The sequence below is a fragment of the Vibrio sp. V03_P4A6T147 genome (assembly GCF_002241085.1).
GTDB classification, from domain to species: domain Bacteria; phylum Pseudomonadota; class Gammaproteobacteria; order Enterobacterales; family Vibrionaceae; genus Vibrio; species Vibrio anguillarum.
On the sequence record NZ_NDIO01000328.1, the window covers coordinates 1 to 40,705 of the forward strand.

41 protein-coding genes, 2 tRNA genes and 1 riboswitch are annotated in these 40,705 nt (G+C 45.7%); of the genes, 10 read left to right on the plus strand and 33 right to left on the minus strand.

Annotated elements, in window-relative coordinates:
- Window positions 1-131: 131 nt before the first annotated feature.
- A complete protein-coding gene (gene hemB / locus B9J84_RS12665) occupies window positions 132-1,178 on the minus strand; it encodes a porphobilinogen synthase (protein ID WP_026028265.1) in 1,047 nt (348 codons plus the stop codon).
- 188 nt (window positions 1,179-1,366) lie between these two features.
- Here hemB and B9J84_RS12670 point away from each other — a divergent pair, with 188 nt between their 5' ends.
- On the plus strand, window positions 1,367-2,128 hold the full coding sequence (locus B9J84_RS12670; protein ID WP_094124284.1) for a TatD family hydrolase: 762 nt from the start codon (window positions 1,367-1,369) through the stop codon (window positions 2,126-2,128).
- A gap of 280 nt (window positions 2,129-2,408) precedes the next feature.
- Here B9J84_RS12670 and tatC read toward each other — a convergent pair whose 3' ends face one another.
- The 7 genes from tatC to rmuC are packed head-to-tail and all read right to left on the minus strand — an operon-like array spanning window position 2,409 to window position 8,543.
- Window positions 2,409-3,161, minus strand: coding sequence for a twin-arginine translocase subunit TatC (tatC, locus tag B9J84_RS12680; RefSeq protein WP_094124286.1), 753 nt, complete (start codon window positions 3,159-3,161; stop codon window positions 2,409-2,411).
- Window positions 3,162-3,221: 60 nt separating this feature from the next.
- Window positions 3,222-3,629: a Sec-independent protein translocase protein TatB gene (tatB, locus tag B9J84_RS12685; protein ID WP_013855639.1), complete on the minus strand. Its 408-nt coding sequence runs from the start codon at window positions 3,627-3,629 to the stop codon at window positions 3,222-3,224.
- A gap of 3 nt (window positions 3,630-3,632) precedes the next feature.
- Window positions 3,633-3,869, minus strand: a complete 237-nt coding sequence (gene tatA, locus B9J84_RS12690) for a Sec-independent protein translocase subunit TatA (RefSeq protein ID WP_010319841.1) — start codon at window positions 3,867-3,869, stop codon at window positions 3,633-3,635.
- A gap of 51 nt (window positions 3,870-3,920) precedes the next feature.
- Complete coding sequence (gene ubiB / locus B9J84_RS12695) at window positions 3,921-5,555, minus strand: ubiquinone biosynthesis regulatory protein kinase UbiB (protein ID WP_013855638.1); 1,635 nt, start codon at window positions 5,553-5,555, stop codon at window positions 3,921-3,923.
- Window positions 5,552-6,157 (minus strand): SCP2 domain-containing protein, encoded by a 606-nt coding sequence (locus tag B9J84_RS12700; protein WP_026028624.1) that lies wholly within the window; start codon window positions 6,155-6,157, stop codon window positions 5,552-5,554. Before B9J84_RS12700 ends, ubiB begins: the two co-directional genes overlap by 4 nt.
- 9 nt (window positions 6,158-6,166) lie before the next feature.
- Window positions 6,167-6,949 carry a bifunctional demethylmenaquinone methyltransferase/2-methoxy-6-polyprenyl-1,4-benzoquinol methylase UbiE gene (gene ubiE, locus B9J84_RS12705; protein WP_064626075.1) on the minus strand — a complete coding sequence of 261 codons (783 nt, stop codon included), beginning with the start codon at window positions 6,947-6,949 and terminating at the stop codon, window positions 6,167-6,169.
- A gap of 49 nt (window positions 6,950-6,998) precedes the next feature.
- Window positions 6,999-8,543 (minus strand): DNA recombination protein RmuC, encoded by a 1,545-nt coding sequence (gene rmuC, locus B9J84_RS12710; RefSeq protein ID WP_047690307.1) that lies wholly within the window; start codon window positions 8,541-8,543, stop codon window positions 6,999-7,001.
- 140 nt (window positions 8,544-8,683) lie between these two features.
- Here rmuC and B9J84_RS12715 point away from each other — a divergent pair, with 140 nt between their 5' ends.
- Window positions 8,684-9,577: a DMT family transporter gene (locus B9J84_RS12715; protein ID WP_017044512.1), complete on the plus strand. Its 894-nt coding sequence runs from the start codon at window positions 8,684-8,686 to the stop codon at window positions 9,575-9,577.
- 47 nt (window positions 9,578-9,624) lie between these two features.
- On the opposite strand, the gene araC is transcribed toward B9J84_RS12715, so the two are convergent.
- Genes araC through B9J84_RS12740 form a run of 5 tightly spaced genes read right to left on the minus strand, consistent with a single transcriptional unit; the run spans window position 9,625 to window position 15,076 of the window.
- Complete coding sequence (gene araC, locus B9J84_RS12720; protein ID WP_029189931.1) at window positions 9,625-10,464, minus strand: arabinose operon transcriptional regulator AraC; 840 nt, start codon at window positions 10,462-10,464, stop codon at window positions 9,625-9,627.
- 48 nt (window positions 10,465-10,512) lie between these two features.
- Window positions 10,513-11,052, minus strand: a complete 540-nt coding sequence (locus B9J84_RS12725) for a hypothetical protein (protein WP_017044513.1) — start codon at window positions 11,050-11,052, stop codon at window positions 10,513-10,515.
- A 54-nt stretch (window positions 11,053-11,106) separates the two neighbouring features.
- Window positions 11,107-12,609 carry an L-arabinose isomerase gene (gene araA, locus B9J84_RS12730; RefSeq protein ID WP_094124287.1) on the minus strand — a complete coding sequence of 501 codons (1,503 nt, stop codon included), beginning with the start codon at window positions 12,607-12,609 and terminating at the stop codon, window positions 11,107-11,109.
- A 9-nt stretch (window positions 12,610-12,618) separates the two neighbouring features.
- Entirely contained in the window at window positions 12,619-13,380 is a 762-nt protein-coding gene (locus B9J84_RS12735; RefSeq protein ID WP_088733013.1) for an L-ribulose-5-phosphate 4-epimerase, read from the minus strand.
- Window positions 13,370-15,076: a ribulokinase gene (locus B9J84_RS12740; RefSeq protein ID WP_179217565.1), complete on the minus strand. Its 1,707-nt coding sequence runs from the start codon at window positions 15,074-15,076 to the stop codon at window positions 13,370-13,372. The genes B9J84_RS12735 and B9J84_RS12740 overlap by 11 nt, the downstream gene beginning before the upstream one ends.
- A 365-nt stretch (window positions 15,077-15,441) precedes the next feature.
- On the opposite strand from B9J84_RS12740, the gene B9J84_RS12750 reads away from it, so the two are divergent.
- From B9J84_RS12750 to araH, 3 genes are all read left to right on the plus strand, one after another.
- A complete protein-coding gene (locus B9J84_RS12750; protein WP_047690318.1) occupies window positions 15,442-16,443 on the plus strand; it encodes an arabinose ABC transporter substrate-binding protein in 1,002 nt (333 codons plus the stop codon).
- Window positions 16,444-16,518: 75 nt separating this feature from the next.
- Entirely contained in the window at window positions 16,519-18,030 is a 1,512-nt protein-coding gene (gene araG / locus B9J84_RS12755) for an L-arabinose ABC transporter ATP-binding protein AraG (RefSeq protein ID WP_013855628.1), read from the plus strand.
- Between the two features lie 14 nt (window positions 18,031-18,044).
- On the plus strand, window positions 18,045-19,034 hold the full coding sequence (gene araH, locus B9J84_RS12760) for an L-arabinose ABC transporter permease AraH (RefSeq protein WP_013855627.1): 990 nt from the start codon (window positions 18,045-18,047) through the stop codon (window positions 19,032-19,034).
- A gap of 159 nt (window positions 19,035-19,193) precedes the next feature.
- Here araH and B9J84_RS12765 read toward each other — a convergent pair whose 3' ends face one another.
- The 4 genes from B9J84_RS12765 to ftnA form a co-directional block, all read right to left on the minus strand.
- Window positions 19,194-20,381, minus strand: a complete 1,188-nt coding sequence (locus B9J84_RS12765; RefSeq protein ID WP_094124290.1) for an NAD(P)/FAD-dependent oxidoreductase — start codon at window positions 20,379-20,381, stop codon at window positions 19,194-19,196.
- 142 nt (window positions 20,382-20,523) lie between these two features.
- Window positions 20,524-21,345, minus strand: a complete 822-nt coding sequence (locus B9J84_RS12770) for an HDOD domain-containing protein (RefSeq protein ID WP_019282127.1) — start codon at window positions 21,343-21,345, stop codon at window positions 20,524-20,526.
- Window positions 21,346-21,490: 145 nt separating this feature from the next.
- Entirely contained in the window at window positions 21,491-21,814 is a 324-nt protein-coding gene (gene uspB / locus B9J84_RS12775) for a universal stress protein UspB (RefSeq protein ID WP_010319583.1), read from the minus strand.
- Between the two features lie 70 nt (window positions 21,815-21,884).
- Entirely contained in the window at window positions 21,885-22,412 is a 528-nt protein-coding gene (gene ftnA / locus B9J84_RS12780; protein WP_013855622.1) for a non-heme ferritin, read from the minus strand.
- A gap of 154 nt (window positions 22,413-22,566) precedes the next feature.
- Here ftnA and B9J84_RS12785 point away from each other — a divergent pair, with 154 nt between their 5' ends.
- A complete protein-coding gene (locus B9J84_RS12785) occupies window positions 22,567-22,992 on the plus strand; it encodes a universal stress protein (RefSeq protein WP_010319581.1) in 426 nt (141 codons plus the stop codon).
- Window positions 22,993-23,048: 56 nt separating this feature from the next.
- Entirely contained in the window at window positions 23,049-23,924 is an 876-nt protein-coding gene (locus tag B9J84_RS12790; protein WP_094124291.1) for a carboxylate/amino acid/amine transporter, read from the plus strand.
- A gap of 134 nt (window positions 23,925-24,058) precedes the next feature.
- On the opposite strand, the gene B9J84_RS12795 is transcribed toward B9J84_RS12790, so the two are convergent.
- Both B9J84_RS12795 and B9J84_RS12800 read right to left on the minus strand, forming a co-directional pair.
- Window positions 24,059-24,505: a hypothetical protein gene (locus B9J84_RS12795; protein ID WP_013855620.1), complete on the minus strand. Its 447-nt coding sequence runs from the start codon at window positions 24,503-24,505 to the stop codon at window positions 24,059-24,061.
- A gap of 111 nt (window positions 24,506-24,616) precedes the next feature.
- Window positions 24,617-25,396: a class I SAM-dependent methyltransferase gene (locus B9J84_RS12800; RefSeq protein WP_094124292.1), complete on the minus strand. Its 780-nt coding sequence runs from the start codon at window positions 25,394-25,396 to the stop codon at window positions 24,617-24,619.
- A 155-nt stretch (window positions 25,397-25,551) separates the two neighbouring features.
- On the opposite strand from B9J84_RS12800, the gene asnC reads away from it, so the two are divergent.
- Window positions 25,552-26,016, plus strand: a complete 465-nt coding sequence (asnC, locus tag B9J84_RS12805) for a transcriptional regulator AsnC (protein ID WP_010319577.1) — start codon at window positions 25,552-25,554, stop codon at window positions 26,014-26,016.
- 77 nt (window positions 26,017-26,093) lie between these two features.
- Here the strand turns inward: asnC and B9J84_RS12810 are convergent, their stop codons facing one another.
- Window positions 26,094-26,375, minus strand: coding sequence for a hypothetical protein (locus B9J84_RS12810; protein WP_017044523.1), 282 nt, complete (start codon window positions 26,373-26,375; stop codon window positions 26,094-26,096).
- Window positions 26,376-26,465: 90 nt separating this feature from the next.
- Window positions 26,466-27,665: a multidrug effflux MFS transporter gene (locus B9J84_RS12815; RefSeq protein WP_010319414.1), complete on the minus strand. Its 1,200-nt coding sequence runs from the start codon at window positions 27,663-27,665 to the stop codon at window positions 26,466-26,468.
- 116 nt (window positions 27,666-27,781) lie between these two features.
- On the opposite strand from B9J84_RS12815, the gene B9J84_RS12820 reads away from it, so the two are divergent.
- Entirely contained in the window at window positions 27,782-28,723 is a 942-nt protein-coding gene (locus B9J84_RS12820) for a LysR family transcriptional regulator (protein WP_026027502.1), read from the plus strand.
- A gap of 158 nt (window positions 28,724-28,881) precedes the next feature.
- The gene (locus B9J84_RS12825) at window positions 28,882-30,672 is read left to right on the plus strand and encodes a M24 family metallopeptidase (RefSeq protein WP_179217566.1); all 1,791 of its coding nucleotides are present in this window, start codon (window positions 28,882-28,884) and stop codon (window positions 30,670-30,672) included.
- Between the two features lie 191 nt (window positions 30,673-30,863).
- Here the strand turns inward: B9J84_RS12825 and thiH are convergent, their stop codons facing one another.
- The 12 genes from thiH to B9J84_RS12885 all read right to left on the minus strand — a co-directional run bounded on the left by thiH (window position 30,864) and on the right by B9J84_RS12885 (window position 40,593).
- The gene (thiH, locus tag B9J84_RS12830) at window positions 30,864-31,976 is read right to left on the minus strand and encodes a 2-iminoacetate synthase ThiH (protein WP_088721462.1); all 1,113 of its coding nucleotides are present in this window, start codon (window positions 31,974-31,976) and stop codon (window positions 30,864-30,866) included.
- 2 nt (window positions 31,977-31,978) lie between these two features.
- Complete coding sequence (locus B9J84_RS12835) at window positions 31,979-32,743, minus strand: thiazole synthase (protein ID WP_094124294.1); 765 nt, start codon at window positions 32,741-32,743, stop codon at window positions 31,979-31,981.
- The gene (gene thiS / locus B9J84_RS12840; protein ID WP_017048427.1) at window positions 32,744-32,953 is read right to left on the minus strand and encodes a sulfur carrier protein ThiS; all 210 of its coding nucleotides are present in this window, start codon (window positions 32,951-32,953) and stop codon (window positions 32,744-32,746) included.
- Entirely contained in the window at window positions 32,941-33,729 is a 789-nt protein-coding gene (locus B9J84_RS12845; protein WP_019282122.1) for a HesA/MoeB/ThiF family protein, read from the minus strand. Before B9J84_RS12845 ends, thiS begins: the two co-directional genes overlap by 13 nt.
- Window positions 33,719-35,014, minus strand: coding sequence for a thiamine phosphate synthase (thiE, locus tag B9J84_RS12850; protein ID WP_094124295.1), 1,296 nt, complete (start codon window positions 35,012-35,014; stop codon window positions 33,719-33,721). Before thiE ends, B9J84_RS12845 begins: the two co-directional genes overlap by 11 nt.
- A gap of 4 nt (window positions 35,015-35,018) precedes the next feature.
- On the minus strand, window positions 35,019-36,968 hold the full coding sequence (gene thiC, locus B9J84_RS12855; protein WP_094124296.1) for a phosphomethylpyrimidine synthase ThiC: 1,950 nt from the start codon (window positions 36,966-36,968) through the stop codon (window positions 35,019-35,021).
- Window positions 36,969-37,076: 108 nt separating this feature from the next.
- Window positions 37,077-37,175: riboswitch (TPP riboswitch) on the minus strand.
- Between the two features lie 52 nt (window positions 37,176-37,227).
- Window positions 37,228-37,611 carry a fluoride efflux transporter CrcB gene (crcB, locus tag B9J84_RS12860; protein WP_013855606.1) on the minus strand — a complete coding sequence of 128 codons (384 nt, stop codon included), beginning with the start codon at window positions 37,609-37,611 and terminating at the stop codon, window positions 37,228-37,230.
- Window positions 37,612-37,715: 104 nt separating this feature from the next.
- Window positions 37,716-39,269 carry an IS66 family transposase gene (gene tnpC, locus B9J84_RS12865; RefSeq protein WP_094124297.1) on the minus strand — a complete coding sequence of 518 codons (1,554 nt, stop codon included), beginning with the start codon at window positions 39,267-39,269 and terminating at the stop codon, window positions 37,716-37,718.
- A 59-nt stretch (window positions 39,270-39,328) separates the two neighbouring features.
- The gene (tnpB, locus tag B9J84_RS12870) at window positions 39,329-39,682 is read right to left on the minus strand and encodes an IS66 family insertion sequence element accessory protein TnpB (RefSeq protein ID WP_094124298.1); all 354 of its coding nucleotides are present in this window, start codon (window positions 39,680-39,682) and stop codon (window positions 39,329-39,331) included.
- Entirely contained in the window at window positions 39,679-39,999 is a 321-nt protein-coding gene (gene tnpA, locus B9J84_RS12875) for an IS66 family insertion sequence element accessory protein TnpA (RefSeq protein WP_094124299.1), read from the minus strand. Before tnpA ends, tnpB begins: the two co-directional genes overlap by 4 nt.
- Window positions 40,000-40,379: 380 nt before the next feature.
- Window positions 40,380-40,456, minus strand: a tRNA-Trp gene (locus tag B9J84_RS12880).
- Window positions 40,457-40,516: 60 nt separating this feature from the next.
- Window positions 40,517-40,593 (minus strand) — tRNA-Asp (locus B9J84_RS12885).
- Between the last annotated feature and the right edge of the window lie 112 nt (window positions 40,594-40,705).

Genomic DNA, 40,705 nt, shown 5'->3' on the forward strand with positions numbered 1-40,705 from the left:
CCCTAAATGAGAAAAAATCTCATTTATTTTCTAATCATGCTAAAAACACCTACCCATCTATTTCATGAAATCTTTTTTTAATTGATTTTCAAATAGATAGAAAAACTCGCTCCCCAGCCTAAATTCACAACTTAGTTATCTTGATGTAAATATTGTGCCGTTTTGGCGTTATCTTCTGCCAGCCACTGCGCAACGTCTTTAGCAAAATAGGTTAAAATGCCGTCTGCCCCAGCGCGTTTAAAGCACAATAATGACTCCATTACGGTTTCACGTTCTTTAAGCCAACCATTTAAAATGGCCGCTTTATGCATCGCATATTCGCCAGACACTTGATACGCAAACGTAGGAACTTGTAATTCAGATTTCACGCGGCGCACCACATCAAGGTATGGCATGCCGGGCTTCACCATCACCATGTCAGCCCCTTCATTGATATCCATCGCCACTTCGTGAATGGCTTCATCGCTGTTGGCCGGATCCATCTGATAGTTTTTCTTGTCTCCCCCTTTCAGGTTCGAAGAGGAACCAACCGCATCGCGGAATGGGCCGTAATAACATGACGCGTATTTCGCAGAGTAAGCCATGATCTGTGTGTGAATAAAACCCGCCTCTTCAAGCGCTTCGCGGATCTTACCAATTCGTCCATCCATCATATCGGAAGGGGCAACCACATCGGCACCGGCTGCAGCGTGAGACAGCGCTTGTTTGATCAACACCTCGGTGGTCTCATCATTCATCACATAGCCACTTTCATCGATGATGCCATCTTGGCCATGGGTCGTGAAAGGATCCAGCGCGACGTCGGTAATGACACCCATTTGTGGTATATGCTCTTTTAATAATTTCACCGCACGTTGCACTAAGCCGTCAGGATTATGCGCTTCAGCAGCACACAAACTTTTAGCATCTTGATTAACCACTGGAAAAAGTGCGATGGCTGGCACGCCGAGATTAGCCAAATACAGCGCTTCTTCGAGCATTAAGTCGATAGAGAGACGCTCAATACCAGGCATAGACTCCACTGGCTCGCGGCGATCTTTACCCATCAAAATAAACATGGGATAAATTAAATCATTAACCGATAACTGATTCTCAGCCATCAAACGGCGGCTAAAATCATGCTTGCGTAAGCGACGCATGCGACGCCCTGGGAACTGACCTTGAATGGATACTGACACTCTCTTCTCCTTGTTTATACGCAGTGTGAGAAAGCATTCTTTCTTCACTACCGCTATCGCTCAAGTGTGGCGAAATCATATCACTCTCGCTTTTTGACGCTAGCGCCAATCGACAAAAATCAGAAAAATGACCTCAGGCTCACACTTCCGTATACTGTTCTCCCATTCTCTGTTTATCGAGATACACCATGATTGACACTCACGCTCACATTTATGCCACTGAATTTGATCACGATCGAGATGAGGTCGTGCAACGCGCTAAGGCGCAAGGCATTGAGGCTATTTTGTTGCCCAATATCGATCTTGCCTCCATTGAGCCTATGCTTAAAACAGAAGCGGCTTACCCTGAACTTTGCCGATCGATGATGGGGCTGCACCCATGCTATGTAGATGGAAATGTGAAGCAAACGCTAGCGGTTATAGAATCTTGGCTAGATAAACACCCCTTTATCGCCATTGGTGAAATTGGCATTGATCTGTATTGGGACAAAACCTTTCAGGCCGAACAAGAGATGGCTTTCGTCACTCAACTTAATTGGGCCAAAGAGCGCGATTTGCCTGTTGTCATCCACACCCGTGATTCCATCGCTCAAACTCTACAACTGCTGGAAAAAGAGCAAGATGGCTCACTTAGCGGTGTATTCCACTGTTTTGGCGGCACGCTTGAAGAAGCTAAAGCAATTAATGAGCTAGGGTTTCATCTTGGGATTGGTGGTGTATCAACGTTTAAAAATGGCGGTATGGATAAAGTATTACCGCATCTCGATATGAACTTTGTTCTGCTAGAAACAGATTGCCCCTATTTAGCCCCTGTCCCTCACAGAGGTAAGCGCAACGAACCAGCTTACACAACGCTAGTTGCCAAACGCATCGCAGAACTCACCGAACTCTCGTTGGTTGAGGTGAATAACATTACAAACACTAATGCTAACTCACTGTTTAAATTATAATTTATAGAACTATAGATAGAATGACATACACATCAGCGTGATCTATGTCACAAAAACAATCACACAAACACTATAGTATGCGGCAAAATTTTAATACATAAACGTGGCTAATATGTGTGAACATGGTAATCACTTACAACGTCAACATCGAACCTTCTGGCAAAAACTTCTGGGCATCAAGGAAGTCTATCGATGCTCTCAGTGCGGTTATCTTTTGAAGATTAAATAGTCCACTACCATAAGTACAAAAAAAGCGGCTATTCGCCGCTTTTTTCATGTATTAATGACTTTCATCTTCCGGCTCTTCCTCATCTTTGCGCACATAAAAACGAGCAAAGAAAAGTCCAACCTCAAACAATAAACACATCGGAATGGCGAGCAAGGTTTGCGACACCATATCAGGCGGCGTCAGTAACATACCCACCACAAATGCCCCAACCACGATATAAGGCCTTTTCTCACTCAAGGTTTTCGGCGTCGTCGCCCCCGTCCAACACAGTAAAATGATGGCGACGGGAACCTCAAAGGCGATACCAAAAGCGAAAAAGAGCGCAAGCACAAAATCGAGATAACTGGCAATGTCCGTTGCAAACTCAACACCGCCTAAAGAGATGGCCGTAAAAAAGCCAAACACCAGTGGAAATACCACAAAGTACGCAAACGCCACACCGCAATAGAACAACAACGAGCTTGAAAACATCAATGGCATGACTAAACGGCGTTCATGCTTATACAAACCTGGAGCGACAAAGGCCCAGATTTGATAAAGGATAAAAGGCACCGCGAGAAAAGCGGACGTGATCAAAGTAAGTTTGAGTGGCGTGAAAAAGGGCGAGGCAACATCGGTCGCAATCATCGTCGCCCCTTCAGGCAAACGCTCAACCAATGGTTTGGAGACAAAATCGTAGATGTCGCTAGAGAAATAGACTAAGCCGATAAAAATCACGATCACCGCAGCTATTGAACGCAATAAACGATCGCGCAGCTCTAGCAAGTGACTGATTAAAGGCTGTGTCTGCTCAACGGAAGACATATCGAACCTCGTATAAATAGAGCATAAGAGGAGGAGTTACAGTGGTAGCAGTAACTCCTCCTACAGAGATGAGTCGGCTTTCTTATCGGCCGTTTCAGGCGACGAAATCGTTGTAGCGGGAATCACTTCAACGCTTTGTTCATCGTGCTCTGTTTTTGTTTCAGAGGGCGATGAGTTCGCATAAGGGCGTTGTACATCTTGCGCAGCCTGCTTGAGCTGATCCACAGAAGATTTCAGCTCTGGAGATAAATTTTCCATTCCCATTTGCTCTGCTTTACGCAAGTTTTCTTGCAGCTCTTGAATTTTGAGCTCATGTGCTAATTCATCTTTAACACTGTTCGCCATGTTCTTTGCTGTGCTAACAAATTTTGCCACACTGCGAATAGCATGAGGTAAACGCTCAGGGCCAAGAACGACCAACGCGACAACCGATATTAATACCAGCTCCCAAAAACCGATATCAAACACGTGTTAGGCCTGCTCTTTATCTTTTTTAGTCTCAGCAGTCGCTTCTGTCTTCTGCTGCTCTATATTTTTAGGTTCAAAATCTGCGTCTTTCTTGGCTGGCTCTTCATCGCTCATCGCCTTTTTGAACCCCTTAACCGCACCACCGAGATCGCTACCGATACCACGCAGTTTCTTGGTTCCAAATAGTAATACAACAATCACGGCAATAATTAGAAGTTGCCAAATACTGATACCACCCATTCTCTACACCTCAGGAATTTCTCAACAAATTGATTTCAAATAAAAGACCGCTTAACGACGGTAAGCACTCCAACTGAGTAGCCAAAATACAACACCTGCAATCGCACTGGTTATTGCAAACGGCTGATAAGCACTGGTCACTAATATCGCCGAGCATACGACCAAAGTGGCGCCAATACCAAATAAAAACTTTCCTGTTGCCTGTTGACGCTTACTGGCTCGATAACCTTGGTACAACTGATCCAACCTTTGGTTCATTGCTTTACCTTGTTTGAGGCTATCGTAAAGCAGCTCTGGCAACTCAGGTAATTTTTCAGCCCAAAGCGGAGCTCGCTCTTTCACTGCGCGGATAAACGCTTGCGGCCCAACTTGGTTCATCATCCATTTTTCTAAAAATGGTTTAGCGGTTTGCCACAAATCCAATTGAGGATAAAGCTGACGCCCTAACCCTTCGACATACAATAACGTTTTTTGCAGCAAGACCAATTGCGGCTGCACTTCCATATTGAAGCGACGAGCCGTGTTAAACAAGTTTAGCAACACGTGACCAAATGAGATTTCGCACAATGGCTTGGCAAAAATTGGCTCACAGACCACGCGAATAGCAAACTCAAATTCATCGATGTTGGTTTCACGTGGAACCCAACCAGAATCAACGTGCAATTGTGCCACTCGGCGGTAATCTCGGTTGAAAAAAGCTAAGAAGTTTTCGGCTAAATAACGTTTATCTTCACTGTTTAAGGTACCGACAATACCACAATCTAAGCCAATCCATTGTGGATTGTCAGGATGCGCGGGATTAACAAAGACATTACCCGGGTGCATATCGGCATGGAAAAAACTGTCGCGGAATACTTGGGTAAAGAATACGCTCACCCCGCGTTCAGCAAGCAACTTCATATTAGTACCGTTGGCCGCTAAACCTTCAATATCAGAAACTTGAATGCCGTATATTCGCTCAGAAACCATGACAGTTTCATTACTAAAGTCAGGAATTATCTCTGGAATGTATAACTCTTCACTATTTTCAAAGTTACGACGCAATTGAATGGCGTTGGCTGCTTCTCGGCGTAGATCGAGTTCAGCAAGCAGAGTTTTTTCGTATTCACGCACCACTTCAACGGGCTTCAGTCGCCTTGCTTCAGGTAATGCTTTGGCAACAATTTTCGCCATGCGATACATGAGTTTGATATCGGCATCAATCACTGGCCGAATATCTGGCCGAATCACCTTGAGTACGATTTCCCGGCCAGATGATTTGAGTTTGGCGGTATGGACTTGAGCAATCGATGCAGAAGCAAGTGGTTCAATATCAAATTCATCAAACCAAGTTTCTAAAGCGCCGCCCAACGCTTTTTCCATCTGAGTTTTAGCAAGTACACCATCAAACGGAGCGACTTTATCTTGCAGTAACGCAAGTTGGTCTGCGATGTGCGGTGGAAACAGGTCACGCCGCGTTGACATCATCTGGCCAAACTTAATCCACACTGGACCAAGCTCTTGCAAGGCTAAGCGCAAGCGCTCACCTAATGGTTTGTCCGCATGCTGATTTTTAATCCAGAACAATCCTTTGCGCGCTAATATTGGCGCTTTAGTAAGTTGATGTTCTGGCAACAATTCATCTAGACCATATTCCAATTGTACCTTGATAATTCGGTACAACCGCTTGAGTTCAGTTGGCGTCATGCTTGCTCCAACAAGTGTTGAATTTTGGCTTCAATACGCGCCGCTTGGCTATTGAGATCATCCACTTGGTCACAAAAATAAGCCACCTCGAGCGAGCTGGGCAATAAACGCCACTCTTCCGTTAACACTTGGCTGAGATGGTTTTGATGCTTGCTTCGTTGTGATTGCAGCGCTTGGCCTATGTCTTTCACACCCTGCACTAAAGCGTGAGCCAGCACATCGCCCGTCACGCGTGACAACCACTCTTCAACATCCGGCTTGCAATCGGTGATCAACTGGGCAAATTTTTGCGCCAGTTGAATATCGCCCTCCAACACCAACTTATCTTGTTTGATCAGTTGGGTGATGTTCGCTTGCTCGCGTAGCTCGGGCAAAATGGAAACATTGAGCGACAGGTAGCAATTCGACTCGCCTTCGTAAGCCGCTAACACATCAATTTGCTGGCTAAAAATGAAGGTCAGCGTTTTATTGAACTCTTTGAGATGCACTTGGATGACTTGCCCTTTCAGGCGTGATAATCGGCGCACCAACTCAGGATCGTCTTGAATTAAGGTGTTGAGTGTGGTCTCAATCGCGGCGGTAACTAAAGGCTCAAACGGCATGCCCAATCCTTAGAATTTGTAACCACGGTGCAGCGCAACAATACCGCCCGTTAAGTTGTAGTAACTCGTTTGCTCAAAACCAACCTGCTCCATCATCCCTTTTAAGGTTTCTTGATCGGGATGCATGCGGATAGATTCCGCAAGATAGCGGTAGCTGTCGGCATCATTGGCAATGATTTGGCCCATTTTCGGCAATAGATGGAACGAATACGCATCGTATACTTTGGATAATGGCTCAAGCACTGGCTTGGAGAACTCAAGTACCAACAAACGACCACCCGGTTTTAAAACGCGGAACATCGAGCTCAGCGCTTTATCTTTATCGGTTACATTACGCAGGCAAAAACTGATGGTGATGCAGTCGAAATAGTTATCTGGAAAAGGCAGTTCTTCGGCATTGGCTTGCACGTAATGTACGTTGCCCACTACACCTTTATCACGCAATTTATCGCGTCCGACATTGAGCATCGAGTTGTTGATATCAGCCAGAATAACATGACCTTTTTCGCCCACAATGCGTGAAAATTTGGCGGTTAGATCGCCCGTACCACCACCAAGATCCAAAATACGTTGGCCCGGGCGAGCGCCACTGCAATCAATGGTAAAACGCTTCCATAAGCGATGAATGCCACCAGACATCAGGTCATTCATCATGTCGTATTTGGCCGCAACCGAGTGAAAAACTTGCGCGACTTTGGCGACTTTTTCTTCTTTCGCTACGGTTTCAAAACCAAAGTGAGTGGTATTTTGTGTCTCTAATGCTGTTTTTGATTGCACGCTGGTATCCGTCATGAAGGTTCCTCTTGGGCAGCACTGTTTTGTTAAAGGCGACTGCGAGCGATCAGTTTACTTTATCCTCAGCGTGATGTCTTTCTACTAAAGGTGCATTTTCCACCGCACTGTCTGCCCATGCCTCATTTTGTGCTTGTTCGACCCATTCACTGTTTATGGAACGTTTTATCTCGACGCCAAGTTGTTTAAAACTTTCGGCTTGACGCAGTGCGTTGCCGCGCCCTGTCGCGAGCTTATTCATCGCCCCTTGATAGTTTTGGTTTGCACGGTCTAACGCGCTGCCAAGCCCTTCCATGTCCTCCATAAACAAGCGTAATTTATCGTACAATTTGCTGGCCCGCTCAGCGATCAACTTCGCGTTCTGGTTTTGTCGATCATTGCGCCATAAATTATCGATCGTACGCAGCGCAACCAACAAGGTGGTTGGGCTAACCAGCAAAATATTTTGCTCCATCGCCTCTTTTACCAAGCTGGGATCAGCTTGAATCGCCACTTGGAATGCAGGTTCGACGGGAATAAACATCAGCACGTAATCCAAACTTTGTAGCCCTTTGAGCTGATGATAATCTTTCTGACCGAGTCCTTTTATATGGGCACGCAGCGCAAGTAAATGCTCACTTAATGCGCGAGCACGTTCACTTTCAGTTTGAGCATGGAAATAACGCTCATAAGCCACCAGCGCCATTTTCGAGTCAATCACCACCTGTTTGTCGTGTGGCAAATTGACGATCACATCCGGTTGATAGCGCTTACCAGCCTCGTTTTGCAAACTGACTTGAGTGTGATATTCGTGCCCTTCACGCAGGCCCGATTCGGTCAGCACCCGCGCGAGAACCACTTCACCCCAATTGCCTTGCTGTTTATTGTCGCCTTTCAGCGCTTGAGTCAAATTGAGAGCCTCTTGCGCCATCTGTTCATTGAGGCGTTGTAAGTTTTTCAATTCATGAACCAACGTATGGCGCTCTTTCGCTTCATGATTGAAGCTGTCATTGACCTGCTTTTTAAACCCTTCGAGCTGCTCTTTCAGCGGAGAAAGTAGCCCTTCCAAACTTTGACGGTTCTGCTGATCCACTTTCGCAGTTTTGACTTCAAATAACTGATTGGCTAGCTGCTCAAACTGCTGCTTTAGGCGTTCCTCAGCGTGTTCAAGTAACTGTAGTTTTTCTTGGCTCGATTGAATTTGCTGTTCATGCCGTGCTTCTTGCTCACGCAGTTGAGCCTCAAGTTGCGATTTCTGCTCACGCAGAGCGTGCGCATCTTCCATGCTCTGTTGCCGCTCTTGCTTAACCACTTCGAAATAGCGCAACTTTTCCATCGCGGCCATGAATTTCCCGTGCGATTGCTTAAGCTCAAATGCGGCTTTATCTCGTTCTTCATCCAGCTCATCCAACTCTTGTCGCGCCTGCTGCAAAGCTTGTTTGAGTTCGATTATCTGCTGCTGATGATGGGCTTGATGAGTCTCTAACTGCTGTTGTAATAGCTCACTTTTCAAATTGAGCTTCTGCTTAACCCACCAACCAGCCACTGAGCCGCTCAGCACGGCGCTGCCTAACGTTGAAAGCACTAACGCTTGATTTTCGATAATCCATTGCATGATAACGGGTTAACTCATTTTATCAGTCATGGACAAATGGTATTTCGATACTGGATAAATGTCCAGTTTGTACAAGTTAACAGCAAACTATAGACTTGCGCCGCTGAACACTATTTCAACAATTATTCTAACGAGGATTCATGGACGAACGACGCGCACTCGGCTTTGGCTTATCTGCCGTATTATTGTGGTCAACGGTTGCCACGGCTTTCAAACTTACGCTGGCTGAATTTACGCCGATCCAGATGCTGACGGTTGCGAGTGCTGTCTCTGGGTGCGTACTGCTGGGCATTTGCGCGCTGCAAGGCAAGCTCAACCAAGTGGTGAGTACCTTTCTCGCTAACCCTTGGTATTACTTATTGTTGGGCTTAATTAATCCTCTCGCATACTACCTCATTCTGTTTAAGGCCTACTCACTGCTGCCCGCCTCTCAAGCGCAAGCGATCAACTACAGTTGGGCCATCACCCTGACACTGATGGCCGCTGTATTTTTAGGACAAACCATCCGTAAACAAGATTGGATAGCGTGTGCACTGAGCTATTTTGGTGTGGTGGTTATCGCGACTAAGGGTGATATTTTAGCCATGCAGTTTGATAGCCCGCTGGGTGTTGGGCTGGCACTATTATCAACGCTTCTTTGGGCTGGCTACTGGATTCTTAATACCAAAAACACCGCCGACCCCGTGATTGGCGTTTTACTGGGGTTTTTGATCGCCATCCCTTTTGCGATTGGTTTAAGTTGTTATGAAGGTGCAAGCTGGCATCAGATTACGATTAAAGGATGGAGCGCGGTAACTTATGTCGGCTTGTTTGAAATGGGGATCACCTTCGTGCTGTGGTTGAGTGCATTAAAACTCACGGCCAACACCGCAAGGATCAGCAATCTCATTTTTGCTTCACCTTTCATCTCACTGCTGTTGCTGGCTACTATTATTGGCGAAACTATTCACCCCACCACTCTGATTGGTTTAGTGCTGATCATCACAGGGCTTGTCGTGCAGCAGTTTAAAACGCCTAAAACGATCACTCAATGAAAGCGACCCAAATTGACGAAAAGCCCAAACGGACAGATTGCATAGGTTTACAAAGTAATTTGATCGCGGTAAATCTTAGGGCTCACACCGGCCTTACGTTTAAAAACACGAGAAAAATAGAGTGGGTCTGAATAGCCCACAATTCGACCAATGTGATTGACCGAGTAGTTAGACGTGACCAGTAATTGTTTGGCTCGGCTGATCCTTTGGTCGTCGCGCCATTGGGTTATGGTCATCTCCATTTCAGAACGAAATAGGTGGCCTAAACGCGATGGTGATAAACAGATATGGGCCGAAACATCCTCGATAGTGAAGTCTTGATTGAGGTTTTGCGTCATATAATTCATCGCTTCCACCACCCTAGGGTCAAGCGGTTTGCTGACGACATCCGGTTGCAGTGTCTTACATCTAATCAATAATTGTTCGAGCAAGTTAATCGATAAATCATTTCGATAAGGGACATCTTGTTTTGAAGTGTATTCAATATCGATAAACAGGTTTTCAATATAGCGAATGGTATTCTCATCCAACCCTTGCGTTAAGTAGACGCCATTTTTTTGCTGTTGCCATGTTAGCCAGTCATGCCAAAAGGCTCGTGGCCGAAAATAAACCCAACGGTGAAACCAAGAAGCACAATCTTTTTTTCGATGATAATAGTGAGCCGCTGTTGGAGGAAAAAGAAGTAAGTCTCCAGGTTTCACGTGAAACTCATCTTCGCCATAAAAAATGGTTCCCTCGCCTTTGCTCGTAAAATTGACAATAAAACCTTTCATGCCATTAGGTCGATCAATCGTAAAATCCAGTTCATCTCCCTCAATAATTGGCGTTAGTCCAGCCACTAAATGAGCATTAAAGTTATATCCAGGTTTTAGAGGGTTATTCTGCATGGGGGCAATATTCACTGTAATTTACGTGTAGTGTAAGCAACCTCTTCGTTAAGTACGATTTTTCAGTTCACACTTTTCATCTAAGACTATCCATTGTGTCGCAGAAAAAGCCTCACAGAAGCCATGCCCTACGGGTTCGATTAAGTATTCACTGGGTTGATCATTACGTTTTCTTTGCCAACCTTTAATCGAAGAGATGATGTCTTCAGGTTGCGTGGCCAGTTGGTGGCTAACATCTGTTTGAGTAATGTGATGTCGAATATCAAGCCGAGTTGGGATGCTATTTCGCGCAAGATAATCAATCACCAATGCACCTTGAAAAAAGGTGTAAGTCATACTCAATGAGAGTGTTTCGTTAAGCTGAATGTTGCACCACTGCTCTAAATGGTTTTGCTTAGATCTGAAATGCCAAACCACAGAGCGCATATCAATGATAAGCCCATTGTTGATCAGCTCAAGCTGCCCAACGAATACAGGTTTATCCTCACAACACAGCTGAAATTGATCGGGTGTATCGGCTTTTAATTCCAAATACCACTCTTTATAACGCAGTAATGGTAAGCCAGTGGATAAAGGAAGAGCATTCATGTTCACACCATAGCCTAATGAACACTCCCTCAAATGAGGGAGTGTTCCGCGGGTTTAAATACCTGAAGATAAACGGTAATAAACGCTGTTTGTTTTGAGTGCGGACTTGAATGGATACAAGGAGGTTTGGTTATCGATTAATACCATTTCGATCCCCGCCATTTCGGCATAATCCGCTAACATCTCAACACTCACCGCTTGGCTGTATACGGTATGATGCGCGCCACCCGCATGGATCCATGCTGCGGCTGCCGTCTCAAGGTTGGGTTGCGGCGTCCATAACGCATGCGCCACGGGTAATTTAGGTAGCGATTGTGGTGGAGCTTGAGTATCGACCGTATTGACTATCATGCGAAAGCGATTTCCAAGATCAATCAAGGATACGTTTACCGCAGGCCCCGCTTTTCCGCTGAACATCATACGAGCAATGTCGCATTTGCAGCCAATAGTGTGACGATGAATTTCAATCTTTGGCTTGTCTTGAGCAATAGAAGGGCAAACTTCCAGCATATGAGCGCCGAGAACTTGGCTTTGCTGACCAAAGTTGTAGGTGTAGTCTTCCATGAACGATGTTCCGCCCACTCGGCCTTGCCCCATCACTTTCATAATGCGAGTCATCGCTGCGGTCTTCCAATCCCCCTCACCGCCGTACCCGAAGCCTTTTTCCATCAAGCGTTGTGTGGCCAAGCCCGGCAAGTTCGAAATACCCGATAAATTTTCAAAGGTGTTGGTGAATGCCTTCGCGCCCACGGAATCCAAGAAACGCAGCATACCCAATTCCAACTTCGCTTCTTGGGTTAGAATATTGATACTTGCGCTGTCTTTGAAAAGTTCAGGGCTCATGCTGTAGCAAGAAGCGTATTCATCCATTAAAGCCTTAGCATCACTGTCTGAAACTTGATTGACGCTCTCGCTCAGCTCACCCAAACCATAGCCATGAACTTCATAACCAAATTGAATTTGCGCAGAGACTTTGTTTCCTTCCGTCACCGCGACTTGACGCATGTTGTCGCCAAAACGCGCTACTTTAAGCGACTTCCCTTCATGAATAGCAATCGCTGCACGGCACCAATCATCCACCTGTTGGTGAACAATCGGGCTCTCCCAATGCCCCACGACTACTTTTCGATCAATCCCCAGTCGCGTGCCAATAAAACCAAACTCACGACAACCATGGGCGCTTTGATTTAGGTTCATAAAGCCCATATCAATTTCATCCCAAGGCAGGGCCGCATTGAATTGAGTATGAAGATGCAAGAACGGCTTATTGAGTTGGCTTAACCCCGCAATCCACATTTTTGCAGGCGAGAATGTGTGCATCCAAAGCACGAGACCAATACATGAATCATCATTATTGGCTTGGCGACAAACCTCTAATATCTCATCTGGCGTCTTCACTGTACCTTTGTTCACCAAAGGAACCGAAATGGCTGGAGATTGATTTAAACCATGGATAATTTCTTGGCTATTTTGCGCGACATTTTGTAATACTTGAGGTCCGTAAAGGTGCTGCGACCCAGTGACAAACCACACTTGTTGATTGGTAAACGTGTTCATTGTTATCCCTTATTTATTTTTTACATTACTTTGACCGTAATAAGCATTAGCTCCGTGTTTACGTAAGTAATGTTTATCCAGTAGGGCTTGATTGATGAATGTCACTTGAGGGTTGATCTGCAAAGTTTGCAGCGCCATTTTGGCGACAACCTCCATGACAACTGAGTTATGAACGGCGTGATCAGCATCCTTACCCCAGCTGAATGGGCCGTGTTCATTAACAATAACCCCAGGAATGGCCAACACTTCACCACCACTGATCGTTTCAATGATGACCTTGCCGGTATGGTGTTCGTAGTCGGTTGCGATTTCGGCATTGGTCAAGGGGCGAGTACAGGGAATGCTGCCGTAGAAATAGTCAGCATGAGTAGTACCCAATGCTGGAATGGCTTTACCTGCTTGAGCCCAAGAGGTGGCATGAGGAGAATGCGTGTGCACAATGCCGCCAAGTTCTGGGTAAGCGCGATATAAAGCCAAATGGGTAGCCGTGTCAGAGGAGGGTTTAAGATCGCCCTCGACAACCAAGCCATTCAGATCAACCACCACCATATTGCCGGCATTGAGTGCTTCGTATTCGACGCCACTTGGCTTAATCACAACTAACCCTGTTAAGCGGTCAATGCCTGATACATTGCCCCAAGTAAAGGTAACTAAACCGTGGGTCTGTAGCGCCATATTGGCTTGCCATACTTGCTGCCGAAGCTCACTCAGACGTTGCTTTGCTTGTGGGTCGCTCGCTAAATCGAAGCCTAGAGAAGTCTTAACACTCATCAGTACACTCCTGTGCCAACAAGAATTCAGAAAATTGTTCGATCTGCTGCCCTAACTGGCGATAAGCGTGGTAACGCCATTCGCTCATCCCTTTGGTGTCAGCATCTGGGTAGTAAACATCGCAGATTGGGCTCGCCATTTGAGTTTGAGCTTGCTCGGCATCGCTATAAACCCCGGCCGCAACAGCTGCAAAAATGGCCGCACCTAATGCACAACACTGCTCTGAAGCGACAACGGCGATTTCTCGCCCAATGACATTGGCACAGGTTTGCATCACAAATGGTGACTTCTGAGAAATTCCGCCAATGGCGATGACACGTTTCACTTCGACACCTTGCTCAACGAAACAATCGACGATTGATTTCGCACCATGAGCCGTTGATTCCACCAGTGATGCAAAGATATCTGGTGCACTAGAGCCTAAGTTCAGCCCCGTGATTGCGCCCTTGAGACGTTGATTAGCATAAGGCGTTCGCCGCCCGTTATGCCAATCTAAAGCAAGAGGCGTTTCCAGTTGCAGACGTTTTGACTGTGCTTCCGCCGTAAGTTGAGGAATTAACAAGGCCTCAACGGCGTCCAGATCAATTCCTAATTGTGGGTTTTGCTTAGCCAGTTGTGCGATTGGCCACAACATCACACGTTTGTACCAAGCATAAATATCACCAAATGCTGATTGCCCAGCCTCCAGTGCCATTAAGTCTGGCATCGCACTACCCGTAACTTGGCCACATATTCCATGAATGGTTCGATCACCGATACTTTGTGCATCCACCATCAAAATATCGCATGTTGACGTACCAATAACTTTCACTAAGTCATGTTCGCCAGCGCCAGCGCCCACCGCGCCCATATGGCAATCAAAAGCACCAATGGCAATGGCAATTCCCTCTGGTAAGCCTAGCCGCTGCGCCCACTCTGCACTCAGATGCCCAGCTAATTGGTCTGAGGTGTATACCTCAGTAAACATTCGATCTCGCATGCCATCGAGCGTGGGAGAAATGGCCGATAAAAAATCTTGCGAAGGTAAACCGCCCCAGCTTTCATGCCACATCGCTTTATGCCCTGCAGCACAAATACCACGACGTAAATTTGTAGGATGCTGACACCCTGCAAGGAGAGCTGGAACCCAATCACACAACTCAACCCAGCTATGGATATAAGGAACAAGCCCTGCATCTTGTTCCGCTACCCACGCGGCTTTCGCCCAAAACCACTCCGATGAATACAATCCCCCGATGTATTTGGTGTAGTCTGGAAAAGTGTGTGAATGGGCCAGCTCATTAATGCGTTCCGCTTTGGTCACGGAAGTATGATCTTTCCACAAGATAAACATGGCGTTGGGGTTATGCTCAAACTCAGGAAGCAACGCCAACACATTGCCCTCTTTATCGATAGGGGCTGGAGTCGAACCCGTACTGTCCACGCCAATACCAACAACAGATTGTGCGATCTCCGTGGAAACCTGCGCCAACGTTTCTCGGACAGCAATGGTAAGAGACTCAATATAATCAAGAGGATGATGACGAAATTGAGATTGGTTCGAGTCGCTGTATTGTCCTTTTGCCCACCTTGGGTAGTTAGCCACGCCAGACGCAACCTCTTCACCATTGCGAGCATTCACCAATAAAGCTCGTACAGAATCAGAGCCAAAATCTAAGCCGATCACGTAAGGTGAATCTATATTCAAATTATTCATGGTCACTCCACATCAGACCGATTAACTGCCTATTTTTATAACGGTCTTACGTCAATATCACCATGAACCCAATAGCTAAAAATATGGATAAATTAGTCGACACACTCATTCTGTGCTAATGGTTTTAAAATCATCACTTCAGCTTTTTTCCAGAAAAAAAAGCGCATAAAAACGCCAAATAGCCGATGGACATATAAAATCAAACACATAAAACCATAAAAAGTGAGAGGTACTTCATGCCCTACCTCGCTACATGAATGGACAAAAACGCTACATTTTTCTGCTGTGATTTTCATCACTTCAAAGCTCGTCAACTTCCTTAAGTATGGAGATGAAACAACCCTACCAGTGGACGGACAAATAAGATGAAAAGCATAAAAACCACACTCGCTGCCGCAATACTCACCGGAACCGCATTATTCAGTATTTCTGCTAATGCCTTTTTCGGTAGCAACGATGAACTCAAATTAGGTTATTTGGTAAAACAACCTGAAGAGCCTTGGTTCCAAACAGAATGGAATTTTGCTGAGCAAGCCGGTAAGCAATATAACTTTGAAGTGATCAAAATGGCGGTGCCTGATGGAGAAAAAACACTGAACGCTATCGATACGCTAGCGGCAAGTGGCGCCAAAGGCTTTGTCATCTGCACACCTGACCCTAAGCTTGGGCCTGCAATTATGGCTAAAGCAAAAAGCTACGATTTGAAAGTCATCACGGTTGATGACCAGTTCCTTAATGCGAAAGGCGAACCGATGACAAACGTGCCTTTGGTGATGATGGCTGCCAGTGAAATTGGTTATCGCCAAGGTTCTGAACTGTACAAAGAGATGACAAAACGTAACTGGGATACCGCAACAACGGGCGTTATGGCCATAACCGCAGACGAGCTGGATACCGCGCGTCGTCGTGTCGATGGTTCGATTAAGGCACTGAAAGAAGCGGGTTTCCCATCCAACCAAATTTACCGCGTGCCAACCAAAGCAAATGACATCCCTGGCGCTCTGGATGCAGCAAACTCGCTACTGGTGCAATACCCAATGGTCAAGCAGTGGCTTATCGTCGGTATGAACGACAATACCGTTCTCGGCGGCGTTCGTGCGACAGAAGGACAAGGGTTTAACGCAAGTAATGTGATTGGTGTTGGCATTAATGGCGTCGATGCTGTCAGTGAATTAGCTAAATCGAAACCAACAGGGTTCTATGGTTCTCTTTTACCGAGCCCAGATGTACACGGCTTCAAAAGCATCGAATCACTTTATAAATGGGTGAAAGACGGTGTTGAACCACAAAAATTCGTTGAAGTGACGGACGTTGTCTTAATTACTCGCGACAACTACGAAGCAGAACTGGCAAAGAAAGGCCTGTAAGGCGTTCGTCGTCAATGGCTAAAAGCGGTACAGCTTCTTCGTACCGCTTTCGCGAAGTAAACAGGAGTACAGACTATGGCAGCTTCACACTCTTGCTTAGAGTTTTGCCAAATATCAAAACACTTTACGGGTGTTAAGGCACTGACCGACATTAGCTTTCGCGTTAACAGCGGTAGTGTTCATGCCTTAATGGGAGAAAATGGGGCTGGGAAATCGACTCTATTGAAAACGCTAAGCGGGCTGCATCAACCCACCCACGGCAAGCTGCTCATTGATGGGCATCCAGTAACATTTCAATCGACGGTTGACGCATTAGAGCAAGGTATCGCCATTATTTATCAAGAGCTTAATTTGGTTCCTGAACTCAGCGTGGCAGAAAACATTTTCTTAGGGCAACTTCCCACTAAACATGGCCGGGTCGATACCGAAACCCTCAATCGTAACGCACGTAAACAGTTATTGCGCTTGGGGGAAAATTTTGACCCCTCTCGCCCATTAAAAGAGTTTTCTATTGGCCAGTGGCAAATGGTTGAAATTGCTAAAGCGCTAAGTCGCAATGCACACATCATCGCTTTTGACGAACCAACCAGTAGCTTGTCTCAACGTGAAATTGAAAACCTATTTAAAGTGATCCGCGAATTGCGCGACGACGGCAAAATCATTCTTTACGTTTCTCATCGTATGGAAGAAATATTCGCTCTGTGTGATGCAATCACCATCTTCAAAGATGGTACCCATGTGCAAACCTGTTATGACCTTTCGACTCTCACTCATGACCGTTTAGTTGAGTTAATGGTTGGCCGGGAAATCAATGACATTTACAACTACCGCTCTCGTCCTCTTGGTCAAAGTGGATTAGCGATTAAAAACCTGATGGGCAGAGGGCTCACCGCTCCTCTCTCGCTAGAAATAAAGCAAGGCGAAATATTAGGTTTGTTTGGTCTGGTCGGTGCGGGCAGAACAGAACTTACCCGTTTGATTTTCGGAGCAGAAAAAGCCACCGCGGGCGATGTTTATCTTCACGGACAAAAAATACGGATTACTAAACCTGAAGATGCCATTCGGGCGGGCATTACCTTATGCCCTGAAGATCGCAAAGCAGACGGTATCGTGCCTATTTTATCGGTGCAAGAAAACACCAATATCAGCGCCCGTCCATGGCATCTAAAGCTTGGTGGGTTAATCAACTTCCAGTGGGAGTCGAGCAATGCCCTCAAACAAAACCAGTCATTAAACGTCAAAACCGCTTCGTTAGATCAACCCATTGGCGAGCTCTCCGGTGGCAATCAACAAAAAGTGATCCTTGGTCGTTGGTTATCTACCGATATGAGCGTCATTTTGCTAGATGAGCCGACGCGCGGCATTGATGTTGGCGCTAAGTCTGAGATATACGAGTTGATCTTCAAATTGGCAGAAAATGGCGTGACTGTCTTAGTTGTCTCTAGTGACATGCCTGAAGTGCTTGGTATCGCTGACCGATTACTGGTTATGAAAGATGGCAAAGTAACTGGTGAATTAACACGAACTGAATTTAACGAACAATCTGCGTTACGTCTTGCCATGATTGGCAACGACGTCGCTGCGTAAAAAGGAATATCCTAATGGCTGTAACGAGTTCAACCAAAATAGACAATACCGAGAGCCCGACTCGCTCTTTTAAGTTCTCTTCCATCTGGGATAAGTTCGGCATGCTGATGGTCTTTGCTGGGCTATTTTTGCTTTGCAGTTTATTTGTCCCTTATTTTGCTACATTCATTAATATGAAAGGGCTCGGTCTGGCTATTTCCATGAGCGGCATGGTTGCGTGCGCCATGCTCTTTTGCCTAGCCTGCGGGGATTTAGATCTCTCGATTGCTTCGGTTATTGCCTGCTCTGGCGTAGTCACGGCGGTAGCGATTAACGCAACCAGCAGTGTGGTATTGGGTATCGGCGCAGGCTTACTTTCAGGTGTACTCTTTGGTTTGCTAAATGGCTTCGTTATTGCCAAATTGCAGATCAATGCGCTGATAACGACTCTCGCAACGATGCAAATAGCTCGTGGTCTTGGTTATATCATCTCTGACGGTAAGGCGGTTGGGATCACTGAAGAACATTTCTTCACCCTAGGTAACTCCTCTTTACTTGGTATCCCAACGCCAATTTGGTTAACCATAGTCACCTTCGCTATTTTTGCCTTTTTGCTAAACCGTACGGTTTATGGGCGCAATACATTAGCGATTGGCGGTAATGAAGAAGCCGCACGATTAGCGGGTGTCAACGTCGTAAAAACTAAAATCATCATTTTCACTATCTCTGGCTTTATCTCTGCGCTCGCTGGGGTTATTTTAGCCGCGCGTATGACCAGCGGTCAGCCGATGACTTCCGTCGGTTTTGAGTTAGTGGTCATCTCTGCTTGTGTGCTCGGTGGGGTATCGCTCAAAGGCGGGATAGGTAAAGTATCTTACGTTATTGCGGGTGTGCTCATCCTCGGTACGGTAGAGAATGCGATGAATCTACTGAATATGTCACCTTTTTCTCAATACGTAGTGCGAGGAACTATTTTGCTCGCGGCGGTTATCTTTGACCGCTATAAACAAAATAAATCCAGCTAGAAGCAATTCATTGCCACACAACAAAAAAGAAGGGCTAACCTGTGCAGCTCTTCTTTTTTCTAAAAAACTATCCATTGGTTTGACAGTGCTCTTCAGTGACATTTATCGTTGAGGATGGCTTTTTATCTCGAAACAGCTTATGTTCAGGAACAATAAAGCTTACACCCATTGTCCGGCGACATAGCCGCTTGACCAACACCATTGGAAATTATAGCCGCCAAGCCAGCCCGTCACATCCATTACCTCACCAATAAAATAGAGGCCCGGAACCGATTTGCATTCCATGGTTTTCGATGAGAGGCAATCGGTGTCTACGCCACCTAATGTGACTTCGGCGGTGCGATAACCTTCAGTACCATTGGGAAGAATCGGCCAATGTTGTAAGTCGTGTGCGATAGCGGTTATTTCGTGTGGGTTTAACTGTTTGAGCGGTTTATCGACAAAAGCTTTGCGCTCAATCAGCACTTCAACCAAACGCTTAGGCAGTACTTTCGCGAGTGTGTTTTTTAAGCTTTGATTTGGGTGTGCTTCACGTGATTCATTCAATAGCCGCTCGATGTCTACTTCCGGCACTAAGTTGATACTGACCTTCTGCCCCGCTTTCCAGTAAGAAGAAATTTGCAACACCGCCGGCCCAGATAAACCACGATGAGTAAACAGCAGTGCTTCTTTAAACACAGTGCCATCTTCAGTAGTGATTTCAGTTGGAATGGCAATGCCGGCCAGTTCGGCGAAATCTTCTTTATCTTGTTTATGCAGTGTAAAAGGCACGAGCCCGGCCGTGGTTGGGATCACCGCCAGTCCAAACTGCTCTGCAATTTTGTAACCCAAAGGAGTCGCGCCGAGTTTGGGCATCGACAAGCCACCCGTTGCGACCACCAGTGACTGGCACTCGATCGGCCCGTCATTGGTGGTGAGCTGAAAGCCCTTTGGCACCTTATCTATCGATTGAATCTCGACTTGATAACGCTGCTTGATCGTCGGTAAATCGCACTCTTTTAGCAACATATTGACGATGTCCTTCGCCGAATCAAGGCAAAAGAGCTGGCCATGATCGCGCTCTTCAAACGCAATATTGTATTTACTGACCAGCGAGATAAAGTCCCACTGGCTGTACTGCGATAACGCTGATTTAACGAAATGGGGATTGCGGCATAAATAGTTGGCGGCCGATAGTTCATAATTGGTGAAATTACAGCGACCGCCACCTGAGATCAAAATTTTACGGCCAGGCTTTTTGGCATGATCGAGAACGCATACGCTGCGCCCGCGCAGGCCAGCTTGCGCGGCGCACATTAGCCCGGCGGCGCCAGCACCAATAACGACAACATCAAACGACTGACTCATGCTTTCACCTTCATTTAATTAGACGCACACGCACCTAATGACAAACAAAAAGGATGCAGCGCTAGTGGCGTACATCCTTATCAATGGGGGACATTTTAACGACTAATTGAGTGAAGACAAGGTTAATCCACCAGCGACGGTATTAGACGAGCTGCTCTGCAAGCTCGCGCCCTTTTCCGCGAACGGCGTCAATTGTTTCAGCAAATGTGGCAGATATTGCCAGTACACGAGCATCTGGGTGCTCAGCCAGAAATAAGCGTTTTTCTTTTTCGGTCAGGATATCCCATTGATGGTGGATATCACGGGCAAAATGCAATACACGGGCAAGTTTTGGTGAAAGCTGCGCTTTTTCTGGCTGCGCAGAGTAGGCGATCGCATCGACCATCTCATCAGGAAACTTCCAAGCTTTGGCTAGCTTCGCCCCCAGTACATTCGCATCGGTATGGATGATTTGCTGTTGTGCTTCTAGTTCAACTTCACCAGCATCAACACAAAGGCGAATTTTCAACGCTTCTTGCGGCGCTAATGTGTGGATCATCAATTGGCCAATGTTGTGCAATATTCCGGTAGTAAAAACGCTATTGGCATCGAGTTTACAAGCGGCTCCCAGTTTGCTGGCGATAATGGCAATTTCAAAGGTATCGGACCAATATTGCTGCAGATCCAAGGTGTCAATTTTAGGAAAAGCACTGGATAATACCGATGCCACCACCATAGTTCTCACCGAGCCACTTCCGACACGAATCACCGCATCATTGATAGAGGCCACTGTGCGGCTTCCGCCAAAATGTGCCGAATTTGCAAGGCGAAGCAGCCGCGCACTCAACACTTGTTCCATGGCAATTTTTTTTGTGAGCGCACCAAAATCGACCTCTTCCTTATTAACCATTTCGAGTAGTTCTTGTAATACTTGTTGAATACGAGGTAACTCATTCAAACGTGCGAGCAGTGCTTTTTCATCCATTATTTTTCTCCTTTCGATTGCTCTTGCTAATAATAGTCGCCGCACAATGAAGATGCATAATAGTGAAGAAATAAGTCGATGACTTTATACAGACGATAAAAAAGGAGCACGATAGCTCCTTTAATCAATACAATGACTGGCTCAGTTATACGATACAAGCCGCGAAGGTTGTCACCGCCAGCAATGACATCGACAAGATAAACAGCGCTCTAACGCGATCACACTTGCCCGTAAATAGGGGATCGTGGTGATGGTGATACTCTTTACCTTTCAAATAGTGGAAAAGACGAACCTGCTTGGTGACATTACCGTGAGTGGTAAAAAAGCCACCGCCATCCACTTGTTGATAAAGCAATGGATGAGCTTCACGCATGATGTAAATAAGTGAGCGTAGCGCCGTAAGATACCTGACTAGGTTAACCCCAGTGACCAGCATTAGCGCAAATAAAATTGTATCCCCAGTGATCATCTTTTCCTCCCTACACCTTTGCATAGAACCCAAAGAAAAAGACGATCGCTTCATACTCTTTCTGCTGCGATTACACAGCTTGGGTATCCATTACAGAAGATGAGCCGGCTTTTGCCATTGCGGCTAGGTCTTTGTCGATGAAGAACAGCGCCTTACCATCATCACCCACAAGCTCTAGCTTATCTAAAATCCCTTTAAACAACTTCTCTTCTTCATGTTGCTCCGCAACGTACCACTGAAGGAAGTTAAACGTTGAGTAGTCTTGAGATGTGAACGCCGCATGAGCGAGTTTATTAATCTGCTGAGTAATCATCTGCTCATGTTGATAAGTTTCGCGAAACACTTCACCAAGGCTCGTAAACTTATGTTTTGGCGCTGCGATCGCACCAAGGATAGGCAGTGCACCCGTTTCACTCACGTAGGTGAATAAACGCTGCATGTGCTGCATTTCTTCTACGGCATGAGCGCGTAAAAACTCGGCAGCACCTTCAAATCCTTTATCTTCACACCAAGCACTCATTTGTAAGTATAGATTGGATGAAAAAAATTCCAGATTAATTTGTTCATTCAGTTTTTCAACCATAGCTTGTGACAACATGTCGACTCCTAGTTTATGTAACGATTTGAATTGACTATACCATGAACCTCACCATAACACTTTGAGTCAGGTATGCGGATATGAGATCACGACGACAAAAAACTCTCGGCCTCAGTGCTAATCTTTAATCAGTACCCCATCAGGAGATAATACAATGAGTTATCAACATATTTTGGTTGCCATTGATCTTTCAGAAGACAGTAAACTCTTAGTCGACAAAGCTGTTGCACTGGCAAAACCACTCGATGCTGACGTTTCTTTCATTCACATTGATGTTAACTATGCCGAGCTGTATACCGGACTCATTGATATCAATTTAGCAGAAACTCAACATCACGCGATGGAAGCGTCACAAAAGCAGCTGCAAGCCTTAGCGGAACACGCGCAATACCCTATCCGCCATACACTAGTAGGCAGCGGCGACCTCAGTAATGAGCTATGCGAAACCATCGCTGAATTCAGTGTTGATTTGGTGGTCTGCGGTCATCATCAAGATTTTTGGAGCAAGTTACTCTCATCCACTCGGCAACTGATTAACTGTTCGCCAGTCGACATGCTTGTAATACCACTTCACGACTGACGACAAGCCAAAACTCGGTTAGACTGCAGGTTATTTACTGTTCAGCGTTGTTTGTTATGGCCTATCTCTCTGCAGTCACCCTACTTTGGGCATTTTCATTTAGCTTGATCGGCGTTTATCTCGCCGGTCAAGTTGATTCTTGGTTCGCGGTTTGGATGCGCGTTGCATTAGCGAGCTTAGTATTTCTACCTTTGATCAGGTTTAAAACCGTTCCCGCTCCGTTGATCGCTAAGTTGATGACCATTGGTGGAATCCAACTGGGCCTGATGTACTGTTTCTACTATCAATCATTTTTACTGCTATCGGTTCCTGAAGTTTTGCTGTTTACGGTGTTTACACCAATCTACGTCACGCTGATCTACGATCTACTGAAAGGCCGCTTTTCTCCGTGGTACTTAGTGACGGCGGCCATTGCCGTAATCGGTGCCGTTTTTATTAAATTTGCGGCAATAAACGAGCACTTTTTGCTGGGCTTTTTGGTGGTGCAAGGGGCTAACCTCTGTTTTGCTATCGGCCAAGTGGCTTATAAATACCTCATGGAAAAAGAGACCATTACTTTAGCGCAACACAGCGTATTCGGTTATTTCTACTTAGGTGCATTGGTGGTAGCAAGCGTGGCATTTTTACTGTTTGGTAATAGTGAAAAACTGCCCACTACCTCTTTGCAATGGGGTATTTTGATCTACTTAGGGGTAATTGCTTCTGGGCTTGGTTACTTCGTGTGGAACAAAGGAGCCTGTTTAGTCAATGCAGGCGCATTAGCGATTATGAATAATGCGCTGGTTCCCGCAGGATTAGTGGTGAACATTCTGATTTGGAATCGCGACGTAGATTTAATGCGCCTTGCAATTGGCGGCGTGATCATTTTGCTCTCACTGTGGGTCAATGAAACTTGGGTAAAGCGCAAAGTCGCTGCCAGCCGTACTCACTGAATAAGGTTGAGCGTTAAAAACAACAAAGCCCGCAATCATCGCGGGCTTTGTTGTTGAAAAAGGGGCTATCGTGGCTCGGTTTAACTCACCATCTGTTTTCAGTAAACCATCTATTTTTAGTAAACAATCTGTTTTTAGTGAATCTGCCGTTGTAGTGAACGTTCACTAACCGAAGAAATTCGTTGATTCACATCGGCAAACTTTACTTGTAATGCAGGATGTTTCTTTAACAGTTTTTGCTGCTGTTTCAGCACTTTTTCTAACTTCTTCAGTACTTTTTTTTGTTTTTTTAACGCTTTCTTGTTCTGTTTTTCCGATCGCTTTGCGGCCTTTTTACCTTTGTCCGTCATGCCATTTGACGTACCAGAGCGCAGTTGTTTCTTCCCTTCCGAAACAAGCTTTGTCGATGCACTCGGAATAGCAGCAGGCTTACACAACGTGTTTTTATCCGATGATGAACGAGCACATGAGCGACAAAGAAATTTTGGCGCAGCCACAATCTGATGGATATCCCCAAGCTGGCTAGTAATATCGTGTCGGTTCAATTTGCATAAACGCTTATTCATGTACGCCTCGATCACGAATAGGAATAATTATTAGTTAGATATACAATTCCAAACACGATTAAGCAAGCACTAAATTACATCTATGGGCCACGAGATTTTCTCGCCAAAGCTAACGTATTGAATGCGTTAGATCATCGCCGCTTTCACATACACATCAAAACGATTTTTCTTGGTTTCAATCGCCATACTCGGCTTTTGTTTGTCTAACCAATCGGCATAGTCAGGACGCTTCACCACCACGCGTTTGGTCGCCAAACTTAAGGCTGGGTTTAATAATGCATCAGCATCCAAGTCAGCGCCCACCATCGATTGAAAGACGCGCATCTCCTTTTTTACCAAAGCCGTTTGTTTTTTACTTTCCGGATGTGGGTACATGGGGTCAAGATACACCACATCTGGCTTTACAAAATCTTCATCTTGCGCCAGTTTTTCGAGCGCATCATGACTCGAAGCGTGAAGTAACGACATTCGCTCGCTTACCCAGCCACCAATCTCTACATCTTGCTTGGCACGCTCTAAACCATCATCGAGCAGCGCGGCCACAACGGGATGCCGCTCGACCATTTGCACTTTACAGCCAAGCGAGGCCAACACAAAAGCATCACGACCTAACCCAGCCGTTGCATCTAACACGGTCGGTGTCGCTCCTTTGTTTAGTCCAGCAGCTTTGGCTATCGACTGACCTTTACCGCCACCAAATTTACGTCGGTGAGCAACCGCCCCCGTGACTAAATCGACATAAATAGCGCCGAGTTTAGGCTCATCCAGTTTACGCAACTCAAGACGATACTGAGTTAATACCAAGGCAAATGGGCTCTCAGCGCATGGTTTTAATCCCCAACGCGCGGCTAATGTATCCAAATGTGCTTGCTGAGCAGGAACTTCGCAAATCAGTTGTAGCTGCAAGTTAACTCCGAAACAAAAGAAATAATGAGGAGGCTTGAGTTTACCCAATTTTCACTGACGTGACTAAAGCTTATCGCTTTTCTTAAACGGCGGCTTACGAGAAACAACGACCAGTGATAAACTGAGCGAACCATTTCAATGATAAGGATGCTGTGATGCAAGCCACTACCGCTAAACTGGACGAACTCGACCGCGCCATTTTAAAAATTTTAATGGACGATGCACGCACGCCCTACGCAGAAATGGCCAAGCAGTTCAACGTTAGTCCTGCCACTATCCATGTTCGCATTGAAAAGATGAAATCGGCCGATATCATTCAGGGTACGGAAGTGATCGTCAATACCAAAAAATTGGGTTATGACGTGTGTTGTTTTATCGGTATCAATCTCAATGCCGCGCGAGACTACCATTCAGCGCTCGCCAAACTCAATGCGCTGGATGAAGTGGTGGAAGCCTATTACACCACAGGAGCCTATAATATTTTTGTGAAGTTAATGTGCCGCTCGATTGAGGAATTACAATTTGTGCTGATCGACAAATTACAGGCAATTGATGAAGTGCAATCCACAGAGACGCTTATTTCCTTGCAGAACCCGATTAACCGAAATGTGAATCCTTAATCACCGAAGCTGCAAACACCACGCAATAAAAAGCCCGAAACTAAATTCCGGGCTATGGCATCGGTACTGATAATAAATTATTTGTTCAGATAAGTTAAAAGCTCTTCAGCCGAAATACCCTGCTTTGCCAATTCCTTCGCCATGATTTCGACTTGCTCGCCTTTACGCGCTTCAATCACTTGTTGAAACTGAAAGACTAAATCACGCAGAACTGGTAATGGTACTTGTTTGGCGGCACTGCGAATACGCTCACTACTTTGGTTGCCTAATTCATTCAGCAATTTTCCGAACATGACCTTTTCTGGAGACTCGTCGAGTTGTTCCCAAATTCGAGCCATTTCATAGGTTGTCATTGACATTGTTGTTTCGTTTCCAAAGTGCAATTGAAATAATTAAGTGACTAAATATACACCCGTTAAAAAGAATATAAAACAGCAGGTGACAATTTATTAATTCACCACTAATTGATGCCAATAACGCCCTGCTTTAGAAAACAGGATAAACAACGCTGGCGCAATCAGCCACATTTGCAGTGCAATTAATATCTGAGGCTCTAACCCAACACGCTGCATGGTGCCAACTAACAGGCCAGCACCACTCATCTGAAACAAACCAAGCAGTGCTGCGGCGGTTCCCGCACGGTCACCAAATGGCGCCAGTGCTTTTCCTGCGGCCGCTCCCAGAATCCAAGCAAAACCGATTGATGACATAAAAATGGGCAGCATAAAGGCAATCGCCGTTTTCTGTTGTGCCAGCGCGACCATGGTAGTCCCCGCAACCAATAACGTGCCAATTCCAACCACCAGCGCCATATGGGTACCAAACCTATCCATAAATTTCGGCGCACTCAGGCAAGCAACGATATTAATGATGGCATTGAGTCCAAACCAGAAAGTAAATTCATTCATGGTCAATCCATAACCTTCCATTAATACCACTGGGGCAGAAGTGACATAGGCTAAAATAACCGCCATCGCTAACATACATAATGAAGCATGGAAGAGAAAAGATGGTGTTTTCAATACGGACCAGTAACGCGATAACTTAAAGAACGCTTGCTGTTCGGTGGCTTGCGGGTTGGTTTCTTTCATACCAATCACCATCATTAAACCCGCGACCACGGCAAAACCAGCCATAAAGCTGAAGTTACTGCGCCAGCCAAATTGCTGAGTTAACCAACTACCAAGGATTGGCGCTAATGCAGGAATAAAACAGATTGCACCATTTAAGTAGCTGATCATTTTGCCGCTACGTTGTGGGCCAAAAATATCGCGAACTGTTGCAAAAGCCGCTACCGATGTCGCGCACGCACCGAAGCCTTGTAGTAGCCGAGCCATCAGCATCCATTCAATACTTTGAGCGGCCCACGCCAAGCAAGCACTCAATGCATAAATACTGATCCCTCCTAATGCAACAGTTCGACGACCGAGTTTGTCCGCTAGCGGGCCAGCAAAGAGTTGACCGACTCCCATAGCAAACAGAAACCAAGTAATCGTATCTTGTGCATAAGCGTGTTCCACGTGAAACGTTTGAGAAATTTGCGGTAAAGCTGGTAGATAAATATCAATCGCTAACGGGCTAAACAGAACCAACAAAATCAGTAATGCCAATTGACGCTTACTATGCGCGTCAGAGGTTATTTGCTTCACGAAACACTCCAGTAATGAGAAAGAACACACTTTTACAACTCGGCTATAATAGAGCAATGATGATATGAATAGAAATGGCTTATACTCATCACAATTATTCCCAAATGGAAATACAGATGAATATAGAAAAATTAGCCAGAATCGATCTTAATTTGCTTGTTTGTCTGTCCGTACTGCTAGAAGAACTGAACGTAACGCGCGCCGCCCATCGCCTCTGTTTGAGTCAATCTGCCGTCAGTAAATCGCTTGCCAAGCTTCGTCAGCAGTTTAATGACCCGTTGTTTATTCGTAATTCACATGGCTTAAAGGCCACGCCGCAGGCGCTCTATCTCAAACCCAAACTCGACACTCTCATCAATCAGCTCGAGCTACTCACTCAACCACAACAATTTTCACCACAAAGCAGTGAATACCGTTTTCATATTGCGGCAGTAGAAAGCGTCTACCCATTAATTCTCCCTCATTTTTTGCCCGCTATTTTCAGCCAAGGTCCAAATCTCAACATCAACACTCACTCATGGAACGATCAAACCTTTAAGAAATTGCAGCTTGGTGAGTTGGATTTAGGCATTACCGGCAAGGACATTGATATCAACGATGCCAAATTAACGATGCTGCCACCCAGTGATATCTGTGAGCAAGAGATCTATCGAGATAGCCAAATGTGCGTGGTACGTAAAGACCACCCAGCATTGCGAGATAATTGGACGTTAGAGCGCTATTTGTCGCTACGTCACGTACAAGTACGCTGTGATGGTAATGATCGCTGGCTACTCGACTATCGCTTGGCGGATATCGGCCGAGAAAGGGACATCGCAATTACAGTACCGGATTTTAATAGTGCCGCCAGCCTTTGTACTTATACTGATTTTATCTTTACCGCGCCGAGCCACTTCACCCACCTAGTAGCCAAGCAGATGGATCTCGTCGTTTTGCCATTACCGATGGAATTTCCACCTATGGCTTATACGTTATTTTGGCACAGAGACAGAGAAAGTGACCCCGCATTGAGCTGGTTAAGGCAGATGATCCAAACCAAAACACTGCATCTCAGATGAAGCTGCGGTTTGCGCCAGTTCGATAAAAAGAGTAGCTTATTGAAGCTCGTCCCCATCGCCACAACCCCATAGACACAATAATAAAGTCAGGGTTTGCTATGGATTTGCACAGTTCCCTACACCTACAACGGACGGTTATGAGAAAGGATATAACACAGATGCATGATTCAATCGCACAACGCGTATCAGCCTTACGTGGCTGGCTCACACAACAAGGGCTTGATGCCATCATCATTCCACACGAAGATGAATATCTCGGGGAATATGTACCGCAACACAACGAACGCCTGCATTGGTTAACTGGTTTTACTGGCTCGGCAGGCGCGGCTGTGGTCACCCACGATAGCGCGGCTATTTTTGTGGATGGCCGCTATACCGTGCAAGTTCGTAAACAAGTGCCAGAGGCAACCTTTGAGTACCGTCACTTGATTGAAGAGCCCGTTCTCGATTGGCTCCAAAGCGCATTGGTCTTAGGTAGTAAAGTGGGATTTGATCCGCGCATGCATCGAGCAAGCTGGCTTAAAGCAGCACAGGCAAAATTGTCTGATGAGTTACAGCTTATTGCCGTCGGCAGTAATCCAATCGATGAGTTATGGAAGGACCGTCCTAGCGCTGCAATTTCAGCAGTGCGCTTGATGGGTAATGAACTCGTCGGTATCAGTAGCCATGATAAGCGTGAGCAAATAGCTCATCAGCTGAGTAAGAAAAAGATTGATGCGGCGGTACTGACAGAACTTGATTCCATCTGCTGGCTGCTAAATATCCGTGGCCTTGATGTTTCCCGATTACCAGTATTACTTTCCCATGCCATTATTTATGCTGACTCCAGCGTCGATTTCTTCCTTGACCCTGCTCGTCTTCCTGCGGAATTTGCCAAGCATGTCGGTGGCGGCGTTCGCGTTCACCATCCAGATCAATTAGAAAAGCAGCTTAACTTACTCGCAGGTAAAAAGGTGATGATCGATCCTGCTACCAGTAATGCATGGTTTACGCTGACTTTACAAAATTCCGCTGCTGAAATCATTAATGACGCCGATCCGTGCTTACTGCTAAAAGCAGCAAAAAATACAACCGAAGTCTCTGGAATGAAAGCGTGCCACGTGCGTGATGGTGTGGCGATGACGAAATTTCTTGCTTGGTTGGATAATGAAGTGGCTAGCCAAAGACTGCACGACGAAGGCTATTTATCTGACCGCTTACAAGCATTTAGAGAGGAAGATCCAACTCTAGCCGATCTTAGTTTTGATACTATTTCAGCAGCAGGCAGTAATGCAGCTATGTGCCATTACAACCACATCAACCAAGTAAAACCAGGACAATTAGCTCAAGACTCACTTTATCTTGTCGATTCTGGCGGCCAATATTGTGACGGTACGACTGACATTACGCGTACCATTGCTATTGGTAACCCCAGTGAAGAGATGAAAAAACAGTTCACTTTAGTGCTTAAAGGTCATATTGCACTAGCCAGAGCACGCTTTCCAAAAGGCACTTGTGGTCATCAGCTTGATGTGCTTGCCCGTCAGCACCTGTGGGCTAATGGCTTCGATTATGATCATGGCACTGGTCATGGAGTCGGCCACTTTTTGAGTGTCCATGAAGGGCCACAACGCATCAGCAAAGTTTTCAACAACGTCGCACTGCTTCCGGGTATGGTACTGTCGAACGAACCCGGTTATTACCGTGCCGATGCGTTTGGCATTCGTATAGAAAACTTAGAACTGGTGGTCGAAGTTGAAACACAAGGTGATTTCTCTGTGTTGGGGTTTGAGTCACTCACGCGTTGCCCGATTGATAAGCGCGCGATCAACATCAATATGTTAACTCGACCAGAGCTCACATGGCTAAATGACTACCATCAAAAAGTATGGGATCAAGTTGGTCCACTCGTTGAGGGTGATAACAAAGCGTGGTTGCGCCAAGCGACGCTGCCTATTGAGCATGATTAAACAACAGCATGATAAAACAAATGCGCTGTAGGTAGTTTATCTGTAGTAACTTAACCTAGAAAGATGAAAGGCGACCTCGAGTCGCCTTTACTTTAACTTATGATTCTCTTAACTCGAACTCACCTTAATTAGCTAAATCATCATACTTTAATGCATCCATATGTTTCACGTGAAACGTGCAAGCCATAATCTCATCCAGAATAGGCAGCATGCCAATCTCGCCACACGACTTCAAAACCTTGCCCTTTAACAGCGGCGGCAACTTGTGCGGCTGTACGTTCATCGCTAATCACAAATTGCTCAAGTTCGGTCTCTTGCATTGCATAACCTCCAGGCTGTGTTTTTGATCCCGCCGATATGCTGGTGATCCCAAGTGGGATGAGCTTATCCCTAAAGTGCGCCGATTCGCGGGTAGAAAGCGAGAGTTCCACTTCTGAATTTAGCAAGCGAAATGCACAGATGAGCTGAACCAGTTGCTTGTCAGACATAACCGATTTAGGTTGCAGACCACCTTCACAAGGTCGCAAGCGAGGAAACGAAATCGAATAGCGCGTCTTCCAATATCTCTTTTCAAGATAATCCAGGTGAGCGGCCACGTAAAAACAATCGGCCCGCCAATCTTCCAAGCCAATCAAAGCGCCAAGACCAATCTTATCAATCCCTGCCCGGGCAAGTCGGTCCGGTGTTTCAAGGCGAAAGTTAAAATCCATTTTGTTGCCTCGCAGATGATGTAAAGCGTAAGTCGATGGATGATAAGTCTCTTGATATACCATTACCGCATCTAAACCTAAGCTCTTTAGCTCCGCATACTGCGCTTGCTGAAGCGGTTGAACCTCCATAGCAACATAGCTGACTTCACGCTTTATCAACGGCAGTATCTGCCGGAAATAGTTCATGCCTACTTTGGTTTCATGCTCACCGGTTACCAACAACACATTATCAAACTGCATCTGCTTGATAACTGCCAATTCACGTTCAACTTCATGCAAACTTAATGTACGCCGCTTAATGCGATTCTCCATCGAAAATCCACAATAAGTGCACGCATTGGCACACAAATTTGAAAGATAAAGCGGGATATAAAAAGAAAGAGTATTGCCAAAGCGTTGCCTCGTCAGTGCGTAAGAAAGTTGCGCTAACTGCTCGATATAAGGCTCAGCAGCAGGAGAGATTAATGCCTTAAAATCCTCCAAATCGCGCTTCTCTTTATGCAATGCTCGCTCGACATCTGACGCTGTTTTGGAACGGATTGATAACGCAATATCGTCCCAATCGAGTTGTTTGAAACGTTCTAAAAAGCTCATCGCTATTGATCCAAAAATGCAGTTAGAGGGCTGGATGCGATAGCATGATGAACCTGAGTTGCAAGCCCAGCCTCATAGGCCATTCGACCCGACTCCACCGCCAACTTAAATGCCAACGCCATTTGTATCGGATCGCGCGCGGCCGCAATTGCGGTGTTAACTAAGACAGCATCCGCGCCCAATTCCATCGCAAAAGCCGCATGCGAAGGCGCGCCAATACCGGCATCAATAATCACGGGTACACGAGCTTGGTTAATGATGATTTCTAAAAAATCTCGTGAGACCAGCCCCTTATTCGATCCAATTGGCGCACCTAATGGCATTACGGCCGCACACCCCACCTCCTCTAAACGCTTACAGAATACAGGGTCAGCATGACAATAAGGCAATACGGTAAATCCATCTTTTACCAATTGTTCCGCTGCTTTTAACGTTTCGATAGGATCAGGCATCAGATACTTAGGATCGGGATGAATTTCTAGCTTCAGCCACGATGTCGATAACGCTTCACGCGCTAAATGGGCAGCAAAAATCGCATCCTTCGCATTTTTCGCACCCGATGTGTTGGGTAAAAGATGGACGCCTGACTCGATAAGTGGCGCTAAAATATCATCATTTAATTGATTAAGATCGACTCGCTTTAATGCCATCGTCGCCATTTGTGAACCAGCTATGGCAATAGCTTTTGTCATTAACTCTCGGTTGGCAAATTTCCCCGTACCAGTGAACAGGCGAGATTCAAACTGTTTATTCGCTATCGTTAACATTTAGCCTCCTGCAATGGCTTGAAACAGCGATATTTGATCGCCTTCACTTAATAGGGTCGTTGACCACGCACTACGTGGCACCACGCTCTGATTCAGGGCAAACACACAACCGGTAATAGCGATAGAAAGCAGTTTGGTGAGATCCGCAATACTGGTTCCCGCTGAAACTTGATGAAACTGCTGATTAATCTTGATCGTTATATCTGACATGTGGCTTCTCCCTTCATCTGATCAGTCTGTGGGTACCCACACACCTTACACTGAGGATCTTTAACAACATTTAAGGTTTGGAATTGAAACAAATGAGCATCAAACAGTGTCAGTTGGTTAGCATTACGCATCGTCTGTCGAGTCAATATCATGATGGCTTGCAAAGCTTGCAGGGTTCCGATGATTCCGACGACAGGCCCCAGAATACCGAATTCATTACAACGCTGCGCGGCAGGCAGTTCGCTATCAGGCACTAAACAGTGATAACAAGGTGACAACGGCAGTTGATCAAAAGCAATGACTTGCCCCTTCCATCCAATAGCCGAACCTGAAATCAATGGCTTAATTAGTTTACGGCACAACTGGTTAATTTGCTGACGGCTGTGGATGTTATCCGTGCAGTCAAGAACGACATCAGCATTCAGCACTTCCAGTTCGAGCTGAGTACCAATAAGGCGTTTAGATATCGCTCTTACTCTGCAATTAACGTTGATGGCTTTAATTTGTTCTGCCATCGCATCGACTTTGGTTTGACCAATTTGCCTCTCTCGGTAGATCACCTGCCGAGGTAAGTTGCTGCTTTCAACTCGGTCATCATCCACTATTACCAGTTGTCCAATACCAGCACTCGCCAAATACAAAACGGCCGCAGACCCTAAACCACCACAACCAATAACCAGCACTCGGCTATCAAGTAAAGATTGCTGTCCATTCTCACCTATTTCAGGGAGCGCAAGTTGTCTTTGATAACGGATAAATTGCGCATCAGAAAGCATAATCACATACCTCCTCAGCACTACTTGGTAATCGGTTTTGTATGATTCGATTGAAACTATCAATGACCAACTGAGGTGATTTTGCTTCTGTTACTGCACGTACAACGGCCAAGCCTGATACATCGCACTGCCAAACTTGCAATGCGTTATCTAGGTTAATTCCGCCAATTGCAACTGTGGGTGTTTTTGCACTTACAACTTCATCTGAGTTGGCGGCACAACTTAAACTCTCAATTAGCTGCTGGTAAAGTTTCAACCTAACAAGCCCCTGTGGCTTAGAGGGCATAATTTTGGTGGTGGTTGGGAATATGTGACCCAAAGCGATATAGCTGGGATTTAGTGAAGCGATGTTCAGAATCTCATAATAGCCGTGAGTTGAAATGCCTAAACAGATCCCAGCTTGAGCAATTTGTGCTAAATCTGCATTGGTGAGATCTTCTTGTCCAAGATGAATGCCAAAAGCACCATGCTTTATCGCAAGCTGCCAATGATCATTAATGAAAACCTGTGCTTGATAGGCTTGTCCAAGCTCAATAGCGGCGATAATTTGTGATTCGAGATCAGGATGTGTTGAATCTTTTATTCGCAGTTGGATTGTCTTTACATCAAACTTCAATAACCGCTCGGCCCACTCAGCGCTATCCACAACAGGGTAAAGGCCAATATTTTTGTCTATCTTTGGAAAACAGATATGATTTTGTTTATCGTAAGCAAAGATGCCAGCTACTGAATGTTGTAGCTGAGGAAAATATCGGCTATCCGTTGGCCATGTTTCACGTGAAACACTCATTGCCGCGCGAGCAACCACTAAAGCATCCTCTAGTGGAAAGTCGAGACACAACAATGATAGAACCCAAGCAAAGTGCTCACTCCTTGCATCAGCAGCATGAGCATTCGTAGAGTATCTTATACTACGCAGCTCTTCTCCGTGATACCACTCATCGACATAGTCGTGTGAGTCAGCAGCTGTCAGCCCTACCTTGACCAAACCAGTTTCTCGTTTCTGGGAGTGATCGAATGGCATTTGAGCACAAAAATTGACTTGGTACTGCAAGAATAAATTGGGCTTATCAGTTAAATCACTTAGCGCATCTTCGCACGAGGCTAAGCAATCGCTGCCAATCAAAGATGAGTATGACGGCGTTACTAATTGACAATATAAAGTTGGGCTGGCACCCAAAAAAATATCATCGATATCAAAACCATGATGCTTGGCCAATAGCAAAACCTGTTGTACTTGAGCAGTCAACGCAATGTCATCGCGGGGTATAAGTAATTGAATCATCTAATTACTCCTCGCTAACGACTGACCGTTGACTAACAGCAGGATGATAAAGCTCTGATCCTGATGCTTTAAACTCTTGCGATTTCTGTCTCATGCCTTGTAACGGGTCATCTAGCAGCGTAACGGAAATGAGCGCATCAGCAGCAACTTGCTTGGTATCTAGCGCATACTCTCGAACCTCTTGAGAGATTTTCATCGAGCAGAATTTCGGCCCGCACATAGAGCAAAAATGCGCAACTTTACCAGACTCTTGCGGAAGAGTTTCATCGTGAAAAGCACGCGCCGTAACTGGGTCTAATGCAAGATTGAATTGGTCTTCCCAACGAAACTCAAAACGTGCTTTCGATAACGCATTATCGCGCACTTGTGCTCCCGGGTGCCCTTTCGCAAGGTCTGCAGCATGTGCTGCCAATTTATAAGTAATTAAACCCGTTTTAACATCTTCTTTGTTTGGTAAACCAAGGTGCTCTTTCGGTGTTACATAGCAAAGCATCGCGCAGCCATACCAGCCAATCATCGCAGCACCAATACCGGAAGTGATGTGATCATATCCCGGAGCAATATCGGTAGTTAATGGGCCCAAAGTATAGAATGGCGCTTCATGGCAATGCTTTAATTGTTCATCCATATTCTCTTTAATCAAATGCATGGGGATATGGCCAGGGCCTTCAATAATGACCTGTACATCATATTCCCACGCTATTTTGGTCAACTCACCTAAAGTGCGCAGCTCTGCAAATTGTGCTTCATCGTTAGCATCGGCAATGGATCCTGGCCGTAGTCCATCCCCTAAGGAAAGGGCAACGTCATACTTGGCGCAAATTTCACAAATTTCACGGAAATGAGTGTAAAGAAAACTCTCAGTATGATGGGCTAAACACCATTTAGCGATAATAGAGCCGCCACGCGAAACGATGCCAGTAACACGTTTCGCGGTCATTGGCACATAACGAAGCAATAAACCAGCATGAATTGTAAAGTAATCAACACCTTGTTCCGCTTGCTCGAGTAAGGTATCGCGCATTACTTCCCATGATAAATCCTCCGCAATACCATTTACTTTTTCCAATGCTTGATACATGGGCACAGTGCCAATCGGTACGGGACTATTACGCAAAATCCATTCTCGAGTTTCGTGAATATTGCGCCCAGTAGAGAGATCCATCACGGTATCCCCACCCCAGCGGGTTGCCCATACCAATTTTTCAACCTCTTCTTCAATTGATGAAGAGACGGATGAGTTACCGATATTCGCATTCACTTTGACGAGAAAATTACGACCAATGATCATCGGCTCTGATTCCGGATGGTTAATATTCGACGGGATAATGGCTCGTCCTTCGGCAACTTCACGACGCACAAACTCAGGAGTTATTCGCTTTGGTAGATTAGCCCCCAAATGAATCCCTGCATGTTGCTGGCTCAGCTGTGCATCCATACACTCTCCCCGTCGCGTATTTTCGCGAATGGCAATGTATTCCATTTCGGGTGTGATAACACCTTGCCGCGCATAATGAAGTTGAGTAACGCACTTCCCTTTCTTTGCTCGGCGTATGGCTGGCAAGTTCCCATAACGTAGTTCGTCCAATGTATCATCAGATAAACGTTCTTTAGTGTAAGCAGAACTGACCTCATCAAGCCACTCGGTATCATCCCGCTCAGCGATCCATTTTTCCCTTAATTTAGGCAAACCTTGATATAAGTCGATAGTATGAGATGGGTCGGTATAGACACCTGAAGTGTCATAAACGCATATAGATTCATTCGGTTGATAAATCGGTGAGGACTTTGTGCCCCCGACCAAGCTGTCAGCTAGTTTAATCTCACGCATTGGCACGCGGATATCCGAACGTGAACCAGTAATATAGATTTTAGAGGAATTTGGGTAGGGTTCGACAGACAATGTGTCAATGAATTGTTTGGCTTTCAGTCTCGCTTGTTTGCGACTCGACATAGCATCTTCCTTTTTGTACTAGGGATAAATGCTTGACGGATTAATGCACAAGAGTTGATCAAAATAGAGTTTTGATCTTAAGGATATAACGCTAGATAGATCACTAGCAGGTTATATTCTCTTGTTCCCTTCGCAGGTATTAGCCTGATCAGGTTCAACGGATCCCGAAAATACGGTCTCAGCCTTATGGCACTCCGACAAGTTGAGTCACGATTATAGGGAAAGACTATCCATTAACCAAGATGAAATTGTGATTTCGTTAACTTCTCATCAACAACTGGAAACCTATCCAAGCCGCTGAGATACTTAGCACCACGTTTAATAAGACATTAACACCCATTTTCAGAAAGGCTCCTTGCTGCATCAGCAATACATTATCCATAGAGAATGTAGAAAATGTGGTTAATGCACCCAAGAAACCCAAACCAATAATCTGGCGCCATGGCTCAGTTGCAAGTAATTCACTCTCAAAAGCAGCGATCAATAACCCCATAATAAATGAGCCGACAACGTTAACGGTGAGCGTTCCATAAGGAAACCCGCGTCCTAACAAGAACACACATAGCTCGGTAACTAGATAACGTGCACATGCGCCAAATGCGCCACCTAATGCAATAAAACCTAAAATAGACAGCTGTCCCATAACGAATTCCTAAAAGTAACCGTCGTTATTTTAACCGCTAAGCATAATAAATCGAACCTAATTACTAAAATAATCGTATCCGCCCCATGATCCCACGGGGCGTTTTAGTGTGAGAAGTTCCAAGGAAGAAGTGAGTTGATATAAGGCTCTGGCTTTGCCAGTTCTTTCATACATTTGACTAGGTAATCATAGAGTATCAGTCCGTTAGCTTTTGCCGTCTCGATGATGCTATACAACAGCGCACTAGCATCCGCACCATTAGGATTATTGGCGAACAACCAATTTTTTCGGCCAATGACCAGCGATTTGATGGCGCGCTCTGCTCGGTTGTTGTCGATAGATAAATGCCCATCTTCAGCATAGCGTATTAGCTTAGGCCACTGACCCAAGGTGTACTTAATCGCTTTTCCAAGCGGACTCGATTCGATAATTTTCTGCGTGGTTAACCAGTCATAGAGGTCATCTAACATGGGTTTGGCTCTGGATTGTCTCTCAGACCAACGCTCTTCGACCGAAGCGAGTTTTAATCGCGACTCCAGTGCGTACAGCTTTTGGATTTTGGCTAACGCCACATCCGCTTTCCCTGTTTTGCCTTTGCCCTGAAGCTTCTTCGCCTCCATGAACTTACGACGTGCGTGAGCAAAGCAACCGATATTGGCCACGTTGGTTAATCCATCATAAGCCGCGTAACCATCACTTTGTAGATAGCCTGAGTAATCACCCAAGAAGTTCACGGGGCATGCTCTCGCGCGGCTGTTTTGATAGTCGAACAAGACGATATTTTTCATGTCAGGGAGTTTAGCTTCAGGAGAGTCGGCTCCCGAGCAGTACAACCACATATAACATTGTTTGTCTTCCTTGAGCACATTGAGCGGCGTTTCATCGGCTTGAACCACCACTTGTTCAAGTAAGTGTACTTTTAATGCTTCATAAAGCGGTTTGAACTTTTCACTCACTAGGATAACCCATCTTGCCATGGTGGTTCTCGATAACTCGATACCTGACTGGGAAAACAAGCTTTCCTGACGATACAGCGGAAGCGCATACTGATATTTGCCTAAGATAATATTGGCAAGCAGGCTTTCAGTGGCGAAGCTTTTGGGGATGATACTTATCGGTGCAGGCTGCTGGTGAATACGGCTCGTCTCTGCTTTTTGTTCGCACTGACGACACGCGTATTTCGGGCGAACAACTTCCAATACTTTTAGGACGGCGGGCGTGAACTCGAGCTTTTCACTGCGGTCTTCGCCGATTTTATGCAGAGTGTGTTGGCAGCATGAGCACTGTTTGTCGTGCTCATCTAGGTCAAGCTCGATAATTTCACGCGGTAAGTCTTTAGGCAGCGGTTGACGTTTACCACGACGTTTGATTGTCGTCGTTGTGCTGGTGATAACCTCATCTTCCACTTTCGCCGCTTCACATTCCGCTTCATTGAAGAGGTCACCTTGCGCTTCATTATAAGGCTTTAACGCTTCCGAGCGTTTGGCGAACTGGCGGTCAAGGGCGAGTTTGAACTGTTCGATTAAGGATTGGCGCTCTTGTTGCCATTGCGCTTCCTTCTTTTGCAGCGCATTTTTCTCCGACACCAACGCTTTCACCATAGCTTGAAGCTCGGCGATGTCTTGGCTTTCTGGGTTAATATCGGGCGTCTTTTTCATGGCGTTGATTATACTAAAAACACCACGCCAAAGCTTGGTATAACTGACTTTTATCGAAGTTAACTCATTGTAAAATTGTCTATTTTTATCGGTTTATGGCCGATTATTGTGAAGCCAGATAACAGTCTATCTAAGTCAAATTGAGTCAGGGTGTACACCTGTTTTTTCTCTTGAGTGGGCCATTTGAATTTGGCTTTTTCCAACCGTTTGTACCACAGGGCGAAGCCCGTTTTATCCCAGTACAACACTTTGACTTTGTCACGTTGTTTATTGGTAAACAGGAATAGCGCACCCGTGCCGAGCGGCAAATCGGTTTCGGACTCGATAATCGCCGCCAGTCCGTTGATGGACTTTCGAAAGTCGACACACTCTCGATACAGGTAAATATTGAGTGCACTGAGCATTCTCTTCATGACAGTGCCCTGATTAGTTCGGCTAAGTAACGGACGGGAGTGCCTTGCGGTACGCTGAGTTCAACGTTATTTATCGATAAGGTCATATTGGCTACGGGTGCTTGAGCCATCTGGTAGCGAGTCGTTTTTTCGATAACTTCTGCTTTAACAAAGCCACTGATATTGGCTGACTCTGTTGTTTGTAACTGCTGGCGTTTGGCATAAAAGGTAGACAGACTTAGCTCGTTACGCTCACAGAAGACGCGCTGGGATAGATGACTGGATTGGTATTTTTCAAACAGGGTTTGCCATTCTTTGTTGGTGCGCCATTTTGCCATTTCAAATCTCCTTGTGGTTGGAGATTTGATCTTATGGCGGACTGAGGATGATTAGAATGTGGGGTTTATGATGCGCTTACAAATAATCAAGGAAAGTTATGCTGATAATCTAGTGCTTTTAAAAAGTTACATCCGTCACTTACTGAGTAAATGGATAAGCTAAACCGCTCTTAATGCCAATTGAAGTAACAATATGATCTAATTAAGGCTATTTCACGCTCGGGATCGCTTTCTTGGATACAGCTTGAGTACAGAGAGCTGGCCACAAAAATGTGCCGAAGGGATGAGGTAAACGGAATTAGTTAATTTTTCGGATTACTATCATAGAGGTAGCGAACAGATAGCAAAAAGCCTCAGCATTTCTGCGGAGGCTTGATAGATGGCAGGGGTGGAGAGATTCGAACTCCCAACACGCGGATTTGGAATCCGCTGCTCTGCCAGTTGGAGCTACACCCCTAAATAATTTATGCTTCTCATTGAAGAAAACCTCAACATAACTGCTGAGGCTCTTAATAAGTGGCGGAGCGGACGGGACTCGAACCCGCGACCCCCGGCGTGACAGGCCGGTATTCTAACCAACTGAACTACCGCTCCGCAGCGTGTCTGGTTAGACAATATTCAAAGCCTGGCGATGTCCTACTCTCACATGGGGAGACCCCACACTACCATCGGCGCTGTTGTGTTTCACTTCTGAGTTCGGCATGGA

Bases quoted from the DNA above. Each gene is read 5' to 3' on its own strand.
- B9J84_RS12670 (WP_094124284.1), top strand. From the start codon at position 1,367: ATGATTGACACTCACGCTCACATTTATGCCACTGAATTTGATCACGAT.
- tatC (WP_094124286.1), bottom strand. From the start codon at position 3,161: ATGTCTTCCGTTGAGCAGACACAGCCTTTAATCAGTCACTTGCTAGAG.
- tatA (WP_010319841.1), bottom strand. From the start codon at position 3,869: ATGGGTGGTATCAGTATTTGGCAACTTCTAATTATTGCCGTGATTGTT.
- ubiB (WP_013855638.1), bottom strand. From the start codon at position 5,555: ATGACGCCAACTGAACTCAAGCGGTTGTACCGAATTATCAAGGTACAA.
- B9J84_RS12700 (WP_026028624.1), bottom strand. From the start codon at position 6,157: ATGCCGTTTGAGCCTTTAGTTACCGCCGCGATTGAGACCACACTCAAC.
- ubiE (WP_064626075.1), bottom strand. From the start codon at position 6,949: ATGACGGATACCAGCGTGCAATCAAAAACAGCATTAGAGACACAAAAT.
- rmuC (WP_047690307.1), bottom strand. From the start codon at position 8,543: ATGCAATGGATTATCGAAAATCAAGCGTTAGTGCTTTCAACGTTAGGC.
- B9J84_RS12715 (WP_017044512.1), top strand. From the start codon at position 8,684: ATGGACGAACGACGCGCACTCGGCTTTGGCTTATCTGCCGTATTATTG.
- araC (WP_029189931.1), bottom strand. From the start codon at position 10,464: ATGCAGAATAACCCTCTAAAACCTGGATATAACTTTAATGCTCATTTA.
- B9J84_RS12725 (WP_017044513.1), bottom strand. From the start codon at position 11,052: ATGAATGCTCTTCCTTTATCCACTGGCTTACCATTACTGCGTTATAAA.
- araA (WP_094124287.1), bottom strand. From the start codon at position 12,609: ATGAACACGTTTACCAATCAACAAGTGTGGTTTGTCACTGGGTCGCAG.
- B9J84_RS12735 (WP_088733013.1), bottom strand. From the start codon at position 13,380: ATGAGTGTTAAGACTTCTCTAGGCTTCGATTTAGCGAGCGACCCACAA.
- B9J84_RS12740 (WP_179217565.1), bottom strand. From the start codon at position 15,076: ATGAATAATTTGAATATAGATTCACCTTACGTGATCGGCTTAGATTTT.
- B9J84_RS12750 (WP_047690318.1), top strand. From the start codon at position 15,442: ATGAAAAGCATAAAAACCACACTCGCTGCCGCAATACTCACCGGAACC.
- araG (WP_013855628.1), top strand. From the start codon at position 16,519: ATGGCAGCTTCACACTCTTGCTTAGAGTTTTGCCAAATATCAAAACAC.
- araH (WP_013855627.1), top strand. From the start codon at position 18,045: ATGGCTGTAACGAGTTCAACCAAAATAGACAATACCGAGAGCCCGACT.
- B9J84_RS12765 (WP_094124290.1), bottom strand. From the start codon at position 20,381: ATGAGTCAGTCGTTTGATGTTGTCGTTATTGGTGCTGGCGCCGCCGGG.
- B9J84_RS12770 (WP_019282127.1), bottom strand. From the start codon at position 21,345: ATGGATGAAAAAGCACTGCTCGCACGTTTGAATGAGTTACCTCGTATT.
- uspB (WP_010319583.1), bottom strand. From the start codon at position 21,814: ATGATCACTGGGGATACAATTTTATTTGCGCTAATGCTGGTCACTGGG.
- ftnA (WP_013855622.1), bottom strand. From the start codon at position 22,412: ATGTTGTCACAAGCTATGGTTGAAAAACTGAATGAACAAATTAATCTG.
- B9J84_RS12785 (WP_010319581.1), top strand. From the start codon at position 22,567: ATGAGTTATCAACATATTTTGGTTGCCATTGATCTTTCAGAAGACAGT.
- B9J84_RS12790 (WP_094124291.1), top strand. From the start codon at position 23,049: ATGGCCTATCTCTCTGCAGTCACCCTACTTTGGGCATTTTCATTTAGC.
- asnC (WP_010319577.1), top strand. From the start codon at position 25,552: ATGCAAGCCACTACCGCTAAACTGGACGAACTCGACCGCGCCATTTTA.
- B9J84_RS12810 (WP_017044523.1), bottom strand. From the start codon at position 26,375: ATGTCAATGACAACCTATGAAATGGCTCGAATTTGGGAACAACTCGAC.
- B9J84_RS12820 (WP_026027502.1), top strand. From the start codon at position 27,782: ATGAATATAGAAAAATTAGCCAGAATCGATCTTAATTTGCTTGTTTGT.
- B9J84_RS12825 (WP_179217566.1), top strand. From the start codon at position 28,882: ATGCATGATTCAATCGCACAACGCGTATCAGCCTTACGTGGCTGGCTC.
- thiH (WP_088721462.1), bottom strand. From the start codon at position 31,976: ATGAGCTTTTTAGAACGTTTCAAACAACTCGATTGGGACGATATTGCG.
- B9J84_RS12835 (WP_094124294.1), bottom strand. From the start codon at position 32,743: ATGTTAACGATAGCGAATAAACAGTTTGAATCTCGCCTGTTCACTGGT.
- thiS (WP_017048427.1), bottom strand. From the start codon at position 32,953: ATGTCAGATATAACGATCAAGATTAATCAGCAGTTTCATCAAGTTTCA.
- B9J84_RS12845 (WP_019282122.1), bottom strand. From the start codon at position 33,729: ATGCTTTCTGATGCGCAATTTATCCGTTATCAAAGACAACTTGCGCTC.
- thiE (WP_094124295.1), bottom strand. From the start codon at position 35,014: ATGATTCAATTACTTATACCCCGCGATGACATTGCGTTGACTGCTCAA.
- thiC (WP_094124296.1), bottom strand. From the start codon at position 36,968: ATGTCGAGTCGCAAACAAGCGAGACTGAAAGCCAAACAATTCATTGAC.
- crcB (WP_013855606.1), bottom strand. From the start codon at position 37,611: ATGGGACAGCTGTCTATTTTAGGTTTTATTGCATTAGGTGGCGCATTT.
- tnpC (WP_094124297.1), bottom strand. From the start codon at position 39,269: ATGAAAAAGACGCCCGATATTAACCCAGAAAGCCAAGACATCGCCGAG.
- tnpB (WP_094124298.1), bottom strand. From the start codon at position 39,682: ATGAAGAGAATGCTCAGTGCACTCAATATTTACCTGTATCGAGAGTGT.
- tnpA (WP_094124299.1), bottom strand. From the start codon at position 39,999: ATGGCAAAATGGCGCACCAACAAAGAATGGCAAACCCTGTTTGAAAAA.